Source organism: Aquibacillus albus, from assembly GCF_016908325.1.
In the GTDB taxonomy this organism is placed as follows: Bacteria; Bacillota; Bacilli; order Bacillales; family Amphibacillaceae; genus Aquibacillus_A; species Aquibacillus_A albus.
This window is the reverse complement of record NZ_JAFBDR010000004.1, coordinates 115,343-173,013: the sequence shown is the minus strand read 5'-3', so window position 1 is coordinate 173,013 and position 57,671 is coordinate 115,343. Positions and strand designations below refer to the sequence as shown.

Genomic DNA, 57,671 nt, shown 5'->3' with positions numbered 1-57,671 from the left:
ATTAAAAAGTCGCTAGGGTCTTTCTTATGAATACTGTATTGCGATTGTTCAATACTCCGAATGTCTACTTCATACTTTTTAAATTCTCGATGAATTAACACTTTCACAATGTCTGACCGCCATAAACGGCTTGTATTCAGTGTGACAACATAATCCACCTCATGGTGGGAGAGATACTCCAACATCTCCTGAAAGCCTAATCTGTCCACTTCTAACGCTTCTTCATCCACTTTAGCCCCACTGATACCCTCGTCCTTAAACAAGCGTAAAAGCGTGTATCCATGAGTCTGACAGTAAGTCTTGATTTCATCTTCTTGGTAAGCAAGGCTGTATCCATCTCTTGCTTGTCCTTGTGTAGATACTCGAATATATCCGATAACTTTCATGATATTTCCCCCCTCCGTTACGCTAATTCAGATTAACGTAACGCTTAGCCGCTATAATTAATATACATTTATTGTATGCGGCTTTAGCGATACAATCAACCCCTTTACCGATACAATTTTATTGTGTATCGTAAAAGTAACATGAAAAGAGGAAGGGATTTACCATGCCAATATCAATTAAACTCAAGGAAATACTTAAAGAACGTGACCTTTCACAACGTGAATTGGCACGTATGACAGGGCTTCGTCCCAATACAATCAGCCATCTTTGTTCAGACAACGTGGACAGGGTATATCTATCAACACTAGAAACGGTATGCAAAGTATTAGACATCGACATTCAGGAGTTAATCGAGGTGGAGTAGTCCTCACTCTAGTAATCGTTCTATGTACGTCAAAGTTGCGAAAAAATTTAAAAGGCAGGGAGAAAGCGAAGATAGGTGTTTGGAGAAAAGAAATGGTGGTAACTGATGATATCGTGATTATTTTCAGAAGGTTCATTACATTAAATAGGGCATATAATTTACAGTTGTTGTACGTACTCTTTAATTTGATAAAACAATCATGTAGGGATTACAAGGGTTATCACTATTCTATTATTAACAAGAGGTTTATTCGTCACTCCCCCCTGTTCTTTTTTAACAAAAAATATGAAAAAAATGGACTGACATAAAACTAATATTGTCAGTCCATTTAAAAAAACTATTTTTTATACAGTAAATTATCTAAATAAGGATACCACTCTTCTTTTCCATATTTAGAATTAACTGCGTCTTCTACAATGGCAGGAGAGCATGATTTCAACGTTGTTAAAGTTTCTATTTCATCATTCGTAGCCTTTCTTAAAATTTCGCCTTTGTAGCTTAAAATTACTTTTCCATCCAAGGTATCACTAATATATTCAGGTAATGTTAAATTGTCTGGTATATCTATATTTCCTAAATAACCCCATTCGTTATCTTCAATTTTCACAGTAACAGTTTGTGCTAAGAATAAAATAGGATTTTTTACTATATCATTGATTTCAGGATGGCTATTCGATGTTATGTCAAAAATAATAATACACTCTGATGTTTCTCCTAAACTTATAACTTGTCCATAACTATACTTGTCTTCACCATTTATTTTGATATAAAAGACATCGCCTACTTTGACATCATGCTTTTTTTTACCCATTTACTATCCCCACCTTATTTAATATTAAAGTAATCCCAGTATTTAGGACTTATTTGATTGCGTTTGTTTTCTAATAACCCTCCATTTTTTTCAAGTCCGCCATATTTATTTATATTTCTTTGCTCTAAAATATCTAATGGCTTCCCTGGTACTTCTCTTCCTATTATTTCATACTCATATCGTGCACTAGGATTTTTTCTAGCATGTTCTTTTTGTCTCTTTAAATATCTCTCAGGACTTTTTGTTTGACCAATATAATCTTTTCCTGTTTTTACATCAGTTCTTTTATAGATGATACCAGCTTTATCCTTACCCTTAGAAACTGCTTTAGTGGTCCTACCGATCATTCCTCCACCAGGTACAGCACTACTTAGTATATCTGCTTGAGCTATCCAATAATCAGATGAATTAATCGAACTATTACGCGCAGTAATTAATGACTCACTCAATCCCATTGACCAATAATTAGCAGCAGATCGGACAGATTTATGCTGTTCTTTTAATATATCCCATGCATCTTCAATCCTCTCAGAGAAATATCCACTTGGATCATAGTTCATAACGGGATTGTTTTTGGCATAGGCAAAAACATTATGAGAAAGTAGTTCTCCGTTGCTACCACCATAACTATCCGCATTGAGGAAACGTCCCCACTCAGGATTATAATACCTAGCATTCAAATAATACAAACCTGTTTCACTGTCATAACGATAGCCTCTGTATCGATAAGGATTCTTTTCACCAACCGTATCTGCTTTGGTACCAGAGATTTCAACATTTTGTCCCCAAGTGTCGTAAGTGTAAGAGACGACCTGTTCACCATATTGATCGATTAATCCAGTAATGTCCCCTTGGTTATTTCGAATATAATAGTATTCTTCCCCATTGAGGTTCATACTGACAAGTTTACCATTGGCGTTGTAAGTGTAATAAATTTCATCGGTTCCATCGGATTCGTAAGTTACTAGATCACCATTTAGGTGATATTTTGTCGTGACCCCATTTACCTCCTTTTCTGTACGAATCCCATCATCGTTGTATTTATAAGACGTGTCAATCCCGTTACCACTGATTCCTTTCAGTTGATCACCTAACTGCCACGTATATTCATAACCGTCGTAAGATAACGGATTTCCGATTTCATCATACGTAATTTGTTCTCCATTAAAGGATGTTAATTTATCTTTCCAGTTATCATCGTATTCGTAACCGATATTCGATTTTTCTGTACTGTCATCAATAGTGTCACTTGTCGTGTAATCATATTCTTTTTTAGAAAGAAGATTCCCACCAGTATCGTACTCGTACACAATCGTATGATTTAATTTTTCATTATCTTCACGGATTAACTCGTCTAATTCATTATAATGATACGTAATGGTTTTTCCATCTTCTGTAATCGTTTCAATGTTCCCATTGGCATCATAGGTGTAGGAAATCAAGTTGTGCTTTCTTGAAAAATACTTCAGCTCTGCCACGCCGTCTGTGCCTTCCTGGATCCTTGCTACAATAGCATCTTCTTCGTTCGGTGTGAACGGGACTAAGGTTTCATTATCATCATAATACCAGGAACCATCCTGATACGTCACTGCAAGAAATGCTTTAGATGATGTATAGTCATACGGAAAGGTAAAGCGTGTCAAATCGGAACCGATAAACATCAGATAACGATCGGCAGTTCCTCCACCTTCTAAGGTTGTATACACATATTTATCAGGTTGAACACTATATTCATGTCCGTTTGGATGAATATAAGTGCCATTTCCTTCATCAACAGCGATTTCTCCTGCATTTTCTCCTGATGAATTTTCATTCTGTCGATATTCCCCAGTGAAGATTCCCCCAACAGATATTCCTTCTATTTCCCGTTCTGGCGGACTTGTGTACATTTCCAGCTCTGAGATTCCATCGACACCCTCGACGATTTTTCCAACAATCACATCTTCGGTGCTTGGGGAAAACTCTACTAATCCGCTGTTGTCGTCATAGTACCATATCCCATTTTGATAAGTGACGGCGATAAACGATTTGGATGACGAGTAATCATAAGGGTAGTTAAAGCGTTCTGAATCGGAACCAATAAACATCAGGTAACGATCCGCATTTCCTCCACCTTCCAAGGTTGTATACACATATTTATCAGATTGAACGTTATATGCTGTACCATTCGGGTGGTTAAACGTTCCATTGCCATGATCAACAGCGATTTCGCCTGCATTTTCTCCTGATGAGTTTTCATTTAAGTGAAATTCTCCAGCAAAGTCTCCGCCAACTCGCACACCATCTATGGTTTTTCCTTGATTCCATAGCATTTGGATTTGGCTCGTGGTGGAGCCACTTTCTCCTGGTGTATACGTCATATGACTTTTGAGTTGTGCGTTTCCGGTATCGATTAATTGGGTGGTTGCACGTCCCAAGGAATCATACACCGTATGAATGTTATTTACTCTTCCTTTTTCATAAATAGCTTCTATCGTGCTGCTAGACAATGCTTCATTCGAATAAGCGAATTGTTCCATCTGCCCGTTTAATGCATAATTTCCGAACGTATTACTTCCAATGGCTGTTTCTGTATGGGAGAAATCCGTAAAATCATCGGTTGAACCGGTATATTGTTGATCATTAATAAACAGGGTGACGTTGAGTGTACCGTTAATTTCTTCCCATTTTAATGAGACAAAATACCATTTGTCTTTTTCTATTACCGGATCGGTATTGTCAATGATTCGTTGGTAATCCCCATTACTTGTTAAAGCAGAAACAGCAATTTTATTATCCGTTCCCATGGAGACATTTAGATATTTATCGTTACTCGCATTAGCATTAGACATAATCACCCGGGTTGTATCCATATCATGCGTGTTAAACCATGTACTCATGGTTCCCGATGATTTGTCAATATTCAAGTCATATACATTCTCTGCATCTGATGATGATGTTGTAGTAAACGGAGATGCCACATTGGTTTTTTCCAATTGAACTGCATCAAATCGTACGACATCATAATCGGCAACATCAGAACGAACTATGGAACGGATTTTTGTAGTTCCTGAAGGAACCGTCACCGTTTGACTAATTTTTGTCCATTCATTCTTCGGAATGTCTCTGGTAACTGTTTCATATAATAGGCTATCCCCATTTGCATCTGTTGCTTGTAATGATAGTTTTGGCTGTGAATCTCCAACTCTCTTAGCATAGGCACTGAATGTATATGCTGTATCGTTGGATAACTCTGAAGATAGGTGATAATCTTGATAAGCAACAGCATTGGTTTTACTGCCATCACTAAGCCCGTCGGCATCATAACTTTCAATACTAGACGACCCGTTTACGCTATCGTTAACCACTCTCCATTCTCCAGTTGAACCATTCCAGTCAGAGAATGACCAATCTGATTTGTCATCTTCAAAGGAAACATTTTCCGGAACCAAATTCGTGGTTGCTTCATACGGAGAAAAGGCGTATTTATTCGAGTCATCCTTTTCAAAAACAGCATTTTCACGAACTGGATGCGTTCCTTTGGTACCAGTTAGATTATTTGATAATGGAAATATTTCTAACGATTCGTGTAGGGTACTGGTACTAGGGTACGTCACGTTTTGAAGTCGATTATCATTGGTATAACGATAGTCCGTTTGATAAGAATTTCCTGATATGGTTTCACGCAACATAACCAAGTTATCATTCGAATCAAAAACATACTGTGTTTGATCTCCATTTTCCTCCAAAATCCTAGCCAGACGATTGGATAGATCGTATTCATATCGATAACTTGTTTCATTCACATGATCTTGCAAATAACCAAGATTCCCTGAGGCATCATAATTATATTCAAATAAAGTGTTACTGCCATCTGTTAGACCTGTTAATCGATCGGTGTTATCGTACACATAACCAACCTTTTGATCATTCTCGTACGCTGTCTCCTCTAATAATCCAGTTGTAATCGTTTCCCCATCCTTATTGTACACTTCATAGTGATGCTCTAGGATTTTTTGAGTCCCTACAAATGTTTTAGTTTGATTTCCAAAATCATCATAATCAAAGGAATAGGTAAATCCGTTTTGCCAGATGCTTTCGATCCGATCATCCTTATAAGAATAACTGTTGGTTGCTGTATCGCCATCCACATCTTTGAATACATCTGTTAATCGACTTCGATCATCATATTTAAAGGTTGTCTGTTGACCTTTAGGGTCTAACACGCTCGTTTGTTCATCTTGTAATTCATCCCAGGAATAGACAACTTCATTACCTAAAGGATCTTGAACGGATTCCAAATAGTTTTCACTATCTTCTGTATATTCAGAGGTGGTAGTGATAAACAGTCCATTTTCACCAACTTTCGCCGTTGTTGGATTTCCATGTGAATCATATTCAAAGCTATTCACCACATTTTCAGACGACGTTGCTTTTTCTAGATTATGCTCGGAGTCATAGTCATACTCGTAGTTGGACCCTTTTGGATCAATGGATGTTGTTAAATCATTTTCTTCACTATACTTAAACGTCGCATTCTCTTTCGCTAGTTCTTTCGTGGAAACCAGATTTCCATCTTCATCGTATTGGTAGCTTTGACCGAAGCCCTCTTTGTATAACTGAATCCCATCAAAAGAGGCATCATTTTCATTTTCATAATATTCGATATACACATTAATACTTTTATAATCATCTTCAGCCACGGCTCCCCCGGAAAGGTATTGCCACACTTGTGAATCCTCATTGAATTTTTTTCTTACCCACTGATAAGAATCATCCTCTTTTTTAATTCCGAGTTCAATGGAAAATCTTCGTTTGGATCCAGTCGGAACAGAGTCTCCTTTCGACCATCCACCAAAGACAAAGATATCTCCTTCTTCACCGGAAACATCGACGGTTTGATACAACGTTTTTCTTTTTCCCGGTTCCCCATGAATCTGGAAAACATGCTCATCCAATGTCTTCGGATTGTCCTCCTGTTCGTCTAAGGTATCAGAGGTATTCATCGCATCATTTTTTGACCAAAAGGTTGGCGTGTCACTTCCGTATTGGAAGTCGGGATTCTCAATAAGATTATAACGATTAGCAATGGGACCTTCCTCTACTTGCAGCGCATCAAAGTATGCTGTTCCAGCTTCCTCAATGACTGCAGCTCTTGCATAAACGGTCGTTGAAGCCGCATCTTCCGGTAAGGTAAAGGTAATTTCTTCCCTTTCCCAGTCGGAGGTACCTTTTTTAAATGCACTATACTCAAAGTTCCAATCCCCGTTGTTTTCTTGATAACCAATAAATAATCCAGCGCCTTTTCTATTCTCATTGGAAATTCCTTTTGTTTTGACATGGCCAGAAAAGGTGTAAGTCTCACCTTTATCAAGCGCTAATGCTTGGCTATAGTAATGGCGATCACTGGTATTTGTTTTTTCTATCTTTAATGCTTGGTTCCCGTGATAACTTTCTTCGGTTGTAAAACTTAAATTAGCGGTAGAGTCTTGCCATCCTTCAGCTATCCAGTCACTTTCTTCTTCCACATTATGATTTTTCAAGAAATTAATCACCGTTTTTTGAAGTTTAGACGCATTCGAAAGTTTGTTTTTATTCCTATCTTCATCATTATCTTCTATAAATTCTGAGTATTGGGCGTATCCCTCATCATTTTTGACACTTATCGTGTTTCCTTGATTATTAAATTGATAGATGTTTTGTCGACCTTTGGTATCCGTGAAAATAGTTGTATTATATCCATATTCAAGGGATAATTCATTCCCGATGGCGCCATCCACATGTGTTTCTTGAACCTTTTTGACACGATATGGACTTTCATCATAGTAGTGATAGTTCATTTGGGATCCATCGATATTCGTAATCTTTTTTAAGTGTCCTGTCGACGTGTCGTAGTCATAGGTCACCTGTTCATTATCTGGATAGATAATCGACTCTAGTTGTCCATTATCATCATATTGGTAACTGGTTGTTTTTCCACTTGGGGCTACAATACTTTGTAATTTGTTGTCTGAGTCGGTGTTTAAAGTAAACTCTCTTCCAGCCCCGTCTGTGACTCCCACAAGTACATTGGTATCATAAGACAATTCTATTTTATTCCCGTTGGAGTCAGTAATATTTCGTAAATAACCATAGGATGTAAAGTTTAATTCATTATCTTTTTTATCTTTAATCGTATAACGCTCGTTTGTGGAATCTGAATCAACGGTTAGTGTTAAATCTAAACCAGATTCATCTTTATAGGTGTCACCAGAGTCATGTTCCATGTAATGAACGGTTCCATCCTCGTCAATATAACGATAAAAGTCTTCCCCATCAATGGTTTCCGGTTCAACCTTCTGGTTTAAGTTTAATCGCCACCCTGGACCGTATCCTTTGTCTTCATTTCGATCTTCTTTTCGATCATTACTATTGAATACGTGATTGATGGTAACAGGCATTCGGTTACCACCCATACTTACATCTTCATGAATAAAAACAAGGTTTCCATTGGCATCGTTGACATACCCAGTTCCAGCTCTCCCCACATCTTGGGAGTGATATGTCCAGTAATTTTCAAGACCCGAGTGATTCACATATTGGATGGTCACTTCTGGACGATAGATATCTTCAGAAGTATCTGATGATAAAAATTCCGTATAAGGGTCACTATCTTGATGTGCTTTAATCATCAGACCGTTATTTTCATCTGAAACATACCAATCCTTGGCAATGTTGGTAATGTCCCATAAAAATAGATCACCTGCTTCACCATTGACAGATTGATAGTCTTTAATAATATCCTTATCATAATCCGGTTTGTTCGACCATGTGATGGTATCGGTATCCCATGGCTCTGTAACTTTGTGAACATCCGCCTGAACCGTATTAGGTTGATCGTTATATAACCTTAAAGATAAGTATGCCCCTGTAATAATGTCTCCTGAATCAATAGATGGTAAATCAAATGACAGGAATGTACGGTTATAACCTGAACTGGATCCTTCTCCAATTTTTAGTCGATCAAATAATTTGTAATTCTCATCGGGGTAATTTTCGGACACATGATTGTCATAGATTTTTGTTGGGTCTGTAGAGGTACTCAGGGTTGGATCCACCGTTACAGGATAGACACGTTCACTACTGTTGATCCAGTCATCATTTGGCGTAATCGTTAATTCATATCCTTGATTCCCTTGATTCGTTTCCTCTAAATCGACATCAATAGCTTTACTTTCTTCTCCTTTATCATCATACATAAATGGAGTGTCCATTTTGAAAACTTCTTTTGAAGGGTTTTCTTTATCGTAAAAAATAACTGTATTGTTATTTTCTAATTTTGGAATGACATTGTTACTTTTTAATTCAAATTGAAAGGAAGGGTTGTCCATAGGCTCCTTCAAAATAATATCTTCTTTAATTCCTTCAGATTGTATATCATAGGAAAGATCGACATTTGGTAACACATCATAATAGGTTACATTGGATGTTATATCGGTAAGAAGTTGCTTTTTATCGTTTTCAGATAAAGCATCTATTTTTTCTGAATCTTTCTTAAGGACTTTTGCATTGGATTCAATGGGATCTTTCATGTTCCAAGATAATTTATAACCGTCTTCTTTAAAAGTAACCAAGTTCTTTGCATTCGTATTCTTAGCAAATTGTACATGGAAACGATTCTGTTTATTTTCCAGAACCTTTTGACCTTGGTCATTGGTATGTTCAACTATGGAATTATCAATATTTTTCCACTGATTATTTTCTTTATAGTGAACTGCAGCTGGATAAACGACTGCCTCATACGTATAATCTGATTTTATAAAGTGCTTAACATTTTTTTCTCGTTTATCTTTTAATTCACCAATAGTTATTTTTTCTTCTGTATCCTTGTTATTTAAAGGCTCAACTGGTGGCTCCACATACTCATTAGCCATAGTATTCATTGGAATCATTTGAAAGAGTAGTGTTGCGATAAGTAATAAAATATGTGATTTCTTATACTTTTTCAAAGATGTTACCTCCATTTCATTTATTTTTCCGTTAGAATTGCCTTCTGTTCACCTCCTTCAAAAACAGACATGTTTGTCAGTCTAACATGAAATTTTTAATAAAAGAGCTTCGATAAATAATTACACAGTATTACTAGGATGTGATTAATTTACCAATTACTATAAACAAAAAAACACCTCATAAAATACTTATGAGGCGCAACGATATTTCTTTATGTTCCTATATTCCAGTAGATAAACAATCGTGTTAATTCTATGATTTATTTGTCTTAATCAGTCGTTTTAAAGATTCTGTATAAGCATTTGTTATGGATATAGAAAAGAGTTAAATATCTATTTATAATTGTTCATAGACTTGTTTAGTTATTTGGGTATTTCGGTTACACAGGATTGATAGAGTTGGTAGAGTTCATCAACAGTATTAGCTTTATAGTAGAATAAATAAAAAAGAACATTTTCAACTGTAAAAGTAACATACTGGTATCATTACTCCCTAATTTTCCACTCTACATCTTCATACTTATATAAACATTTGGTTTACCAATTTAGTGAAAAAAGATTCCACACATTATCCGATTACCCCTTATTTGTATGCATGATTGCTTTCATTACTTATTAAACTAGAATAGTAACGTGCGTATTGGATTGGAGGAATCAAGCGTATGATTCGGTTAAGTATATTAGATCAAACAGTTATTCCCCAAGGTGGGAATGCAGGGGAAGAATTACAAAACACGGTCAAGCTCGCGCAGATTGCTGAACGTTTAGGTTACCATCGATTTTGGATTTCAGAGCATCATCTTGAAACATTAGGTCACTCAAGTCCAGAGGTGTTTATTCCACATATTGCAGCGAATACAACAACCATTCGTGTTGGATCTGGCGGTGTCATGCTGCCCCACTATAGTGCGTATAAGGTTGCGGAAAATTTTCGTCTTCTTGAAGCACTTTATCCAGGTAGAATTGATTTAGGTGTTGGCAGAGCCCCTGGTGGGATGCCATTAGCTACGATGGCGTTACAGGAGCATAAACAGCTGTCCTATGATAATTATCCGGAGCAAGTCAGTGATTTAATTTATTATCTGACGGACTCCAACGATCCGAACCATCGATTTAAAGGGCTAAAGGCAATGCCGGCCATATCCTCAAAGCCGAGTCTTTGGTTGTTAGGTTCTAGCGGCGGTAGTGCAGGACTTGCAGCTCAAAACGGCATTTCCTATGCGTTTGCTCCGTTTATTAGTGGTCATCATGGCGGAGGTATCGTTGAAAATTATCAGCAAACCTTTCAACGTTCGGCTATACAGGAGCGCCCAAATAATTTGGTAGCCTTTTTTGTCGTTTGTGGTGAAACAGACGCAGAAGCAGAATTTCTTGCTATGTCTTTTGATATTCATTTTTTACAAATTGCAAAAGGGGAAAAAATAAGTGGGATGTTATCACCAGAACAAGCGAACAATTATCAATTAACAGAAAACGATCGTCAAATAATGAAAGAAAACCGAAAGAAAGTATTAATCGGTTCTCCACAAACAATCAAAAATAAAATAACAACATTAAGTAAACAATATAATACAAACGAATTTATGCTTGCTAGTATGTTGTATGATTTTCATGATAAGGTAAAGGGGTATCAATTACTATCGGAAGCTTTTGATTTAAGAGGGAAAACCTTGTCATAGAGTGCTTGAAAAGGGGAATTTTCAATGTTATCATTTTAAAAAGATTAAAGCGATGATATTTCCTAAATAAGTATAAAAAACCAATATAATACTAACTAACTATAAATGCTATGTCAAATATCAGATTTTTGGATGGTTTCATATAATGAGGGTAAGGGATGAAGCTAGTACGTATAATAATTCAGACTATCTCATCACCAGATAAATGCATCATTTTTTAATATCCTCTAGTAGATATCCAGCGGGGGTGTGCGTAAATGGATCCAAACGATAAAGAGTGGGCGGACGAACAAAAGCGTGTTCATATGGTTGTAAATGAAATTAAAAATAAAATGATAAAGCTCCGCGAAAGAGCTGGACAAATTAAAGATCGTGTCATTGATATAAGAAAAAACTTCTGGGAAGATGTAACGGTTAACCTAGATGAGCCAGATGATGTTATCGAAACACAAGCAAGCATAAAGCAACAAGCCGAATTTTTATCTGAGAGAGAAAGAAGCCATGGACAGGTAAGTGAACAATTAAAGACACTGGAGCGCTTAGAAAGTTCGCCTTATTTCGGAAGAATCGATTTTTCAGAAGATGGGTTCGATGAGTCTGAGCCAATTTATATTGGTATTTCTTCTTTAATGGATGAAAATGATGAAGATTTTTTAATTTATGATTGGAGGGCTCCCATCTCCAGTTTGTATTATGATTATCCACCGGGTCGGGCTAAATATGAAACAGTGGATGATGAAATTGAGGGTGAAATAACGCTCAAGCGCCAATACATTATTCGTGATGCCAACATTAAAGGGATGTTTGATACAGGGTTAACAATTGGTGATCACTTATTACAAGCGGTATTAGGCAATAATGCTGATACGCAAATGAAAAGTATTGTAGCTACTATTCAGCGCGAGCAAAATCAAATCATACGAAATGAAAAAAGTGACTTGTTAATCGTGCAAGGTGTAGCAGGTAGTGGTAAAACGTCTGCAGCACTTCAACGTGTCGCTTATTTATTATACCGATACCGTGAAAATTTAAGTTCGGACAATATTATCTTGTTTTCACCCAATCCACTTTTTAACAGCTACGTAGCCACTGTTTTGCCGGAGCTTGGTGAAGAGAATATGAAACAAACAACTTTTTATGATTACATTGATAATGAATTAGGTAAACGTTTTACGATTGAGTCTCCGTTTGAACAAATGGAGTTTTATTTAAAAGGCCATGGAGACACATATGAGGAAAGAGTTCAATCGATAAGTTATAAGGCAAGCATTGATTTTAAGCACTTGATTGATCAATTTGTTATGGAACTGGCAAACAGTGGGATAAAATTCCGAAATATTACCTTTCGCGGCAAACGTTTGATTACAAAAGAACAAATAGCATCCTACTTTTATTCATTAGATGACAGCATGAATATTCCAAATCGAATGGAAGCCGTTGCGAAATGGTTACTACGACAATTAAAGGAATTTGAATTACAGGAGATGGAAAAAGATTGGGTCATCGAAGAAACAGAATTATTAGGTAAGGATGAATACTTGGATGTTCATCAACAGCTAGAGGAAGAGAACAAGTTCTCTGAAGATACGTTTGATGATTATTTAAGAGAAGAGTATTTGTTGCGAAAGCGTGTCGTTTCCAATAAATTGAAGCCACTAAAGCAAAAAATTAAACGATTGTTTTTTGTGGATATCAAAAAAACATATACCGCATTATTCAGGAAACAGCGACTTACGAACAAAAATGGTCTTCCATCCAATTGGAAATCAATTTGTAATCATACGATTAGTAATTTAGATGATAAGTATTTAACGTGGGAGGATGCAACTCCATACCTATACTTTAAAAAATCGCTTCTTGGGTTCATGTCAAATCGTAATATCCAGCACGTGTTTATTGATGAGGCACAGGATTATTCTCCTTTTCAGTTTGCCTTCTTGAAAAAGATGTTCCCAAGCAGCAGAATGACTTTACTCGGTGACATTAACCAGGCCATTTATGCACATGCGTTACATGAGGAAACGTTACTATCGGGAAAAATGAAGGAAAAGCATGAGGCGATAACGTTGACGCGAAGTTATCGTTCTACAATGCCAATCGTTGAATTTTCGAAGTCATTTATGCCGAACGGAGATTTAATTGAAGCCTTTAACCGTGATGGAGATAAGCCAGTATTGATGGAAGTGGATCATGCGGAAATTTTAAACGAAAAACTTTTACAGCAAGTGAAAGATTATCAAAGTATGGGTCATGAAACAATAGCAGTTATATGTAAAACGATGCAGGAAAGTCAGGTCGTTTATCACTGGTTACGTACGAGGATGGAAGCAAAGATGATGGATGCTTCAACACATACTTTCCATAAAGGTGTCATCGTTATTCCGGCTTACTTAGCAAAAGGGATTGAGTTTGACACGGTTATTGTATATAACGCATCAAAAACGCAATACAACAAGGAATTAGAAAGAAATCTTTTCTATACAGCATGTACAAGAGCAATGCACCAATTGTGCATGTTCTCCTTAGGTGAACCGAGTACATTTATCGAAGAGGTTCCGAGAGACAAATATGCACATTACAAAGTTCATGCGATTCAAAAGAGCAGTAGGTGATATAACTATTGCTCTTTTTTCTTGGCTGTGTTAAAAGCTCGGTGTTGATTTTTGAGTCAAAAATATACGAAATATCAACATTATTCTTTAACAGAGCCTTTGTGTTACTTGCTAAATATTTAGGAAAACAATTGGGTACAATATAAGTAATAGCGGACATAAATGCACTTTTATGTCCGTAAGTTATGTGTCCGAGTGAGCATATATAGTAATAATTGACAGAATTATGACGTATATATATAATTAAATACTATGTTTTACTATGTAGTGAAAAAGGGGTGAGATATCGTCTTCTAAAAATAGAATGTCTTACCAAAGATTGTAGTCAAATCGTTAAAAAAATTGTAAGCAAGCCGATGGTTTCGGACTTGAAAATTATTCTATTTTTACTTTTAATTATTCAAAAGGATGACCAAAATGAATAATTTTCCCATCCAATGGTCTGCAATGACAGATAGAAAAAGAGGGAAAGTTATTGTAGGCACTTGCTTCTCAAAATTAGGAGGAAAAAAGTGCGTAAACAAGACTATGTAACAAATCAAACGGATAAAACGGTATTTATTATAAGCGGCGGCTTTTTGATACTGTTTGTGATTTTATCCATGATGAACTTATCAATGGTTGAAAATTGGATAAATCAATCCTTTGCAGTTTCTGCTAAGTTTTTTGGTTCTTATTGGGAAGTTTTACTATTAGCCAATTTTGTCATTGGTATTGCTTTAGCGTTTTCTAAATATGGAAAGGTTCGATTAGGTAAGATGGAGAAGCCTGAAAATGGGTACTATCGTTGGGTTGCGATGATTCTATGTACTCTTCTAGCAAGTGGCGGTGTATTCTGGGCTGCGTCTGAACCTATGACTCACTTTTTGTCAATTCCCCCGTTATTTGAAGACACCTCTGGAACATTAGCTGGAGTTGAACCTGCTTTGGCACAAAGTTTTTTACATTGGGGATTCCTAGCTTGGGCAATTTTAGGTACACTAGCAACCATCTTGTTGATGTATCTCCATTACAATAAGGGATTACCGATGAAGCCAAGAGCGTTTCTTTATCCAGTTTTTGGTGAAAAAATTTTCCATAAAAAAAGTGTTATTGGAAGTATAGCTGATATTGTTTCGATTATAGCAGTTGCGGCTGGTACGATGGGCCCGCTTGGATTCCTTGGTCTGCAACTTGGTTATGGATTGCATCATGTCTTCGGTGTTCCGAATAATTTAACAACGAATATCATTATTGTGGGTCTGCTTATCGTTATTGCGGCTATTTCTGTTGCAACAGGGATTGACCGTGGTATTCAACTGTTAAGTAGAGTAAATGTAGGTCTTACGGTTTTATTAGCCGTGTGTATTTTGATTCTTGGACCGACGTTGTTTATTTTAAATAAATTCGTTTCTGGTCAAGGCTTCCACTTACAAAACATGCTAACAATGGCATTATATCAAGGTGATCAAGCTTGGCTGGGATGGTGGACAGTATTCTTTTGGGGTTGGTTCCTGGGATATGCTCCGCTAATGGCTATATTTATTGCACGCATATCTCGTGGTAGAACGATTCGTGAATTAATTATCGCCGTATCCATTGTAGCTCCATTAGTGACAAACTTCTGGTTTACTGTTGTGGGAGGAACGGGGATTAAAGCAGAATTAGCTACCCCTGGTGTAATTTCAGGTCCATTGAATGATGGCGGCATGCCTGCTGCTGTAATGGCTATTATGGACCAGCTTCCATTGGGAGCAGTGTTAGCCATCGGGTTTTTAATAGTAACCCTTGTGTTTGTAGCAACTACAGTGGACTCCATCTCTTACACAGTAGCAGTATCGTTAACTGGTTCTGATGAGCCACATAAAATGATTCGTGTATTCTGGGTAGTGATTTTTGGTTTAATGTCCATGATGCTGTTAGCAATTGGTGAGAACAGTATTGCAGCTATTCAGAATTCAATCGTAGTTACAGCTGTTCCAGTTTCAATCCTCATGTTACCGACCTTATGGGGAGCAGTTCAGGTTGCAAAGAAATTAGCAGCAGAACAGAAGATTACGGTGCGAAGTGAATCAACGAATAAATCAAGTAGTAATTCTACACGAGAAGCATAATAAATTTACTCTTTACCGTTAAGCACGGACGTGTTTAACGGTTTTTTTTAGAGTGCTTTTGACTCTTCAAATTGATATATTTTATCTAAAAGTTCTTGGTTATCTCGATTTAGCTGTTTAATGGAATGATTATCAAATCATGGAAAAACGAGATAAATCTAGGTTGAAGAGCCAAAGCATCTGTGCCGACAATTACTGTTAATTGATCAGCAGCGTCATCCTCCGAGTATCCAGTAATAATTTGATAAATTCTTTGCTATGAATATTTCAGGAAAAGCCAACTGATTTAAACAATTTTTCGTAAGCAGCTGCAGAATATTTAAGTAGTTCTTCAGGATTTTTTTCTGGAGGTTGTTTCGTTAGTACTTCCTGTGAGACTGGCCCTTCATATCCGGCTTTTTTCAGTGCTTTTAAAAAACCTTGTAAATCAATAACCCCTTCTCCTGGATAAAGTCGATCATTGTCCAGCAGCTGTTCGATAGGTAAATCCTTAGCGTCATTAATATGAACGTGAACAATTTGACTAGGATTGAGCTTAGTTAGCTCTTCAAAACTCATCCTATTTGTATAGCAGTGGTAAGCATCAACTAACAGACCGACATTTTGCTCATTAATTGCCGAAATAAAATCTAAGGTTTGCTCCATATTCCAAATAAACGGATTTTTCCAGTTTGTTCTTAGGTGGTGAGGACCAACAAATTCCAAACCAAGACTAATTCCATAGCTCCCTAGTATTTGTGCACATACTCGTAAACGTCGAGTTGCAATGGCCATAAATTGAGCTGCATGTAAGTCAGTGGAAGGGAGAATATAGGTAACGCAAGACTGGCATCCTAAGGAAGAAGCAGCTTCAGCATCTATAACTAGCTGTTTCAAACCATTTTGAAACTCCTCTTCTGATCTGCGCCATTCAACAGATAATCCGATGGTTCCAATTTGGATGTTATAGTCCTGTAAGAAAGCTTTAGCATTTTCTAACCCTTCACGTTTTATGAATTGGTCGAGGGAAGCTCCATCACTATCAATCACATCAAATTGGTGAGCCGAAGCAAGTTTTACAAATTGATTGATGCTGTCCACATCACCAATTCCAGCTGTTGTTAACCCTTTAAGCATCGATTATTCTCCTCCTATATCCCAGTTAAGTACAACTTCTTTGCCTGTACGGGACGATTCATAAATTGCACTTAAAATCAAGTTATTGGTATAGCCGGATAATGCAGACGTTATTGGTTGTTTTCCTTCACGAATACATTCGATAAAATGCCGGCTGAGCCTAATACGTTCACCGTCACCCACTTCATCATGAGCATCTAGATCAACATCAATTGCTTTATCAAACATTTCCGTTAGCAATTTTCCCTGACTGCCACGAATGGAAGCACCTCCGTTTGAGCCAAGCAAGTGAACAAATGGACTATTATCCGTGTCCATATGTACAGCCCAACTAACATCCAGTGATAACGAGCTGCCATCTTCCATTTTGATAAGTGCTGTTGCAATATCTTCAACATCAAAGGTGCCATCCCAATTTGGGGTCCCCCAAGTTCCGATTCCTTTTCTTTTTGGCCCAAATTCTGCATATGTGGAACCAAATACAGAAACGGGTTTTGGATTGCCCATTAAATATAAGGAAAGATCTAATAAATGTACGCCTATGTCAATAAGAGGACCTCCACCAGAAACTTCTTTTTGTGTAAACCACGTCCCCCAACCTGGAATTCCTTTACGACGGAACCACCCTGCCTTGGCATGGTAAATATCCCCTAACTCACCCATCTCAACTTGTTCCTTCACTTGCAATGCTAATGATTCCCAACGCATTTGATGCCCAATCATTACAATTTTTCCAGTCTCGCGTTGAGTTAATAGAATTTCTTTGGCATCGCTGTCATCAATAGCCATCGGTTTTTCCAACAGTACGTGTTTCCCGGCTTTTAATGCTTGTATCGCTAAGGGGGCATGCCATTTATTTGGTACACCGATGATAACAGCATCAATATTGTTATCATTAATTAAATCATCTGTATTTTCGTGAACAGTTGGTATTTGATATTCCTGTGCACGTTTTTCTGCAAGTGGCAAATGCATATCTGTAATTGCTGTAATTTCTACATCATCTTGTAATTGACTAAATATACTTAAATGAACATTCCCGATATTACCTGCACCAATAACACCAATTTGAAGTTTTGAACTTGTACTCATATTTATCCTCCCTAAATTGAAATAAAGTTTTTATTATTACCTTTATGATAAAATGAAATTAATTCTTTCGTCTTGTCATATTTTTCAGATTATATCTCATTTTTTCTGAGGGGTGTTTTTAATAAATGACATCTTTACCAAGGTATTTAACGGAGTTTCCATCTTTTCATTCCGTATTTCCTTTCTATATTTCTATTAATAGCCTGGATACTGGGTTTCCTGCCCACCGTCATGACTTTTTTGAACTTTCCTTGGTCATTGAAGGAGAAGGAAAAGAAATGATAAACCACACTGTTCACGACATGATGCCAGGTACGTTTACATTTGTAATGCCTTATCAAATTCACAAAATAGAAACAACATCGGATCAACCTCTGCGATTAATTAATTGTAATTTTGGTATGAATTTATTTACGAATACAAACAGCCACTTTGGCATTAACCACTTATTGTTTGAAGCTGAGGACCAGCTGCCAGCATTTTTTCAATTCGAGCATGAAGATTACGAACGCATGAAAGGTTTATTAAAGGATATGATTGAAGAATATCAGGATTCAAAGCGGTGGAGAAATGAACTTATTACTGCAAAATTAGTCGAAGTATTAGTTAGATTTGATCGAGCTAGATATAAGCAATACCCACAACAATTAGAACATCAACCTAGAAAAAGGAGCGATGAAGTGTTGATGTGGGATATTATTCAGTACATTCATAAAAACTATCGAAAAAAGCTATCTTTATCGATTATTTCTAAACGCTTTCATATAAGTGGTTCTGTCATTTCCGAACTATTTAAATATCAAATTGGACAAAATTTTGTTGATTTTCTGCATGACATACGAATTAGACATGCCTGCAGTCTCCTAGTTTCAACAGATATGAATATTTCTGAAATTGCATTTGAATCAGGCTTTGGTTCCTATAAAACCTTTTCGCGTGTATTCCGTGACCAAAAAAAGGTTTCTCCTGTTCAATTTCGAAAACTGTATGGGCAAACCTCACTAAATTCAACGATTTATAATAATTTTTAAAAGAATATGATTATGAAATCCACATTAGCACATGGTAGCTAATGTGGATTTTTAATGCAAATAAAACAAATATTAGAAAATGTTTTAAATGGAAACAGGCGTATAAATTAGCATTACACCACAATTTTAAAATCTTCGTAAAATTTTGGACATTATCTTAATTTAAACGGATTTTCACATGAAAGAGTAGCAGATAAAATATGTGTAAGCGTTATGAAAAAAACGCTTTCAAACAAAAAAAAGGGGGCAAAACATATGATTAAACAATTTAGGAAAATCAGTTTTATAGCATTTACTACACTATTATTGTTAGCGCTTGCTAAGTGAAAATGGTGTAGTAGAGGATATTACGATGAATACACATACATATTCACGTTTTGAAAGACTATACAAATTTATATAAAGTATGGCCAAATGATTCATTAAAGCAGAGAGTTATTTATTAATGGTGAAAGGCATTCTTCAGCAACAGTATTGTTTACGAAACCTAAACATTTTAAATTTTTAGATCCGAAAATCGATTTAACAGTACAAGAGCAGGAAAACAAATACATTATCACCCTATCATCACAAATGTTTGCGAAATATGTTGAGCTTGACTTGGTTGAGGATGATTGTAAGTTTAGTGACAATTACTTTGATTTATCTGCAGGTGAACAAAGAGAAATTGAAGTGAAGAAAGAAACGTTAAGTAAGAAGGCTTCTTATTGAGGTTGTAAAGGAAATACAATATAAATGCAAACGCTTAAGCACATTATTTTCATATTTAAAAGACATGTGTAAAAATATAGATAGCAAATGAAAAGGAGGAATTTTCATGCCAACGAGTTTACAAGCTACAACTAAATTACATAATGGTGTTGAAATGCCATGGTTTGGTCTAGGAGTCTTCCAAGTAGAAGATGGAGAAGAAGTAATTAACTCAGTTAAATGGGCGATTAAACATGGCTATAAAAGCATTGACACTGCAGCTATTTATAAAAATGAAGAAGGTGTAGGTCAAGCAATTAAGGAATCTGGCATTAATCGTGAAGATCTATTTGTTACATCTAAACTTTGGAATGGTGACCAAGGCTATGAATCTACATTACAAGCTTTCGAAGATACGTTAAACAGATTGGGACTAGATTATCTTGATCTTTACTTGATCCATTGGCCTGTACCTTCACAAGGAAAATATAAAGATACGTGGAAAGCAATGGAGAAGCTTTATAAAGATGGGAAGATTCGTGCTATTGGTGTAAGTAACTTTAAGGAGCATCATTTAGACGATCTTATTAAAGACGCAGAAGTGAAGCCGATGGTAAACCAAGTGGAATTCCATCCTAACTTAACGCAAAAATCATTGAGAGATTACTGTAAAAAAGAGGGTATTCAGCTAGAAGCATGGTCTCCATTGAAGCAAGGTCAATTATTGGATGATCCTACCTTAAAGGAAATTGCTGATAAGCATGGGAAGTCAACTGCCCAAGTAATCCTTCGTTGGGATTTACAAAGTGAAGTTGTAACTATTCCTAAATCAGTAAAAGAACATCGTATTGTGGAAAATGCAGATGTATTTGATTTTGAATTGACATCGGAGGAAATGGCAGCGATTGATGGATTAAACAAAGATGAGCGTATCGGTCCAGATCCAGATGAATTTAGTAAAGTATAATGAATGTTCTAAGAGGCTGTCCTTTACTTTTGGGTCAGCCTCTTATTTTAACTCGAGCTCACTTTACCGGTTTTTTATGACGGGGAATGGCTCATACTATGTGACAAGCGCAATTCTTGCATCTGTACTAGCATTGTTATTTAATTGACATGTAGTCATTTTTGGTAAGTGGGAGGGTTAAAATCATGGCATTTGTAATTACCGGCCCATGTCAAACGGAGAAAGCCGGTGAGTGCGTAACTGTTTGTCCTGTTGATTGTATAGAAGAAGGTCAAGATCAATTTTATATAGATCCAGATATCTGTATTGATTGCGGTGCATGTAAGGCGGTATGTCCAGTCGATGCAATCGAAGAGGAATATGATCTGATGCCAGATCAAGAAGTATATCTGGAAAAAGCAGAAGCATTTTTTGGTAGTAAATAAGTGATAAGGGTCTGACTCCTGAGCTTAACACAGAGGGGTCGGCCTTTATTTTATGAAAAATACCTTGATTTCGAGATAATTTATTTTTATACTAAACGTACCGTGAATAATGGATGTAGTGTTTCTTTTTGGAGAACATATGAATAGATAATTACATGAGGTGAGAAGAATGGAAATAAAAGGTATCCACCATGTGTCTGCGATAACAGCAAATGCGAAAAATAATTATCATTTTTATACGAAGGTTTTAGGAATGCGATTAGTGAAAAAATCGGTGAATCAAGATGATACGAGTATGTATCATTTATTTTATGCAGATGAAATAGGCCGTCCGGGAACAGATTTAACTTTTTTTGAAATTCCTAGAGCTGGTCATACGTACGCAGGAAACAATAGTATTTCACTGACTTCTTTGCGTGTGGCAGATGATCAAGCATTAAAATATTGGGAAAATAGGCTGAAAGAGTTTGGTGTCGATCATGAACCAATAACAACGCAATTCGGCCGTTCCGTTTTATTTTTCACAGATCCAGAAGGACAAAGATTAGCGATTGTTTCTGATGAAAAGAATGAAGGAGTCGAAGCTGGTGTTCCTTGGGATAAAAGTCCTGTCCCACAGGAGCAAGGAGTGACAGGTCTTGGGCCAGTGAAATTAACCGTCCCTGATCCAAGCCCAACGGAAAGAGTTATCACAGAGGTAATGGGATTCAGGCTGGTTGGTAGCTATTCATCAGCAAAAGCGGATCAGCCCAAAATTAAAGTATATGAAACTGGTCAAGGCGGGACGGGTGCAGAAATACATCTGGAACATCGAACCGATTTACCTCCTGAACGTCCTGGGAGAGGAAGTGTCCACCATGTCGCTTTCCGTGTCGATAATGTTAAGGAGCTCGAGGAATGGAAAGAAAAAATAAAACTATCGAGAATTCCTAACTCTGGCCTAGTTGACCGTTATTATTTTCAATCCCTTTATTTTAGAGATCCAAATGGTATTTTATTTGAGCTTGCAACAGATGGACCGGGATTCGCAACAGATGAAGATGTTGACCATTTAGGAGAAAGTGTGGCACTACCACCTTTCTTTGAAGATAAAAGAGAGGAAATTGAAGCAGGGTTAAAGCCGTTAGAGACAACAAATGAATAAATGTGTCAAAGGCCTTTGAACAAGTACAAAGGTCTTTTTTTAACATGTAGTGAAGGGGTCTGACCCTTCTAGGTTATTTTTAGTTCTTCCATACTCAAATCAATGTGTTAATATAGTGATAAAGTGAATCAAATTCCGGTTGATATGGGCAGGGGCTAGAATCATATGATAAGAAGTTTAAATATTCAAACATCTAAAAAAAGGTGCGCCCTAGTCCCCCACAGCCTTCGTTAAGCATACATAGTGTAGTTTAACATCACAAGGTCGTAGAATACTTCGTCGAATTTCGATGTCGACTTGTACAAACACAATTTTCAAATTAAGAGGAGGAACTTAGATGGCTACAATAGACCAAGACACGAGGACATTAAAAAATTATATAAACGGGAAATGGGTAGATGCAAATACAGAGGAATATTTGGATGTGACCAATCCAGCAACTGGAAAAGCAATCGCGAGCGTTCCAATTTCATCGTCCCGAGATGTAGACCAAGCAGTTGAAACTGCAAAAAAAGCGTATAAATCATGGAGTAAAACGCCAGTTCCAAAGCGGGCAAGAATTCTGTTTAAATATCAACAGCTTTTAACAGACAACCATGAGCAATTGGCAGAGCTAGTTACACTTGAAAATGGAAAAAGCTATAAAGAAGCATATGGAGAAGTATTACGAGGGATTGAGTGTGTTGAATTTGCAGCTGGTGCACCGAGCTTAATGATGGGGGAAACGTTATCTACCATCGCTACAGATATTGATTCACAAATGTTCCGATTTCCGTTAGGGGTTGTGACGGGGATAGCTCCATTTAATTTTCCAATGATGGTGCCATGCTGGATGTTTCCACTCGCAATTGCATGTGGGAATACGTTTGTCTTAAAACCATCCGAGCAAACACCAATGCTTGCCAATAAATTGGCGGAGTTATTTACAGAAGCAGGATTACCTGAAGGTGTATTCAATGTGGTCCATGGTGCACATGATGTGGTAAACGGCTTTTTAGGTCATGAAGACATCAAGGCAATTTCATTTGTTGGCTCTGAACCTGTCGCTAAATATGTGTACGAACAAGCTGCCGCAAATGGAAAACGAGTACAAGCACTTGCAGGAGCTAAAAATCATCATATCGTTATGCCAGATGCGGATGAAGAAGTGTCGATTCAAAACATCATCAGTTCCTCGTTCGGCAGTGCTGGACAAAGGTGTATGGCTTGTAGTGCAGTTGTAGTTGTTGGAGATGGTGACGATTTTGTTCAACAGCTGAAGGAAAAAGTGGATGAAGTCAAGATGGGGCCAGGGATGGACGAAAGTGTTTTATTAACTCCTGTCATTCGCGAAGCCAATTGTGCTAATGCTATGAAATATATTGAGTTAGGAATAGAAGAAGGAGCGACATTAATTCGGGATGGCAGAGAGGATCGTAATGGGGAAGAAGAAGACGGATATTTCCTCGGAGCGACCATCTTTGACCATGTTACACCTTCCATGTCTATAGCAAAGGATGAGATATTTGCTCCTGTTCTTAGTATTTTACGTGCAGATAATTTAGATGAGGCATTAGAAATCATAAATAAATCAAGGTTTGGTAACTCTGCCACGCTTTACACAAGAGATGCAAAGGCTGTTCGGCAATTTCGAGAAGAAGCGGAGCCTGGCATGTTAGGTGTTAACGTTGGTGTACCAGCTCCGATGGCATTTTTCCCTTTTTCAGGGTCTAAAAATTCTTTCTTTGGTGACCTTCATGCAAACGGAAAGGATGGTGTTCAATTTTATACTAGAAAAAAGATGATTACATCTCGCTTTTAATAATAGGCAAATCGGCAGCACGATAATACAATAAATTATAACGGAAGATGATTTGTAGTTTTTCGTTAATACGTTAAAAGAATCAATCGCACAGCTTTGAAAGCTTTATGATGGATGGATTGAGCTGCTTTTACCAAACGATGTTTAGCAAAATAGCTTTAGTCACATGGCTAAGGCTATTTTTGCACGTTAGGAAAGTATAAAATTTTAGCACTGAAGTTAATCGACGTAGTAAAATTTTAGGAACTAAGCGCAACGAGGCTATTGCCTGCGCCTAAAGGCTTAGAGCTAGCCAAGTTTTCTTTATTAATGATCCGAATGTGTTAGTAGTGTCGCTAATTATTTCGTATATCCTTGTACGGATTAAGCAACATAAAGACAGAGAAGGAGGATTCGACAAGGATGAATGAGCAAACATTAACTGGTAAAGTTGCTATTATTACAGGAGCGAGTTCAGGGATTGGCAAAGCTGCTGCGATACGTTTAGCTGAAGCAGGTGCAAACATAGGATTAGTCGATTTAAAGGAAGAAAATGCGGAAGAAGTAAAAGAACAAATTGAACAAATTGGAAGGAAAGCAATCATTACTGATACGGATGTTTCAGATCCGAAAAGAGTAAAAGATAGCATCGATCAAGTAATAGAAAGCCTTGGAAGACTGGACATTGTTTTTGCGAATGCAGGAATAAATGGAAAGGTTGCTCCAATTGAAGATATTACGCCAGAAGAGTGGGATCAGACACTAACAACGAACCTAAAGAGCACTTTTTTAACAACAAAGTATGCCGTACCCCATATGAAAAAAAACGGTGGAAGTATTATTATCACAAGTTCCATAAACGGGAATCGAACGTTTAAAAATATCGGAATGTCAGCATACAGTACAAGTAAAGCTGGGCAAATGGCTTTCGGTAAGATGGCTGCCCTTGAGTTATCCAATTATCATATACGGGTGAATATTATTTGTCCTGGTGCGATTAACACAAACATCGGTCAAAATACGTTTAAGGAAAAGAAGGAATTGAAAAAAGTAGATATTCCAGTCAAGTACCCAAAAGGAGACCAACCGCTTGAGCATAAGCCGGGTGAACCTGAACAGGTGGCTGATCTTGTTCACTTTTTAGCATCGGATGCTTCTAGCCACATTTCTGGGACGGAATTATATATTGATGGGGCACAATCTTTGTTATAACTTAATCGCAAACCCAGTGATGGCTAAGCTGGGTTTATTTCTTCTATTCATGCTATAATTTAATACATATAAATAGAATGCTAGGGGGATACACTTGGAAACAAAGGCTGTATTTTTAGATATGGATGGTACGATTTTGAATCACCATAATGAAGTGACGAATAACACGAAAAGGATTATTGATCAGCTTCGTGCCAAAGGGATGATTGTCTGTATTGCTACAGGCAGATCTTTAAAAGAGGTGTATGATGATGCACGTAGTGATTTACAAGTAGATGGTATTGTTAGCTCGAATGGGATGATTGTTTACCAGGGTAACGACATCATTGCGGAGCATTCACTTTCTAGAGAACTTATTAATGAAATTATAAACAAAGCACGTGAACAAGAAGTTTATTATGAATTACATCCGAACGAAGGCTCGTGTATTACACTGAATCAAGATAAAGCATTTGTTATCGATGAAATACGGGAACCAAAACCAGAAGAAGTAGGTATTAATGAGTGGTTATCAAGGCAAGCAGCAATTGAAAAGGATATACAATGGGAGGATTCGGTTGGAGAAAGGAAGTACTCTAAATTTTACTTTTTCAGTCGAACGGAAGAAAAGATTAACCATTGGATTGATGAATTAAACGAGTTGAAAAAGCAAATAGATTTCACCACATCTACTTCCTCCAATCATAATGTTGAGGTGATGGTTGCTGGTGTCAATAAAGCAACTGGCATCCAGCACCTGTTAGACCATTTTGGTTTGAGGCCTGAGGAGATTCTCGTTGTGGGAGATAGTAATAACGATATCCCGATGCTCGAATTCGCTGGTTACTCTGTTGCAATGAAAAATGCACCGGATTCGATTAAGCAATTGGCAGATGAAGTGACGACATATGACTGTGATGAAGATGGTGTATATCATTATTTGAAAAACAAATTTCTTTCGTATAAACAGCCTGGGTAGACATCACTCAGGCTTTTGTGCTTTTATTTTTAAAAAGGGGAGATTACATGATTAATAATCGAAAACCATTAACAGAAGTCAACCGTACACTAGCAAAGGTTTCATTAGGAGAAGAAGCTGCAGATCTTGTCATTCAAAACGGAACGCTCGTAAATGTGTTGACTGGTGAATTATTAAAAAATATGGATATTGCTGTTAGCGAAGGACGAATCGCTTATGTAGGGGATGTAGATCACACGATAGGGTCTAATACAAAAATAATAGATGCAAGTGGTAAGTATATTTCCCCTGGATTAATGGATGCACATATGCATGTGGAAAGTACGATGTTATCAGTCACCGAATTTTCGAAAGCAGCTATCGTAAAAGGAACGACAAGTATTTTTATGGATCCCCATGAAATTGCTAATGTGCTGGGAGTCGAAGGTGTAAGGCTTATGCATAACGAAGGTCAGCAGCTGCCAATGAAAGTGTTCACGACCTTTCCTTCCTGTGTTCCGGCTACAGATAATCTAGAGGATGCTGGTGCAGCACTTGAAGTAGCGGATATAAAAGAGGGCCTAACATGGGAGAATGTTGTTGGTCTTGGAGAAGTCATGAATTTTCCAGGTGTTGTTTATGGCGATCCCAAAATGCTTGGTGAAATAGAAGAAACAATCAAAGCAAACAAGACGGTTACAGGCCACTTCCCTGATGGTAGTGAACAAATGCTTCAAGCCTATATTGCTTCAGGAGTGACGTCATGTCATGAAACAGTTACGCGTGAACAAGGCTTGGAAAAGCTGCGGTTAGGGATGTACTTGATGATTCGTGAAGGATCAGCATGGCATGATGTTAAAGAGGTAATTAAAATCGTAACAGAGGACAAGGTGAACACAGATCATATTTTGTTAGTAACGGATGATGTTTATCCACAGACCCTTACGGAAAAAGGTCATCTAAATCATGTTGTTCGACGTGCAATAGAAGAAGGAGTCTCTCCTATTGAGGCAATAAAAATGGCTACCTTAAATGTCGCACGTTACTTTCAAAAGGAAAATGATTTCGGTAGTATCGCGCCGGGAAAGGTTGCAGATATCCTTATACTAGATGACTTAGAAAAGGTAGAATCTTCTATCGTAATTGTGGATGGGGAAGTTATTGTGGATAACAAACAGCTCATTCACTCCTTTCCTACCTATAGTTATCCAGAGCATGTGAAAAACTCTGTGCATATTCATAGGAATTTGCAGCCGTCAGATTTCCAGTTATCAACAGCTAGTTCCGCTTCGGTTCAAGTGAATGTTATTAAGGTCATAGAAAATAGTGCAAGAACCGAAAAGAGTTCTGCAACATTACAAGTAAAAGATGGCATTATTCAACCGAATCTAAGTGAGGATATCTTGCTGTTAGCCTGTATCGATCGTCATCATCAATCGGGTCAAGTATCCCTTGGCTTTACACAAGGGTTCAAGCTCCAAAAAGGTGCAGTTGCTTCAACCGTTGCTCATGATAGTCACAACTTACTTGTGATGGGTACCAATGAGGAAGATATGGCATTTGCGGCGAATACGCTAGCAGCATCGGGTGGAGGAATGGTTGTTGTTGAGAGTGGAAAAGTACTTGCTCATGTACCGATGCCGATTGCTGGACTAATGTCAGATCAGCCTTTAGAAACAGTTGTTAAGCAAGTAAAACAGCTAGAAGCAGCATGGAAGGAGCTTGGTTGTCCTATCCATGCGCCGTTTATGACTTTTTCACTCATTGCTTTACCAGTTATTCCAGAAATTCGAATAACAAATCGGGGCATAGCTGATGTTACGACTTTTCAATTAATGGATACGGAGATAAAGTAGAAATATAATCATGGGTGCTACTTTCTGGTAGTGCTCTTTTTTATGGTCCTTTTCGTATCCTTTGTTAGTTTTTATTGCACAGTAGACAGATGATACGCAATAAAAGATGATTTGTCATTAATCTAACGAATAAAAAGAGTGCATAACCGACGCTGTGGAAAAATGCGAGACTCCTGCGGGAAAAGCAAATGGTTTTCGGTGGGGCGAGTAATCGCAGTCCCAACAGGTGAAGACCCCGCAGGAAGCGGTTTTTGCTTCCGAGGAGGCTGAGGCGTTGCCCGCGGAAAGCGAGTGTTTTTCCACAGCGGTGGTTAACCACTCTTATCGTTCGTCAATAAACTTCAAAGTATTGCGCATTAATCTTATGTTACGCATATAGTTTTTTACTATTAAGTTTATTATTAGAAAAACACGACATTTGTCCGTCTTAATTTAATAGATTCAGCAATAACTGCCAAAATAACAACATTAACGATGGTAGCAATAGCCAAAGCTAATATTTTTCAATAAATCTTTTAATCTAGTATAATGGTGAGAGAAAGCGTAAACAACATAGGATGAGGTGGATGAAATGAAAAAAGTAGTAGTGACTGGTGGGAGTGGATTGCTAGGTCAGTCTGTTCTAGAAGAGTTTGTTAATCATGGATATGATGTATTAAATGTCGACCAAAAGCTACCAGTGAATCCGGTATGTGAAACAATTACGGCTGATTTAACCAACTTAGGAGAGGCTTATGATGTATTAGTTGGTGCTGACGCCGTTGTTCATTTGGCAGCGATTCCAAGAGCATACATGGTTCCCACTGATGTCACATTCCAAAATAATACGATGACTACCTTTAATATATTAGAAGCTGCAGGGAATCTAGGAATAAAGAAAGCGGTTATTACGTCAAGTGAATCTTCCTATGGTATTTGTTTCTCGAAAAATGGATTAACACCACAATATGTCCCAATTGACGAAGAACATCCGCAATTACCAGAAGAGAGCTATGGACTTTCTAAAATCGTTAATGAAAAAACAGCAGAAATGATTCATAACCGTACAGGAATTCAAGTAGTTTCCTTACGTATCGGGAATGTAATTGCACCACATATGTATGAAAATTTCCCTGGATTTATACATAAACCTGAGCTTCGCAAGCCAATTCTTTGGAGTTACATTGATGCAAGAGATGCAGCTGCTGCTTATCGTTTGTCGGTTGAAAAGGATGGGCTAGGTACTGCAGTTTTAAATGTTGCCGCAGATAATTCCAGCATGGATATAAAAAGTAAGGATTTAATGAAGGAGTGCTTCCCGAGTGTTACCGATTTCCGCGAAGAGTTAAGCGGGTATGAAACACTGTTGAGCAATAAAAAGGCAAAAGAGTTACTTGGATGGGAACCAAAGTACAACTGGAGAGATGAAGTGGAAAAACTGTAACCATTGGTTATTGATTAAACGTTAAGAGGTAAAAAATTAAACAGGAGGGTGAATACATACATGAACTATCGTCAATTAGGAAATACAGATATGAAAGTAAGCGAGTTGAGCTTTGGAACATGGGCGATTGGTGGTGCCTGGGGAAAGACGAATGATGAAGAATCACTAAAAGGCTTGCAGCGTGCTATGGATGCAGGTGTGAATTTCTTTGATACCGCCGATGTATATGGAGATGGACACAGTGAAGAGCTGTTAGCTAAAGCAACAGAAGGCAAAGAGTCCGAAATTCATGTCGCAACAAAGTTTTGCCGTGCTGGTGATATTCACGATCCGGATACTTATTCAGAGAAAGCTGTAACGGAATATTGTGAAGCAAGCTTGAAGCGTCTCAATCGTGAAAGCATTGATTTGTATCAAATCCACTGTCCTCCTATTGAAATTTTAAAGGATGGAAGCGTGTTTGAAGTACTTGATAAATTAAAGCAGCAAGGAAAAATCAGGTATTACGGTGTCAGTGTAGAAACGGTTGAAGAGGGACTTTTTTGTTTAGAGCAATCAAATGTAAGCACCCTACAAGTGATTTTTAACATGCTCCGTCAGAAGATGACCGATGAGCTTTTCCCGAAAGCACAGGAAAAGAATGTTGGCATTCTAGCAAGAGTTCCTCTAGCGAGTGGTTTATTAACAGGGAAATTTTCTGAGAATCATCAGTTTGAGTCTGATGATCATCGTAACTTTAACAAAGATGGTGACGCATTCAATGTTGGTGAAACATTTGGTGGGCTTGAATTTAATAAAGGTGTTGAGCTCAGTAATCAATTAAAGTGGGTAGCCGATGGAAGAGGAAGCATGACTCGTGCTGCTTTAAAATGGATCTTAGAGCATGATGCTATCTCAACTGTTATCCCAGGTTTCAAGACAGTAAAGCAGGTAGAGGATAATTTAGGTGCGTTGGATGTAAAAGGCTTCTCTGAAGAGGAATTGAATCGTATTGCTGAATTTTATCAAAGTGAAGTTCACGACCATATTCGCGGACCATACTAAGGAAAATATTATATAACAAAAAAGTTTACCAAAAACCATTTTTTTTGGTAAACTTTTTTTATTCAGGTTAACATTTGATTTGGGTAAGCCATAGCCAAAGGAACGGATTATCGAGTATGTGTCACAAAGGAAATAATACGATGCTCAAATAAATTAAATTAATTTAACATTGAAATTGTTCAATAGATAGGATGGTCATGATGCAACGAGGTAGCTTTCAATGGATGAAATCATTAAATAAATCAATTATTTTAAATAAGATTCGTGCTTCAGGCCCTATTTCGAGAGCGCAAATCGCAAAAGATACAAAGCTTACCCCTCCTACGGTCGGCAGTATTGTGAAAGAGTTGATTGAACAGGATATTGTGCGAGAAAGTTCACAAGGTGAATCGCAAGGTGGAAGGAAACCGACCATGCTTGTTATTAACCATAGTGAGTTCTATGTGATTGGAATTGATGCGGGGCCAAGAGTAATCGAATTTGTGTTATCCAATTTATCGGGTAATTTACTTGAAATTAACACACAATCAATTGATGAAAAACTTTCCAATCAACACTTTTTAGAGTTATTAAAAAATGGGATAAGAACTTTATTAACAGCTTATCCACAATTACAGGATAAGATTGTTGGAATTGGTGTTGCCATGCATGGGGTTGTTGATGTAGAAACAGGCACATCTTTATTTGCGCCAAATTTAAGCTTGAGAAATGTACCAATCAAACAAGAGCTAGAGTCCACCTTTGACTTTGAGGTAAAAGTGGAAAACGATGCCCGTTCTCTGGCTTTAGGTGAAGCATGGTTTGGAGAGCATGAAAATGAAACAAATATGATGGCCATTAATATTGGTACTGGTGTTGGTGCGGGTTTAGTCATGGACGGGAGACTTTATCATGGAGAATATGACCTAGCTGGAGAGGTAGGCCATATGGCAATTGATATAAATGGGAGGAAGTGCCAGTGTGGAAGTGTTGGGTGTTTGCAAACACTTGTATCCGGTCCAGCGATTGCTGATAGAGCAAGACAGGCCATTAAAAAAGGAGAACTAAGTGTGCTGGCAGAAAAAGATGATGCCGATATTACTGGTGAGGGTGTGTACCAAGCTGCCTTAACAGGGGATGCATTGTCAGTTAAAATTTTACAGGAGACCGGTACATTTATTGGGATTGGAATTACGAATTTGATTCATGTGCTAAACCCGAGCAAGGTCATTATCGGTGGCGGTGTATCGAAATCAGAAGCATTTCTATTGGAGCCAATGCAGAAGACCATCCGCGAACGAGCACTTACGGATAAAGCGAAGCAAACAAAGGTAGTTATTTCAAAATTAGGGGACCATGGTACGGCATTAGGTGCTGTGGCATTGCTACTTGTCGAGTTGTTTAAACCGAATATTGCAGAATAGCGAAAAAGGACTGCGCATAAATGTAGTAAGTGCGCAGTCCTATTAACAAAGCGGATCCTCATTCCGCTAAAAGGAAAAAAGCTGTTCCTAAAGGAGGAAGCAAATAACGAATAATCCGTTAATCAATAAAGTGCTCCCGGTTTTTTATTCAATCAATCCAAATGCAAAGGTTGTTTTCTTAGCGTATTTTTCATCCTTCTGAATAATTACAGAAGGAAAGCCTTCATGGTGAATCGATGCTGGAGATGCTTGTGTTTCCAAGCAAACACCATGATATCTTTTTGATGATCCTTCTAGTAATTCAAGTCCATCTGCTAGATTATTAGATGTGTACATCACAACGCCAGGCTGCTCGGTGGTAACAGTCATCTTTCGGCCGCTTGCTTCATCCTCTAACGTGATTTTTTCCTTTTGATTATCATCAAAAATAAAAAAGTGATCATAGCCATCCGGTGCAACCGCATTTTGTTGATGGTCAGAGGTTGTTCCATCCTGAATCTTTCTTCCTTCTCTGAAATCAAATACGGTACCATCTACTGCTAATATTTCACCAGTAGGAATTAACTTTTCATCCAACTCAACGAATTTGCTGCTGTCCATCGTAATCGTATGATTTAAAATCGTATCCTTCAAGCCGCCGCTTAAATTAAAATAAGAGTGATTGGTAGCAGTCAATACCGATGTTTGATCAACATCCCCTTCATACGTAATAGAAAACTCATTATCATTATTCAATGCATATGTCACATTCATTTTTAAATTCCCCGGATATCCGTTTTCCCCGTCAGGACTAAAATGGGATAGCTTTACACCAACTTCATTACTATTCTCAAACGGTTTACTGCCCCAAATGACTTTATGAAAACCAGGTGCTCCACCGTGTAAATGGCTTTCGTTTTCGTTTACAGGAACGTTGTACGTGTTATCTTCTAATTCAAATTGTGCTCCTTGAATTCTGCCAGCAACCCGGCCAACGAGTGCGCCAAAAAAGTTTGGATTGTCTAAATAATCCTCGTAATTTTTATAGCCTAAGACAACGTTTTCAAGTTGATTATTTTTATCAGGGGCTAAAATATTCGTAATAATCCCACCAAAGTCTAAGAAGCTTACCTCCATGCCTTGATCGTTTTGTAGTGTGAATTGCTTCCACGTCTGACCGGAAACGTTTAATTCTTCTGTCTTTACTTGCATTATATACCCTCTCCTTGGTTATTCATTCAGCGTCTCAAGAAAAGCATGAAAAGCCTTTCTTCCTAATTCATTCGCTTTAAAGACCCCAGAATCCTCTAAAACTCTCGTGAATTTTTTGCCTAGCTCATTTTGCAGGATAGATTCAACATTTTCTGGATTAATATTGTGATGATCTGCTTTTATTTGCTCTGCCCAAGACTGGTGGTAATCTGCGACCTCGGCTTTTTCCTCTAAAAGAAACTTACGTATATCCTCTAACTCTTGCTTGAGGCGGGCCGGTAAGACAGCTAATCCCATCACTTCAATCAAACCAATATTTTCTTTCTTAATATGATGAACGTCCTCATGTGGGTGAAAGATGCCTAATGGATGTTCATCTGTTGTTCGGTTATTTCTCAGCACTAAGTCAAGCTCGTATTTTCCATTTCGAACACGAGCAATCGGGGTGATGGTATTGTGTGGTGTATCCCCCGTAAAAGCTTGAATATTTGCAGCTGAATCACTATATGTTTTCCAACTGTTTAAAATAGTAGTTGCTGCTTCAATTAGACTAGCTTTGCTGTCGCTTTTTAGGCGAATCACAGACATCGGCCACTTTACTACTGCAGCATCAACATCAGGAAATGCTTTTAGGTCAAAGTGGAAATCCTCACTTGCTTTTGTCATCGCAAATTCATAACGGCCGGCTTGATAATGATCATGACTCAAAATACTCCCACCGACAATGGGTAAGTCTGCATTAGATCCGATAAAATAATGCGGGAATTGATCAACAAATGCAAGCAGCCGCGTAAATGTGTCTTGGTTTATTTTCATATCACGATGCTCTTTTGCTAAAACAATGCTGTGCTCATTGTAATAAACATAGGGCGAATACTGAAAATACCATGTTTCATCTACTAGCGGGACCTCAATGACTCGATGGTTTGACCGAGCAGGGTGTCCGGTTCTGCCGACATAACCTTCGTTTTCGACACATAATAAACAAGTCGGGTAGTTAATGTCTTTTTTTAGGTTGCGTTCTCTTTTTATTTGTTCAGGGTCTTTTTCAGGCTTCGAAAGATTAATCGTTATATCCAGTGTCCCGTATGGAGATTCCGTTTCATAATGAACATTATTACTTATCCGCTTTGTTTGGATATAGTTGCTATGCTTACTTAACTCGTAAAAATAATTAGTCGCTGCTTCTGGAGAAGTCTCATATTTTAAATAGAACGTTTCGTTAATGGCGGATGGCTTTGATAGGAAGCAGTCCATGATTTTGGCCGACAAAATTTCTTTATCGTCAAGGACGTCTTCAATCACATTTTTCTTTATTGCATAGGAAATAATCTCTTCAACAAGATCCGGGATCGTTTTATCTGTTGCCTCTGTTCCTTCATCTATAAAATGGTCAAGCTCGAGAAGCCCTAATAGTTGATTTCGAACATAAATGGCATCGCTTTTTTCCATTAAATGTACTTCGATGCCTTTATCCACCAATTGAGAGATTTGCTGAAAAATAGACATGGCTATCGCTTCACTTCCTCTCTGTAGCCTGTCGGGTTATTTTTATGCCAGTTCCATGCATCTTCAATAATTTGATGAATATCTGTTTTCTTAGGATTCCATCCGAGTACTTCTTTCGCCTTTTTAGACGATGCGATCAGTGTGCTTGGATCACCGGCACGTCTTTCAGCAACCACAGCTGGGATTTCTTTTTGTGTCACCGCGCGGGCATTATCGATAATTTCTTTAACTGAGAAGCCTTGATTACTTCCTAGGTTGAAGATATCGCTTTGCCCACCGTTTTTTAAATAATCAAGCGCTAATAAATGAGCATCGATTAGATCTTCTACGTGAATGTAGTCGCGGATACACGTACCATCGTCTGTAGGATAGTCATCCCCAAAAATAGAGATTTGCTCTCGTTGCCCCAGTGCGACCTGCAGAACAATTGGAATCAAATGTGTTTCTGGCTGATGATCCTCGCCAATTTCCCCAGACGCTCTTGCACCTGCAACATTAAAGTAGCGGAGAGAAACATAACGGATATCGTGTGCAGCTTCACACCATTTCATCAGCTTTTCCATCGTTAATTTTGTTTCCCCGTACGTGCTGGTTGGATTGGTTTGCATGGATTCTGTAATCGGCACTTGTTCTGGCTCACCATAGGTTGCTGCTGTCGAAGAAAAGACGATATTTTTCACGCCATATTCCTTCATTGCACGTAATAAAACCTGGGTACCGTACACGTTATTATCAAAATATTTTAATGGATCCTCCATTGATTCACCAACTAACGAATTGGCTGCAAAATGTAGTACCGAATCAATCGACTCGTGTTCAAATACGGTTCTTAAAAAATCTATATCTCTAATATCCCCTGCATAAAACGTTGCATCAGGGTGCACTGCTTCACGATGTCCTGTTTCTAGACTATCAATCACAACAACGTCTTCCTTTTTATCAATCAGTTGGTAGACGGCGTGGGATCCAATGTAACCTGCCCCTCCTAATACGAGTACACTCATTTACAACACTCCTTCAACATCTAGTTTCTTTGCACCATCACCAATGGTAGCAACATAAAACGTTGCATCATAGCCGACTTTTTCTCGATAGATGGTATTTATCCTTGTTTTGAATGCTTCTACTTGATCTTTTAATACAATCGCAATCGCACATCCACCAAATCCAGCTCCAGTCATCCGTGCACCTAGTACACCATCCTGTTTCCAAGCTGCATGAACAATCGTATCAAGTTCAAGACCAGTAACTTCATAGTCCTCTTGTAAAGATTGATGGGATTCATTCATTAGCTGTCCAAACGCTTCCAAATTTCCTTCTTTTAATCGTTCAAGAGCTTGAAGCGTACGAGCGTTTTCATAAACGGCATGCTTAGCGCGCTTTCGATCTATCTCATTTGCGATAAGGTGCTTCGATTGCTCAAATTCATCCGGAGATAATTCTCCTAGGCTTTCAATCTGCAATTCTTTTTTTAAATCAGCTAAAGCCTGCTCACATTCAGACCTGCGTTCGTTATATTTGGAGCCGGCTAACTCACGCCTTTTGTTCGTATTTATAATAATAATATCATGATTTTCTAGCTTTAATGGTGCGTATTTGTATGCTAGTGTCTGGCAGTCTAGTAAAATAGCGTGGTCCTTCTTCCCCATGCCAATCGCAAATTGGTCCATAATCCCACTATTTACACCAATATAATCGTTTTCTACTTTTTGTCCTAATTGAATCAGTCGAATTCGATCTATTTCTAGGTTATATAGACTTTCTATTAATACACCAGTGGCCATTTCTATCGATGCAGATGAAGATAGCCCAGCCCCATTGGGAATGTTTCCGTAATATAAAATGTTAGCTCCGGAAGAAATGGAGAAGCCCTCTTTCATAATATATCGATACATACCCTTTGGATAGTTCGCCCAATCATGATTTTTATCGTAGTCTAAATCAGAAAGGTCACATTCTATGATACCAGCATCAGGGAAATTTACTGAATAAAATCGTAGTTTTCCGTCATTGCGTTTGGTAGACAAAGCATATGTCCCGAATGAAATCGATGCAGGGAAAACGTGTCCTCCGTTATAGTCTGTATGTTCTCCAATCACATTAATTCGACCAGGAGCGAAAAAAATATGAGGTGTTTGTTCCTCACCAAAAATAGAATGAAACTTTTCAATAAGATTAACCGTTTCCATGTCGAGCCTCCTCAAATCATACTTTGAAACTTAATTAAATTAATTTATTATGTTAAGTTTAACCGTTTCGTAAAAAAAGTTCAATGGAAAAGTTTTAAATAGGCGCAAAAAAAATGCTGCCCGTTTTGGACAGCAACAAAATAAAAGGGGCTTTCATTTTGTGAGAAAGTCTTCTCCTACCATGTTGCTTGTGCTAGCGCCTGAGCTACATAGCCTACTCACTGTTGGAACATCTTAACTATATCAAACGAATAATAAGTGCTTGTAAAGTGAGAATAAAATGATTGTAAATTTTGCAATTCCAAATGATGAAATATTTTCCACAATATTCCTCCTGTATTATTATAGAATAGGGAAGAGTTTGAGCATGTAGAAATAGCAGGGGAAGGAAGGGAGAAAACAAATGGAGTTAATAAAACGACTATCACTATTGATTGTGAGTGATGTTCATGGTTACATATATCCAACGAATTATAGCGATCATATCGAGCGAAATTTAGGCTTGGCGAAAGTTTCTAGCGTCATAAAGCAATTAAGAAAAGAGAAAGCAACGATTCTAATCAATAATGGCGATTTAATCCAAGGAAGCCCGCTTACCTATTATCATGCGAAATATTGTCCGGAAACAGAAAACCCGACAATTAACGTGATCAATGATTTAGGGTGTGACGTATCTGTATTAGGAAATCATGAGTTTAATTACGGGACGAAATACTTACAGCGGGCGGTTAATCAATCGAATCATCCATGGTTGTCAGCGAATGTGCTTGATAAACATACGAAAGAGCCTGCATTCGGGCAGCCGTATCTAATCAAACAAGTTGATGGGCTAAGGGTTGCTCTTTTAGGGATAACAACGCATTACATTCCTAATTGGGAGGATCCGAATCATATTAAGGATTTACAATTTGATGATGCGTTAACTTCTGCTAAGCAGTGGGTCAACTATATTCGTCAGCATGAGCAACCAGACATTGTTGTTGTGTGCTATCATGGCGGCTTTGAAAGGGACCTTGAAACAGGGGAGCCGACAGAGGATTTGACTGGCGAAAACCAAGGCTATCAAATATGTAAAGAAGTAGAAGGAATCGATGTATTTGTGACAGGACACCAGCATCGTTCGATTGCAAAACATCTATTTGGAATTCCCGTTTTGCAGCCAAGTCATAATGGACAGCTTTTAGGGGAACTAGAGTTAGCGTTTCATTACAGTGATGGTAAATGGACATTGAAGGAAACTAAACCAAGGTTACATGAAATCGATGCTGACGTTGAAATGGACCATGAAGTGCTAGCACGTATACAAAAGGAAGAGAACGACACGCAAGCCTGGTTAGACCGACCGATTGGTTCTATCGAGGGTGACATGTCGATTGATCATCCATTTGAAGTACGGATAAAGGATCATCCATTTATCGAATTTATTAATAACGTTCAAATGGAAGCAGCAAACGTGAGTATATCTAATACATCGTTATTTAATAACGCCTCCCCAGGATTTAACAAGAAGGTTACAATGAGGGATATTGTTTCCAACTATGTTTATCCGAACACATTAAAAGTTATCCGTATTTCGGGTCAGGCTATAAAAGATGCTTTGGAGCAATCTGCAACGTATTTCATTATTAACGAAAACGGAGAATTGGATATTCATCCTGCTTTTATGGAACCGAAGCCTCAGCATTACAATTATGATATGTGGGAAGGCATTGAATATGAACTAACGATTTCTAACCCAATTGGACAGCGTGTCACCAAATTGTTTTATCAAGGTGAGCCGATTGATTACAAACAAGAGTTTGATGTCGTGATGAATAACTACCGTGCTGGTGGCGGTGGGAATTTTGCTATGTATAAAGAAGCAGAAGTTATTCAAGAAATACAGACGGATATGACCGAGCTGATTGCCAATTATATTTTGGAAAGAAAAACAATAAAAGCAACATGTAATCATAATTGGCAAGTTAAAGTGTAATTGTATAGAAAATCCCTCATTAGCAAATATTAGGAAGAAATTATTTGCTAGGAGGGGTTTTTTTGAATCAAAATGACAAAGGTCAGCAAAACGGACCAGGTGGGGCGAATGATGAACGATTCGCAGAGGATGAAAATGAAAAAACATTAACGAATCGACAGGGACATCCGATTCGTAATAACCAAAACATACGCACAGTTGGCAATCGAGGACCATCAACCTTGGAGAATTATGAGTTTCTCGAGAAAATCTCTCATTTTGATCGGGAACGTATTCCTGAACGTGTAGTTCATGCAAGGGGCGCGGGAGCTTTTGGGTATTTTGAAACGTACGGAAAAGTCGGTGACGAACCGGTTGAAAAATATACACGTGCAAAAGTGTTTTCTGAAGCGGGAAAAAAAACACCAGTATTGGTACGCTTTTCAACGGTTATTCATGGGATTGGTTCCCCGGAAACGGCTAGAGATCCACGTGGGTTTGCGGTTAAATTTTATACCGAAGACGGAAACTGGGATTTAGTAGGAAATAATCTGAAAGTATTTTTTATTCGTGACGCGGTAAAATTCCCTGATCTTGTTCATGCATTTAAGCCAGATCCAGTCAAGAATATTCAGGACGGTGAGCGGATCTTTGACTTTATTAGCAATACACCAGAAGCGATGCACATGATTACCTTCTTATTTTCACCATGGGGGATTCCGGCAAATTACCGTCAAATGCAAGGTTCCGGTGTGAACACCTATCGTTGGGTAAATAAAGATGGTGAAGCGGTTTTAGTAAAATATCATTGGGAACCCTTGTCTCAAGGAATGAAAAACTTAACCCAAGAGGAAGCGAATAAAATCCAGGCAGAAAATTTCAGTCATGCAACCCAAGATTTGTATGAAGCCATTGAAGAAGGGAATTACCCGGAATGGGAGCTTCAAGTGCAAATCATGGAAGAGGGCGAGCACCCTGAATTGGATTTTGATCCGTTAGACGATACGAAGCTATGGCCAGAGGATCAATTTCCAAAATTGAAAGTTGGGAAAATGGTGCTTGATAAAAACCCGGAGAACTACCATAACGATATCGAGCAAGCGGCCTTCGGTACCGGTGTACTTGTAGATGGTCTTGATTTTTCCGATGATAAAATGCTTCAAGGTCGTACCTTCTCTTATTCTGATACACAGCGCTATCGTGTCGGGGCAAATTATTTACAATTGCCGGTTAATGCACCAAGAAAACATATTGCTACCAATCAAGAAGGCGGCCAAATGTCGTATCGTTCGGATAAACCAGAAGGGGTTAGTCCACATATTAATTACGAGCCTTCAACGTTAAACGGCTTGCACGAAACAGACCAACGGGGAGAATACTACAAGCCATATGTCGAAGGGTACTTAACGAGAGAATCCATTGATCGTAAAAATGATTTCAAACAAGCGGGAGAAACGTATCGTGCATTTGAGGACTGGGAACGCGAGGATTTAATCAACAACTTAGTAAACACATTGAAACCATGTGACCCAAGAATTCAGCAAAAGATGGTCGACATGTTTACAGAATGTGATGAAGATTATGGTAGAAGAGTAGCAGAAGGAATTAAAATGGGGATGGCTGCTGGTGCTGGTTCAATGAATATGGAGAGCAGTGAAGAAATTATGCCAACGAAAGGTAAACTGCCAAAGCATGGCGGTTCACCGATGGGAAGTACCGGTGCAGCCGATGCAGTTGATGAAGCAGAAGAAAAAGGACATGACGTGGATCCATATTAAAATGGGAGTGTAGTAGGAAAATCCTGCTACACTTTTTTTGCACGTTAAGAAAAATTTATTCTGTGCTGAAGGGTTCGAAAGGTCCTATATAATTTAGTTCCGTGTATAATTCAGCGTGAAACTCCTCAAGAAATCTCCGCTATCACACAAATCTAATAAAAAATTTGGTTCCTTTCTCCTATTTTTTAATAGAAAAGGTATAAATCTATTAATAGTTTCCCACAATGCTGATAAGACAGTCTGGTAGAGACTAGTCTAAAAAGGAGGGAAACGATGAATAAGATAGCATTGTCAGTTGTTCTGGTCCTTTTAATATCCACTATGGTTGCCATTCCTGCATCGGCAAAAGAGTATCAAGTTAAAAAAGGAGATAATCTATGGACGATAGCAAGAAACTATGACACTACTGTAAAAAAATTAAAAGAGTTAAACAACTTAAAATCTGATATTATTTATCCCAACCAAAAATTGCAGATAGAATCAAAAAAGGATAACGAATATAAAGTTAAAAAAGGAGATACACTGAGTCATATTGCACTAGATTATGGAGTTAGTGTTAGAGAATTGAAGCAGTGGAATAACTTGTCATCCGATTTGATTTTAATAGATCAGCTACTGTCCATTCAACGAACGGGTGAAGGCAACCGAAACTCAACAACTGCAACCGAATCTACCACAACGTTTAAGCAAGCGAATTCATCTAGTAAAACGATGACGATGACTGCTACAGCATATACTGCGGAATGCGACGGCTGTTCTGGAATCACTTATACGGGTATTAATTTATTGGAAGATCGTAACAAAAAAGTGATTGCAGTTGATCCGAATGTTATTCCTTTAGGTTCTGAGGTATATGTGGAAGGCTATGGAAGGGCCATCGCAGGTGATATTGGTGGAGCGATAAAAGGCAATCGTATTGACATTCATGTGCCTACCAAACGGGAAGCGTTTGCGTGGGGTGTGCGAAGAGTAGAAGTGGAAGTATTAGAATAATGAAAAAAGGCGGGTGCTCTGGTTGAATCTCAAGCATCCGCTTTTTTGGCTATTAAGAGAAAACGCAGAGAAGAATTTTTATCGAACTTCCTCTGCATGATTAATTGTTTCTTGCTCTACTTCCACATTAGGGGAGTTTGATTCATTGATAAAACCAATAACACTAATACTTGTAATTAGTACAAGAAATAATACAATCAACCATTTTCTAATCCCCATTGAACGTTCCTCCTGTTTGTAAAACTAATATTCATTGTATAAGATAAACAAAAGAGTTACTATCGTTAAATTTTGACATTTTAATACAAAGATAGAGCACAACAAGGGAGGATTTTATATGACCTCATCTATATCATATGCAGAAGTTACTTCCATTGATACACTAGGGATAGGTACACGTGTTTGTGTGGACATGATTGATATGTTAGATCCAATGGAAGGTGTGTTTGTCGGAAATACTGGTCATGGATATATCCATGTTTTATCCGAAAATAGAGAGACAGAAACATATCCAACTCGCCCATTTCGAATGAATGTTGGAGCGATTCATCAGTATATCTCTATAGGAGAAGACCAAACAAAATACGTATCGGAATTAAGTCCGGGAATGGCATTGCCAGTATCAAAGCATGATCAAGTGAGAAATGTTGCGATTGGTAGAGTTAAAATAGAAGTAAGAAATTTTTTGCGCATCGTTTGTCATGCTAATGGTGTTGAAATTTCGGCAACATTACAAGAATCGGATAGTGTTCATGTCTCAAAAAAAGATGGTAGTGCAGTATCTGTTTTAGACCTAAAAGTCGGGGATCAGATTTCATGTGTATTAGACCATCCAGGCCGTCATCTAGGGGAAAAAATAGAAGAAAAAATTCAAGAGCTCTGACGTACGTTGTAATTCGAACTAGGTTGGAAACACTAGTATTTAGGTTGAAAAAAATGAGGTGAAGTTTATGGCAACATTTTCATCGTTAGGAATGGAAGAAAGGCTCGTTAACGTTTTAAAAAATAATGGAATCAATGAGCCGACACCGATTCAGGAGAAAGCAATACCATCTGTTTTGCAGAAAAAAGATGTGATTGCACAAGCGCAAACTGGAACAGGAAAAACACTAGCTTTTTTATTACCAATTTTAAGCAAAATCAACCCGGATAAACAGGCAATTCAAGCATTAATTGTTTCACCTACTCGCGAATTAGCATTACAAATTACAGCTGAATTAAATAAGCTGACAGAAGCACTTGGCAATCTAAATGCATTAGCAGTCTATGGTGGACAAGATATTCAAGGACAATTGAAAAAACTAGAAAAGCAGGCACAGGTTGTTGTTGCCACGCCAGGAAGACTACTCGATCATATGCGAAGAGAAACAATCGATCTATCCTCTATATCGATGTTTGTGCTGGATGAAGCAGATCAAATGTTACATATGGGCTTTTTACCTGAAGTAGAAACGATTATAGAAGCATTACCTGAAAATAGACAAACGATGCTGTTTTCAGCAACAATGCCAAAGGAAGTTCGACAGCTTGCAAAAAACTATATGAATGATCCAGAAGATATACGGGTGAAAGCGAAGCAAGTTACGGTAGAAGACATCAAACAAATGGTGATTGAAACAACCGACAGAGAGAAACAAGAAAAATTAATGCGCGTATTAGATCAATTCCGTCCATTTTTGGCGATTATTTTTTGTCGAACAAAGCGGAGAACAATGAAACTGAATACAGCATTACAGCAAAATGGCTATTTGTCGGATGAGCTGCATGGTGACCTATCTCAGTCTAAACGGGAAAAAGTGATGCAGCGATTCCGTGACATGAAAATTCAATACTTAGTAGCAACGGATGTAGCAGCCCGCGGGATTGATGTCGAAGGGGTTACGCACGTCATTAACTACGATATCCCTCAAGATGCAGAAAGTTATATTCATCGGATCGGCCGAACAGGGCGTGCAGGTGGCGATGGAATTGCTATTACGTTTGTCGCTTCTAAAGATAAGCAATATTTACGGTTGATTGAAAAAGGAATAAAAGGACAGATTAAGCGGAAGGAAATTTAATCGTCCAATTGTTCATGAAGGATGGCCGAGATTCAGCAAATTGGAAAATAAGGTAGGATTTGAGGATACATCAATGGTAAGGTATCGGGATGCTTTTCATCAATTAAACGCTATATTGGTTCCTGGAGATATCCTCTATTCTTCAAAGGGATGGTCCACCTTCTTAGTTGGGCATGTGGGGATTGTCGGTGAAGATATGGCGATTCACCACTCACATCCAAGGGGTGGTTTTTCTGATACATTACTCGGTTATTTGTCCCGTCATAAGTTTGGCGGAACAATCACTGTATACCGTCCGAAGACTGGAGCACGAAAAGCTGCCAATTGGGCGCAATCTAATATTACTCGTGTAGGAAGATATATTTTTCACCGTAAGCTAGATAACCTGTATGCGAATTATTGCTCTAAGTTTATATGGCAAGCATTTTGGTATAGCGATGCTGGAGATATTACGGATAGAGGATTAACTGCTACTAAAAAGAGCTGGGTATGTCCGTTTCATATTAAACAATCCTTGTACTTTGAAGAAGTTGCTAGAATAAATCTTTAGTCAAAAATACTGGCTGTTCTTGCCGAATTGCAAAAAGATGTAATGCGTAACATACGATTAATGCGCAATACAGTGAATTAAAATGAGTGCTGGGATATCGCTTCGGCAGAATACTTCGCTTTCCGCGGGCACGTGCTGTTCCCGCAGGTCAAGGAAGGCTTCGGCAGCGTTACATCACATGAAAAAAATTGACTTTATTTTCGAGTAGTCTACGTGTATTTCCTACGCTGTATAGTGGATTTATATATTCGTGTAATTCATCAAGGAAAATGAGTAGAAACTAAATGAAAAGCTGACATTCGTGTAATTCATCAAGGAAAATGAGTAGAAACTAAACGAAAAGCTGACATTCGTGTAATTCATCAAAGAAAATGAGCAGAAACTAAACGAAAAGCTAATATTCGTGTAATTCATCAAGGAAAATGAGCAGAAATTAAACGAAAAGCTGACATTTGTGTAATTCATCAAGGAAAATGAGTAGAAACTAAACGAAAAGCTGACATTCGTGTAATTCATCAAGGAGGCTCATCAGCCGCCCACGGAAAGCGAAGTGTATTTCCGCAGCGGTTTACAAATTTATCTTTTGTTGCGCATTATGTGTCAACTGTGTAATAAAAAACAAAGGTCAAAATAATAAATGCTTTCTTACTAAAATAGTAAATGTTAGAAAATTTCAATTTCGATGAAATACACATTGACAAAATGACAGGACCATACTATGATAGTAAGCAACCTAATATTATCGTGTTAAGGCATAGATGAAGAGTAGTAGCTCTAGGATCACAAAAGAGAGCTGGTGGTTGGTGCGAACCAGTGTGTTGAATGGAGTGAATGGACTTCGGAGCCTCCAAACCGAACATCAATGGATAAGTAGGCTTTGGCGAATTCGCCTCATCGTTACAAGAGGTACGTATTAAAGCTCTTGCAGCTTGATACTCTAAAGTGAACTGTTGACGCAGTTAATGAAGGTGGTACCACGGGTTTCCTCGTCCTTTTGGATGTGGAGCCCTTTTTGTTTACCTTTTTTTAAACAAAATAATAAAATCGATGAGTAAGAGTAGTAAGTTAGCTGAGTCATTTCAGAGAGCCGGGTCTGGTGGAAGCCGGTATGTGAAGCTAACCGAATGGACTTACGAGAGATCTCCTGAACGAGTAAAGTACGGAGATACGGATTCCCCCGTTACGGGAAAGAGAGGAAGGTTTTCTATTAAGCCTTCAATGAGTGGTGGCACCGCGGTTAATCGACTAATCGTCCCTTATGAATGCAGAGAGATGCAATCATAAGGGATTTTTATATTTCCTGAAATTTTACGAATAGTACGTGTAATAAATTTTCTAAAAAAGGAGAACGTGACATGACGACAGCAATCAATTATAAAACCTTGAATCTTAATGGAGATGTATTAACACCAATTCTTGTGTTTAACCGAATCAAAGGGAATAAAAAGTTTTTATTGGAAAGCTCCGCTAATCATGGCGAAAAAGGGCGTTACTCGTTTATTGGATTAGACCCTTTTAAAGAAATAATTGGTGATGGAGAACGAACAACCGTTCATTACGTAGAAGAAGAAAAACTGCAAATCGAGGAGGGCAAACCACTCGACGTTATTCAACGTCATATTCCGAAACAGGAATTGCCATTACCATTTGCTTTTTACGGTGGAGCAGTTGGTTATATCGGCTATGATGCGATTCGCCAAGTTGAGGACATTGGGCCAATGCTAGAGGACGAAATTGAAATGCCAGAGATTCACCTAATGTTTTACCAGGACGTTATCGTATTTGATCACGTCCGCCAAACGGTAACGATTATAGCGGTTGACTTAGATGGAAAAAGAAACGAAGAAGCTCTGGAGAAAAGAATCTCAGACTTAAAAGAACACATCCTGCAACACGAAAATATCGAAGCGAATCAGTTAATTAATGTAAGCTTTCAACCATCGATTGAAAAAGAGACATTCATGGAAATGGTTGAAAAAGCAAAACAGCATATAACCGATGGCGATATCTTTCAAGTTGTCCTGTCGCAGCGAATGAAAGCGAGTTTTGATGCAGATCCGTTTACGTTTTATCGCAGTTTAAGAAGAGCGAATCCTTCGCCATATATGTTTTACATTGACTTTGATTCGTATATTGTGTTGGGTGCATCACCGGAAAGCTTAATTAAAGTGACGGGCAAGCAAGTGGTGACGAATCCAATTGCTGGAACAAGACCTCGTGGGAAAACGAATGAAGAAGATATAAAATTAGCAGAAGATCTCTTAGCAGATGAAAAAGAACTAGCCGAACACAAAATGCTTGTTGATTTAAGTCGTAATGATTTGGGAAGAGTATGTGAAATTGGCAGTATTTCGATTCCAAAATATATGACGATTGAACGCTACCAGCATGTGATGCACATCGTGTCAGAAGTTCAAGGCGTATTGACGTCAGAATATAGTGGATTGGATGCATTAATTTCGACCTTGCCAGCCGGAACTGTCTCTGGTGCTCCAAAAATTAGAGCAATGCAAATTATTAATGATTTAGAAACGAAAAAGCGAGGCGTTTATGCTGGGGCAGCTGGTTATATCAACATGAATGGAGACTTAGATTTAGCCTTAGCGATTCGGACGTTAGTGATTAAAGGAAATAATGCGTATGTTCAGGCGGGCGCTGGTGTTGTTTACGATTCTGACCCTGCATCGGAATACCAAGAAACATTAAATAAAGCCAAATCTTTATTGGAGGTAAACAAACATGATCTTGTTAATTGATAATTATGATTCCTTTACGTATAACCTGTTTCAATATGTGTCTGAATTAGATAAAGAAGTAAAAGTCATTCGTAATGACAAAGTAACCATTGAAGAGATTCGTCAAATGAAGCCAGAAGCAATTATTTTATCTCCTGGCCCAGGAACACCGAAAGAAGCGGGTATTTGTATCGATGTAGTGAAACAGTTATCTAGAGAATTTCCAATCTTGGGAATATGCCTAGGCCATCAAGCCATTGGAGAAGCATTTGGAGCGGATATCGTTCATGCGAAGCAAATCAAGCATGGTAAAACATCGATGGTAAAGCACACGGACGACAGAGTTTTTCATTACTTGGAACAGCCTTTAGAAGTGATGCGCTATCACTCATTAACCATTAAGAGCGAAACGGTACCAGAGGAATTAGTTGTTACAGCTCGAGCGATGGATGATAACGAAATTATGGCGGTGAAACATCGTTATTTACCTGTCTATGGATTGCAGTTCCACCCAGAATCAATTGGAACAAAAGAAGGAAAAACGATATTAAAAAACTTTTTCACACAAGTTGGGGAGGAGAATATCTATGAAAAATTATCTAAATAAAGTGACGAACCGTGAAGATTTAAGCTTGGAGGAAATGGAAAATGCAGCACGCCTCATGTTCACAGAGGACATCACGGATACAGAAATTGGAGCGTTTTTAACGGCATTAAAGGTGAAAACGGAAAGTGCAGATGAGATTGCTGGATTAGTCAATGTTATTCGAGAAAAATCATTGACCCTGCCGAAGCAACTAACAGGTGTGATGGATAATTGTGGAACGGGTGGAGATGGCTCACAAAGCTTTAATGTTAGCACAACGTCCGCTTTTGTTATCGCTGGGGCGGGAATTACGGTAGCAAAGCACGGAAACCGAAGTATTTCTAGTAAAACAGGAAGTGCTGATGTTTTAGAGCATTTAGGAGTCTCTCTATCATTAACAAGTGAGCAGACCCATGAATTATTAAAAGAAAATGGAATTGCTTTTCTGTTTGCACCGCATGTACACCCTGCTTTAAAGCGAATGATGAAGGTAAGAAAAGATCTAAAGATACCGACCATTTTCAATCTAATTGGGCCACTTACAAATCCAGTGGAGCTAACAACACAATTACTCGGGATTTATCGTCGTGATATGCTCGAGCAAATGGCCAATGTACTACATCGTTTAGGTAGAAAAAGAGCCCTGATCCTGAATGGTGCAGGACACATGGATGAAGCATCATTAGCTGGTGAAAATCACCTTGTCCTTCTTGAACGGGGCGAACTCATGCAATTCACCTTGCATCCCGAAGAAGTTGGATTACCAGTTTACGGAAATGAAGCAATTAAGGGTGGAGATTCAAAGGAAAATGCCGACATTCTTCACCGTGTCTTAAAAGGTGAAAAGGGTGCGTACCGTGACACCGTATTACTGAATGCGGGCCTCGGAATCTTTGCTGATGGAAAAGCGAATACGGTTCAAGAAGGAGTAAAACTGGCACAGGAAAGTATTGACTCTGGAGCAGCACTATCAAAATTAGAATATTTAATTGATTACAGTAAACAAGAGGTGTAAACCATGACGATTTTAGATGAAATTTTACAAGAAAAAGAAAAGGAAGTTAGTCAGTTAAAGACGACATACAAACCAGGTCAATACCAAGCCAGCTATGAAAAAAGATCGATGTATGATACGTTTATGACATCTGAAACCATGAATATTATTGCGGAAATTAAGCGTGCTTCTCCGTCGAAAGGAATCATTAACGAAGGCGTCAATCCTGCCGAGCAAGCAAAGCAATATGAGAGCTATGGAGCGGGAGTCATTTCTGTTCTGACAGATACGCCATTTTTCAAAGGAACGATGGAGGATTTACAGGCTGTCCGTGAAGTGGTAAAGCTGCCAATTTTAAATAAAGACTTTGTGATCGATGAAATTCAAATAGACCGTGCCAAAGACTATGGAGCAAGTGTTATACTGTTAATTGCAGCAGCACTTCCAAAAGCGCGTTTAGCTGAACTTTATGCGTATGCACAGGAAAATGACTTAGAAGTATTATTCGAAGTTCACAATGAAGAAGAATTGGCTGTTGCGAAAGAAATTGGTGCGAACATCATTGGCATCAATAACCGAAATTTAAAAACGTTTGAGGTTGATTTAGCTGTCACAGAACGATTGGCTACTCAAATAGATACAAATGAAATACTGCTTATTAGTGAAAGTGGCTTTCGGACTGCCGATGATGTGGAACGCATTAAACAGTCCGGTGTCAAAGGTATTCTTGTTGGGGAAACAATGATGCGCTCTGGCGATTTACAGCAAACCTTTTCGGAATTGAGTGTTCGTTTATGAAAGTGAAAATTTGTGGCATTACAACGGTAGAAGCTGCTCAACAAGCGATTGAAGCAGGTACTGATTTTATTGGTTTTGTTTTTGCGAGAAGTAAACGAAGCGTAAGCAAAGAACAAGCGAAAAGGATTGCTGAACAAATCCCTGCTCATGTGAAAAAAGTCGGTGTGTTTGTTAACGAAGATTTAGAAGCGGTCCAATCGATTGCAGCAGATGTCGGCTTAGACTATGTTCAACTGCATGGTGATGAAACACCTGAATACTGTAGTAAGCTTGGATTTCCAATCATTAAAGCGTTCCAGATAAAATCGAAAGCAGATTTAGATCAGTTAAGTGAGTATCAAACGGAATATGTTTTGCTTGATAGTCCTGCCGGGAAATACCGAGGTGGAAACGGCGAGACGTTTGATTGGAGCTTAACAACTGGACTTTCTAGTTTAAGTGATAAGGTTATTTTAGCGGGCGGTCTCCGTGCTGAAAATGTACAGGAAGCGATCAAAGAAGTAAATCCAGTAGGCGTAGATGTTTCTAGTGGAGTCGAAACAGACGGTGTAAAAGATACGGAAAAAATAGCAGCCTTCATCAAAGAGGCGAAGAAAGGTGATACAGATGGAAGCATATCAGCAACCGAATAATCAAGGACAGTTCGGTTCGTTTGGCGGCAGGTTCGTTCCAGAAACATTAATGCCAGCGGTACTCGAACTAGAAAAAGCATATAAAGAAGCTATCCAAGATCCAGCATTCATGGATGAGTTTGACTATTATTTAAAACAATATGTTGGTCGGGAAACACCCCTTTATTACGCAGAGAGATTCTCTGAAAAGATAGGCGGAGCAAAGGTTTATTTAAAGCGTGAGGATTTGAATCATACAGGTGCCCATAAGATAAATAATGCTTTAGGGCAGGCACTTTTAACAGTACGAATGGGCAAGAAAAAAGTTGTTGCTGAAACAGGAGCTGGACAGCACGGTGTAGCAACGGCAACGGTTTGTGCTCTCTTAGGTTTAGATTGTGTGATTTTTATGGGGAAAGAAGATATCCGCAGGCAGCAGTTAAACGTATTCCGAATGGAGCTGCTTGGCGCACGAGTAGAAAGCGTTGATCAAGGTAGTGGAACGTTAAAGGATGCGGTAAATGAGGCACTGCGCTATTGGGTAAGCAACGTTGAGGATACGCATTACATTATTGGTTCTGTTGTTGGACCACATCCATTCCCACAAATCGTTCGAGATTTCCAAAGCTGTATCGGAAATGAGACGAAAAAACAAATCAACGAACAAGAGGGAAGACTTCCAGAAGCAGTAGTTGCTTGTATCGGTGGCGGAAGTAACTCAATGGGTATGTTCTATCCGTTTGTTAATGATAAACAGGTAGAGTTGCATGGCGTTGAAGCTGGTGGGTCTGGTGTTGATACTGGTAAGCATGCCGCAACATTAACGTATGGCAAAGAAGGTATCCTACACGGTACGAAAACTTATTTACTGCAAGATGAGAATGGTCAAATTGAAGAGGCGCATTCCATCTCCGCTGGCTTAGACTACCCTGGCGTTGGCCCTGAGCATAGCCATTTAAAAGAAATTGATCGTGTTATTTACGATTCGATTACCGATGAAGAAGCATTAGAAGGATTGCAGTTCCTTTCTAAAACAGAGGGAATTCTTCCTGCATTAGAAAGTGCTCATGCGATTGCTTATACGATGAAACTAGCGAAAAAGATGAACAAAGATGAAATCATTGTTGTTTGCTTATCTGGACGTGGAGATAAAGATGTTCAAACAGTGAGAGACGCACTTGGAGGTGAAGCAAATGGGTAAAGAAAGATTAGATCAAGCCTTTCAACAAGTGCTGTCAAAAGGAGATAAGGCATTTGTTCCTTATATCATGGCCGGAGACGGTGGACTTGATATTCTGGAAGAGCGATTGAATTTCCTTGCAGAGTGTGGAGCAACAGTTGTCGAGCTCGGTATTCCATTTTCTGATCCAGTTGCCGATGGTCCAACGATTCAGAAAGCGGGAATCCGTGCATTAGAGAATGGTGTCAGCCTGCGTGATGTTATTGGAAAATTGAAGGAAATTAAAGCAACGCGCTCTGTACCTGTTGTTTTGATGACTTATATAAATCCGATTTACGCGTATGGTACAGCGGAATTTGCGAAAGACTGCCGTGAAGCTGGTGTTGATGGGTTAATCATTCCAGATCTTCCTTTAGAGGAAGAGTCGATTGTTGCGGCTGATTTAGCGGAAAATCAAATTGCTTTGATTCGCTTGGCAGCATTAACAAGTACGAAGGAAAGATTAGTTGAAATTGCTAAACGAACAGAAGGATTTTTATATGCCGTAACGGTAACAGGAACGACTGGAGCTAGAAGCGGATTTAAAGAAAATTTGGCTCAGCACCTGCAAGACTTGAAGTCGGTTTGTGAGGCTCCGGTATTAGCCGGATTTGGCGTGTCTACGCCAGAACATGTCAAAGAGCTGACGGAAAATTGTGATGGAGTCGTTGTCGGAAGTAGAATTGTAGACTTGCTACATCAAGGTGATGAAGCAGCGATTCGTGAGCTGATTCAGTCGGCAAAAATAACGGAACAAGCACGTTCATAAATAGGGAAAGCGTGTAGGAGGGGGACTTCTATGCGCTTTTTTTATTTTGAGTAACAGGATAGGTGAATTGGATTTTATGAGAACAGATGTACTAGAGTGGGTCTAAGGAACTTAAAAAAGCCAAATATATATAGTAAAAACCGAGTGCGCTTTGCCCCGGTTTTACTAAAGTTAAGATGTTACCTTCCAAAGATTCCATGGATACTCGTTTGGTGGTTTTGATTTTATTGTTGTTTCTTCTTTTTTAGTTGGATGCTCTATAGCGAGTGTTTGTGACCATAAGGCGATTTGCTGTCCGGCTTGATTTACTTCCTGCCCATACTTTTGATCCCCATAAAGAGGACAATTGCGTGAAGAAAGCTGAACACGTATTTGGTGAGGCCTTCCCGTATGAAGTTGGATGGAAAGTAGGCTCAATCCTTTCTTTTCTCCAATGACTTCATATTCCATTACCGCTTTCTTTGCTTTTTTCTGATGAGGGGATGCGGTACTCACTATATTCTTGCGACGATTCTTTACAAGATAATCTTCTAAAACGTCACTATCTTTCGGTGGTCTTCCACGTACAACAGCCAAATATTTTTTATTGATATCATTTCTTCTAATCGCATCGGATAGACGAGAGGCAGCTTTCGATGTTTTGGAAAACACCATCACACCCCCGACAGGTCGGTCCAAACGATGAACGAGTGCAAGATAAACATTTCCGGGCTTTTGGTAACGAATTTTCAAATCCTCTTTTAAGAGAGAGAGTAAATCTGGGTTTTTTGTACGATCTTCCTGTACGGGAATATTCACTGGTTTTTCAACAAAAAGCAAATGATTGTCCTCGTATAGAATAGGAATTTTCATAACTTATAAAACTCCTTCATATAGATATTATAAGTAATAGGATAACATAGTAGGCTATATATCGACCAACTGCAACAGACTCCAATTTTTTCAAGTTTTAATCTAGAAAACTAACATTTGGCTTGAATTTCATCCAGTGTGAGAGTATGATAAAGGATAGGAAATTTATTGGAGAACTATTTTAAAATTGGCTTTGTTAAAGCTCATTGTTGATTTTAGCACTGTTGATTGTAGCGGAAGGTGCGAGACTCCTGCGGGAAAAGAGGGACCGGTGAGACCCCGCAGGAGCAAAGCGACGAGGAGGCTCACTGCCCGCCCGCGGAAAGCAGTACCTTCCGCTACAATCAACAACCACGGTTAACAGAGCCTTAAAATTAAATAGGAATCACTCTAGGGGTGCTTGTAAGCTGAGAGAGACGATTTGTCTTAACCCTTATAACCTGATCTAGTTAAAGCTAGCGTAGGGAAGAAGTGTGGAATTGCTGTATCCAAGCGACTTTTGCTCTCGTTTTGGATTGCGTGCATACGTATGTATATAAAACAGGCGAACCACTTCTTTTTTACAAGAAGTGGTTTTTTTAGTGTTTGCATATACCCTTCTTTTCTATAAGGCTCAAGGGTTTTCCCTTAAAAACTAGTTATCCATTATTAAACTCCAACTATAAAGGAGGGGGAATTTAGTTGACTGTAACGAAAAAGATGGAAGATGTATTGAGACAAGTAGATGAACGGCAGGATGAGCTTATTGAGTTGGTCCAAACGTTAATCAAGTTTGAAACACCGGCGCCACCAGCGAGAAATACAAACGAAGCACAGGCATTTGTGGCTGACTTCCTTAAGGATCAAGGGTTTTCTATTGATAGGTGGGATGTTTATCCTGGTGATCCTAATGTAGTTGGATTTTTAAATGGAACAGATTCAAAAAACTATAAGAGCCTCATCATTAATGGTCATATGGATGTTGCTGAGGTGAGTGAGGATGAGAACTGGGAGAAGGATCCATTTACTCCGATTGTTCGGGATGGAGCAATCATTGGTCGTGGAGCTGCTGATATGAAAGGCGGGATGGCTGGCGCGTTATTTGCCATTCAATTACTGAGGGAAAATGGGGTCGAGCTCCCAGGTGATTTAACCCTCCAGTCTGTTATTGGAGAAGAGGTTGGTGAAGCTGGTACATTACAAGCATGTAAACGTAATGGAGGAGCCGAAGCTGACTTTGCTGTCGTTGTGGACACGAGCGACTTGCATATTCAAGGACAAGGTGGAGTTATTACTGGTTGGATAACGATTAAAAGTGACAAAACATTCCACGATGCTATGCGAAGAAAGATGATTCATGCTGGCGGAAAGGTAGTAGGTGCCAGTGCCATTGAAAAAATGATGAAAGTTATGGAAGGATTGCAAGAGCTAGAACGACATTGGGCTGTTACAAAAAGCTATCCTGGTTACCCGGCTGGTACAAATACGATTAATCCTGCCGTTATTGAAGGTGGTCGACATGCTGCGTTTATTGCGGACGAATGTCGCTTATGGATTACCGTTCACTTTTATCCAAATGAAACCCACGAACAGGTTGCCAAAGAAGTGGAAGCACACATTTTAAATGTGGCCAAAGGGGACATTTGGTTAAAGGATAATCCTCCAACATTTACTTGGGGCGGGACTTCTATGATTGAGGAACGAGGGGAAATATTCCCATCATTAGAGGTGGATCCAGACCATGAAGGTGTTCAATTGTTAGCAGGAGTACATGAAAGGGTATCTGGTGAGCGAGCTACCATCGATGTTTCCCCGACAGTTACGGATGGGGGCTGGCTAGGAGATGCAGGAATCCCGACCGTTATCTACGGCCCTGGCGATTTAAACAATGCCCATGCTGTTAACGAACAAGTATCCATCGAACAGTTGGTTTACTATACAAAAACGTTACTACAGTTTATTTGCGAATGGAGCAACACGAGAAAAAAAACGTAGACTAGAGCAAAAATTTTATCTATAGGGGTGATCATAATGAAATTTAGTGAGAGGTTACATGAGAAATTGCAGCCAATTTGGAGAAAGAACCATGCACATCCATTTGTGCAAGGGATTGGTGATGGAACGTTAGATAAAGAAAAGTTCCGTTTCTTCATGATTCAAGATTATTTATACCTGATTGAGTATGCAAAGCTATTTGCCATCGGTGCTGCGAAAGCTACAGATGTGCATACCATGGGCAAGTTTGCGGCCTTATTGGATTCCACACTAAATGAAGAAATGGCTTTGCATCGTCAGTATGGTGAAAAGTTTGGCATTACGCCAGAGGAATTCGAGCAAGCACAAGCCTCTCCTACGACCCTTGCATACACACACTACATGCTACATGTCGGACAAAATGGAACACTTGCGGATCTCGTTGCCGCCCTTCTTCCTTGTGCTTGGAGCTACTGGGAAATTGGGAAGGAATTAAATGAAATTCCTGGCGCCAGTGAGCATGAGTTTTACGGAGAATGGATTAAGATGTACAGCTCTGAAGAATTTGGTCAAGTAGCCCAGTGGTGTATTGATCTTCTTGATGAACTGACAGAAGGAAAACCAGAAGAGGAGCTTGCTCACTTAGAGGAAATTTTCTTAAACACAACTCGATTTGAGTATATGTTCTGGGAAATGGCGTACAATCAAGCGATGTGGCCAACAGATGAATAATCCTGCTTTACAGTTCAGGAACGTCTCCTTCCGTTACAAAAGTGACATGGAAAACGCCCTTGAACCGAGCTTATTAAATGGATTAAGCTTTCATGTTAATCCCGGGGAATTTGTTAGCATTATTGGTCCAAGCGGTTCCGGAAAGAGTACTCTTTTCAAACTAATTACTGGGCTGGAGCAGCCAAACTCTGGTGGGATTCTTTTAAATGGGCAGCACTACGAAAACCGTCTTGGCCGTGTTGGTTACATGCCACAGCAGGACTTACTGATGCCATGGCGTACTGTCATGAATAATGCAGTTCTTCCCCTGGAATTAAAAGGGGTAAAGAAAAGGGATGCACATCAACAAGTGTTAGACCTTCTTGAGGAGTTTGGCTTAGAAGGTGTGGAAGATAAATATCCAAGTGAACTATCTGGAGGAATGAGACAACGTGTTTCCTTTCTCCGGACTGTCTTAAGTGGTTCCAACGTGTTCCTCTTAGATGAACCATTTAGTGCGCTGGACGCCATCACGCGAATGAATATGCAGGAGTGGCTGCTAGAGCAGTGGGAAAAGTGGAAAACAACGGTTTTATTTATTACCCACGATGTGGAAGAGGCACTGTTTTTATCTGATCGTGTTTTTGTTTTTACGGAAACACCTGTGCAAAAATTAGAGGAAGTAGATGTTCCACTAAATAGGCCAAGGGATTTACATGCTATCCACCATCCTGAAGTTATCAAATTGAAGGAACAGTTAATGGAGCAGCTGCGGTTGCAGGTGAGCCCATGATTAAAAAAGGAAAAGATTATATTGCACCAACACTACTTGTGACTGCCTTTTTTGTTGCATGGGAATTGATTGCTAGATTCATAGGAATAGCTTTTATTTTGCCGTCACCCACACAGGTGGCAATAAAGTTGTGGAATCTTAAGGAAATTCTCTTTTTCGCCCACCTTCCTGCAACATTATTAGTGATACTTACCGGATTGTTTTTATCGATTATGCTAGGAGTAGGGTTAGCTGTTTGGATGAATGTGAGTAAAACAGCGGAAAAAGCTTTTTACCCGATTATTATTTCGTCCCAAACGATTCCCATCATTGCTTTAGCACCAATATTTGTCCTTTGGTTCGGATACACATTATGGAGTAAGGTTGCGGTAACGCTACTGATTACATTTTTCCCGATTACAGTAAACACCTTTGATGGGCTCCGCTCCAGTAGTAAGGAAATAAGGGAACTCTTATTAACGATGGGAGCAAGTAAACGGGAGATATTTTTCAAATTACAGGTTCCTTCTGCACTCCCACATTTTTATTCAGGGTTAAAGGTTGCCGTTACATTAAGTGTGATTGGGGCCGCCATTGCAGAATGGCTTGGTGCCCAAGCGGGATTAGGTTATTTTAGTCGCCGAATGATGACACAGTTTGATGGAGCTGGTGTATTCGCTCCAATTGTTCTGTTGTCAGTGGTCGGGATTCTATTATTTTTAATGGTTGTATTACTTGAAAAAATTACATTAAAATGGAGGAAAACACAATGAAAAAAGCATTATTTTTATTTTTTAGCGTTGTCATGTTAACAGTTGTTGCGGCTTGTGGCGATGAGGAATCAGCTGCAGGAGCGGGAGATGAAGAATTAACAGAAGTTGATATTATGCTAGATTGGTATCCAAATGCGGTGCATAGCTACTTGTATGCTGCTATTGAAAAGGGTTATTTTGAAGAAGAAGGGGTAAAAGTAAATATCCAGTTTCCAGCAAACCCAACAGATCCAATCAATTTGGCGGCATCAGGCCAGATTACGTTAGGTATTACGTATCAACCAGATGTTGTCACTGCACGTGCGAATCAGGATGTACCGGTAAAATCGATTGGAGCGATTGTTCGCTCTCCTTTAAACCATACCATTTTTATGGCGGATAGTGCGATTGAAACGCCAAAAGATTTAGAAGGAAAACAAGTCGGGTTCCCTGGAATTCCAGTAAATGAAGCATTGATTAAAACGATGGTACAAAATGATGGTGGCGATCCTTCTCAAGTGGAAATGATTGACGTAGGTTTCGAGCTTGGTTCATCGATTGTTAGCGGGAATGTAGCAGCAGTAACTGGTGCATACATTAATCACGAGGTTCCAGTGCTGGAACATGAAGGCCATGATGTTGATTATTTTAACCCTGTAGAT

Annotated in this window: 44 protein-coding genes, 2 pseudogenes, 1 riboswitch and 2 other annotated features (2 of these 49 running past the window's edge); of the genes and pseudogenes, 34 read left to right on the top strand and 12 right to left on the bottom strand. The window is 38.7% G+C overall.

Annotation, left to right across the window (positions count from 1 at the left end):
* Positions 1-386, bottom strand: the beginning of a protein-coding gene (locus JOC48_RS05500) for a recombinase family protein (RefSeq protein ID WP_204498065.1). Its footprint begins 391 nt before the window's first position; the window shows 386 of its 777 coding nt (coding positions 1-386); its start codon is at positions 384-386; its stop codon lies off the left edge, out of view.
* Between the two features lie 164 nt (positions 387-550).
* On the opposite strand from JOC48_RS05500, the gene JOC48_RS05495 reads away from it, so the two are divergent.
* Positions 551-751 carry a helix-turn-helix domain-containing protein gene (locus tag JOC48_RS05495; protein ID WP_026089141.1) on the top strand — a complete coding sequence of 67 codons (201 nt, stop codon included), beginning with the start codon at positions 551-553 and terminating at the stop codon, positions 749-751.
* A 337-nt stretch (positions 752-1,088) separates the two neighbouring features.
* On the opposite strand, the gene JOC48_RS05490 is transcribed toward JOC48_RS05495, so the two are convergent.
* Entirely contained in the window at positions 1,089-1,562 is a 474-nt protein-coding gene (locus JOC48_RS05490; protein ID WP_204498064.1) for an Imm26 family immunity protein, read from the bottom strand.
* 14 nt (positions 1,563-1,576) lie between these two features.
* On the bottom strand, positions 1,577-9,529 hold the full coding sequence (locus JOC48_RS05485) for a DNRLRE domain-containing protein (RefSeq protein ID WP_204498063.1): 7,953 nt from the start codon (positions 9,527-9,529) through the stop codon (positions 1,577-1,579).
* A gap of 662 nt (positions 9,530-10,191) precedes the next feature.
* Between JOC48_RS05485 and JOC48_RS05480 the strand changes: the two genes are divergently transcribed.
* The 3 genes from JOC48_RS05480 to JOC48_RS05470 all read left to right on the top strand — a co-directional run bounded on the left by JOC48_RS05480 (position 10,192) and on the right by JOC48_RS05470 (position 15,913).
* Positions 10,192-11,208: an LLM class flavin-dependent oxidoreductase gene (locus tag JOC48_RS05480; protein WP_204498062.1), complete on the top strand. Its 1,017-nt coding sequence runs from the start codon at positions 10,192-10,194 to the stop codon at positions 11,206-11,208.
* A gap of 257 nt (positions 11,209-11,465) precedes the next feature.
* Entirely contained in the window at positions 11,466-13,820 is a 2,355-nt protein-coding gene (helD, locus tag JOC48_RS05475) for an RNA polymerase recycling motor HelD (RefSeq protein ID WP_204498061.1), read from the top strand.
* A 512-nt stretch (positions 13,821-14,332) separates the two neighbouring features.
* A complete protein-coding gene (locus JOC48_RS05470; protein WP_204498060.1) occupies positions 14,333-15,913 on the top strand; it encodes a BCCT family transporter in 1,581 nt (526 codons plus the stop codon).
* A gap of 50 nt (positions 15,914-15,963) precedes the next feature.
* On the opposite strand, the pseudogene JOC48_RS21215 reads toward JOC48_RS05470, so the two are convergent.
* From JOC48_RS21215 to JOC48_RS05460, 3 genes and pseudogenes are all read right to left on the bottom strand, one after another.
* Positions 15,964-16,169, bottom strand: a pseudogene (locus JOC48_RS21215) (IS1380 family transposase); the annotation flags it as partial.
* 11 nt (positions 16,170-16,180) lie between these two features.
* Positions 16,181-17,029 (bottom strand): sugar phosphate isomerase/epimerase family protein, encoded by an 849-nt coding sequence (locus tag JOC48_RS05465; protein WP_204498059.1) that lies wholly within the window; start codon positions 17,027-17,029, stop codon positions 16,181-16,183.
* Between the two features lie 3 nt (positions 17,030-17,032).
* A complete protein-coding gene (locus tag JOC48_RS05460; protein WP_204498058.1) occupies positions 17,033-18,121 on the bottom strand; it encodes a Gfo/Idh/MocA family protein in 1,089 nt (362 codons plus the stop codon).
* 125 nt (positions 18,122-18,246) lie between these two features.
* Here JOC48_RS05460 and JOC48_RS05455 point away from each other — a divergent pair, with 125 nt between their 5' ends.
* The 12 genes from JOC48_RS05455 (at position 18,247) to JOC48_RS05400 (ending at position 32,033) form a co-directional block, all read left to right on the top strand.
* Positions 18,247-19,152, top strand: coding sequence for an AraC family transcriptional regulator (locus JOC48_RS05455; protein ID WP_204498057.1), 906 nt, complete (start codon positions 18,247-18,249; stop codon positions 19,150-19,152).
* Positions 19,153-19,626: 474 nt separating this feature from the next.
* Entirely contained in the window at positions 19,627-19,863 is a 237-nt protein-coding gene (locus tag JOC48_RS05450; RefSeq protein WP_239584211.1) for a glycoside hydrolase family 2 protein, read from the top strand.
* Positions 19,864-19,969: 106 nt separating this feature from the next.
* Positions 19,970-20,809 carry an aldo/keto reductase gene (locus JOC48_RS05445; RefSeq protein ID WP_204498056.1) on the top strand — a complete coding sequence of 280 codons (840 nt, stop codon included), beginning with the start codon at positions 19,970-19,972 and terminating at the stop codon, positions 20,807-20,809.
* 185 nt (positions 20,810-20,994) lie between these two features.
* On the top strand, positions 20,995-21,234 hold the full coding sequence (locus tag JOC48_RS05440; protein WP_204498055.1) for an indolepyruvate ferredoxin oxidoreductase subunit alpha: 240 nt from the start codon (positions 20,995-20,997) through the stop codon (positions 21,232-21,234).
* A 169-nt stretch (positions 21,235-21,403) separates the two neighbouring features.
* Complete coding sequence (locus tag JOC48_RS05435) at positions 21,404-22,378, top strand: ring-cleaving dioxygenase (protein WP_204498054.1); 975 nt, start codon at positions 21,404-21,406, stop codon at positions 22,376-22,378.
* 337 nt (positions 22,379-22,715) lie between these two features.
* Positions 22,716-24,179: a CoA-acylating methylmalonate-semialdehyde dehydrogenase gene (locus JOC48_RS05430; RefSeq protein ID WP_204498053.1), complete on the top strand. Its 1,464-nt coding sequence runs from the start codon at positions 22,716-22,718 to the stop codon at positions 24,177-24,179.
* 402 nt (positions 24,180-24,581) lie between these two features.
* The gene (locus JOC48_RS05425) at positions 24,582-25,370 is read left to right on the top strand and encodes an SDR family oxidoreductase (RefSeq protein ID WP_204498052.1); all 789 of its coding nucleotides are present in this window, start codon (positions 24,582-24,584) and stop codon (positions 25,368-25,370) included.
* A gap of 88 nt (positions 25,371-25,458) precedes the next feature.
* A complete protein-coding gene (locus tag JOC48_RS05420; protein WP_204498129.1) occupies positions 25,459-26,328 on the top strand; it encodes a Cof-type HAD-IIB family hydrolase in 870 nt (289 codons plus the stop codon).
* 47 nt (positions 26,329-26,375) lie between these two features.
* A complete protein-coding gene (gene ade / locus JOC48_RS05415; protein ID WP_204498051.1) occupies positions 26,376-28,163 on the top strand; it encodes an adenine deaminase in 1,788 nt (595 codons plus the stop codon).
* A 571-nt stretch (positions 28,164-28,734) separates the two neighbouring features.
* On the top strand, positions 28,735-29,586 hold the full coding sequence (locus JOC48_RS05410) for an NAD-dependent epimerase/dehydratase family protein (RefSeq protein WP_204498050.1): 852 nt from the start codon (positions 28,735-28,737) through the stop codon (positions 29,584-29,586).
* Between the two features lie 60 nt (positions 29,587-29,646).
* Entirely contained in the window at positions 29,647-30,630 is a 984-nt protein-coding gene (locus tag JOC48_RS05405) for an aldo/keto reductase (protein ID WP_204498049.1), read from the top strand.
* 200 nt (positions 30,631-30,830) lie between these two features.
* Positions 30,831-32,033 (top strand): ROK family transcriptional regulator, encoded by a 1,203-nt coding sequence (locus JOC48_RS05400; protein ID WP_204498048.1) that lies wholly within the window; start codon positions 30,831-30,833, stop codon positions 32,031-32,033.
* A gap of 144 nt (positions 32,034-32,177) precedes the next feature.
* Here JOC48_RS05400 and JOC48_RS05395 read toward each other — a convergent pair whose 3' ends face one another.
* Genes JOC48_RS05395 through JOC48_RS05380 form a run of 4 tightly spaced genes read right to left on the bottom strand, consistent with a single transcriptional unit; the run spans position 32,178 to position 36,922 of the window.
* Entirely contained in the window at positions 32,178-33,224 is a 1,047-nt protein-coding gene (locus JOC48_RS05395; protein WP_204498047.1) for an aldose epimerase family protein, read from the bottom strand.
* A gap of 18 nt (positions 33,225-33,242) precedes the next feature.
* Positions 33,243-34,733 carry a UDP-glucose--hexose-1-phosphate uridylyltransferase gene (galT, locus tag JOC48_RS05390; RefSeq protein WP_204498046.1) on the bottom strand — a complete coding sequence of 497 codons (1,491 nt, stop codon included), beginning with the start codon at positions 34,731-34,733 and terminating at the stop codon, positions 33,243-33,245.
* A gap of 2 nt (positions 34,734-34,735) precedes the next feature.
* Positions 34,736-35,737 carry a UDP-glucose 4-epimerase GalE gene (galE, locus tag JOC48_RS05385; RefSeq protein WP_204498045.1) on the bottom strand — a complete coding sequence of 334 codons (1,002 nt, stop codon included), beginning with the start codon at positions 35,735-35,737 and terminating at the stop codon, positions 34,736-34,738.
* Positions 35,738-36,922 (bottom strand): galactokinase, encoded by a 1,185-nt coding sequence (locus JOC48_RS05380; RefSeq protein ID WP_204498044.1) that lies wholly within the window; start codon positions 36,920-36,922, stop codon positions 35,738-35,740.
* Positions 36,923-37,325: 403 nt separating this feature from the next.
* Between JOC48_RS05380 and JOC48_RS05375 the strand changes: the two genes are divergently transcribed.
* The 3 genes from JOC48_RS05375 to JOC48_RS05365 all read left to right on the top strand — a co-directional run bounded on the left by JOC48_RS05375 (position 37,326) and on the right by JOC48_RS05365 (position 41,647).
* Positions 37,326-38,897: a bifunctional metallophosphatase/5'-nucleotidase gene (locus JOC48_RS05375; protein ID WP_204498043.1), complete on the top strand. Its 1,572-nt coding sequence runs from the start codon at positions 37,326-37,328 to the stop codon at positions 38,895-38,897.
* Positions 38,898-38,959: 62 nt separating this feature from the next.
* The gene (locus tag JOC48_RS05370; RefSeq protein WP_204498042.1) at positions 38,960-40,654 is read left to right on the top strand and encodes a catalase; all 1,695 of its coding nucleotides are present in this window, start codon (positions 38,960-38,962) and stop codon (positions 40,652-40,654) included.
* Between the two features lie 273 nt (positions 40,655-40,927).
* A complete protein-coding gene (locus tag JOC48_RS05365; RefSeq protein WP_204498041.1) occupies positions 40,928-41,647 on the top strand; it encodes a 3D domain-containing protein in 720 nt (239 codons plus the stop codon).
* Positions 41,648-41,725: 78 nt separating this feature from the next.
* Here the strand turns inward: JOC48_RS05365 and JOC48_RS05360 are convergent, their stop codons facing one another.
* Positions 41,726-41,866 (bottom strand): hypothetical protein, encoded by a 141-nt coding sequence (locus JOC48_RS05360; protein WP_204498040.1) that lies wholly within the window; start codon positions 41,864-41,866, stop codon positions 41,726-41,728.
* 118 nt (positions 41,867-41,984) lie between these two features.
* Here JOC48_RS05360 and JOC48_RS05355 point away from each other — a divergent pair, with 118 nt between their 5' ends.
* The 10 genes and pseudogenes from JOC48_RS05355 to trpA all read left to right on the top strand — a co-directional run bounded on the left by JOC48_RS05355 (position 41,985) and on the right by trpA (position 51,969).
* Positions 41,985-42,530 (top strand): 3-dehydroquinate synthase II domain-containing protein, encoded by a 546-nt coding sequence (locus tag JOC48_RS05355; RefSeq protein ID WP_204498039.1) that lies wholly within the window; start codon positions 41,985-41,987, stop codon positions 42,528-42,530.
* A gap of 67 nt (positions 42,531-42,597) precedes the next feature.
* Positions 42,598-43,704, top strand: a pseudogene (locus JOC48_RS05350) (DEAD/DEAH box helicase); the annotation flags it as partial.
* A 43-nt stretch (positions 43,705-43,747) separates the two neighbouring features.
* Positions 43,748-44,257 carry a C40 family peptidase gene (locus tag JOC48_RS05345; protein WP_239584210.1) on the top strand — a complete coding sequence of 170 codons (510 nt, stop codon included), beginning with the start codon at positions 43,748-43,750 and terminating at the stop codon, positions 44,255-44,257.
* 746 nt (positions 44,258-45,003) lie between these two features.
* Positions 45,004-45,254: a binding site (T-box leader), on the top strand.
* 41 nt (positions 45,255-45,295) lie between these two features.
* Positions 45,296-45,517, top strand: a binding site (T-box leader).
* Positions 45,518-45,612: 95 nt separating this feature from the next.
* Positions 45,613-47,013: an anthranilate synthase component I gene (gene trpE, locus JOC48_RS05340; protein ID WP_204498037.1), complete on the top strand. Its 1,401-nt coding sequence runs from the start codon at positions 45,613-45,615 to the stop codon at positions 47,011-47,013.
* Entirely contained in the window at positions 46,997-47,599 is a 603-nt protein-coding gene (locus tag JOC48_RS05335; protein WP_204498036.1) for an anthranilate synthase component II, read from the top strand. The genes trpE and JOC48_RS05335 overlap by 17 nt, the downstream gene beginning before the upstream one ends.
* A complete protein-coding gene (gene trpD, locus JOC48_RS05330) occupies positions 47,580-48,593 on the top strand; it encodes an anthranilate phosphoribosyltransferase (protein ID WP_204498035.1) in 1,014 nt (337 codons plus the stop codon). Before JOC48_RS05335 ends, trpD begins: the two co-directional genes overlap by 20 nt.
* Before the next feature lie 3 nt (positions 48,594-48,596).
* Positions 48,597-49,370 (top strand): indole-3-glycerol phosphate synthase TrpC, encoded by a 774-nt coding sequence (trpC, locus tag JOC48_RS05325; protein ID WP_204498034.1) that lies wholly within the window; start codon positions 48,597-48,599, stop codon positions 49,368-49,370.
* Positions 49,367-50,002: a phosphoribosylanthranilate isomerase gene (locus JOC48_RS05320; RefSeq protein ID WP_204498033.1), complete on the top strand. Its 636-nt coding sequence runs from the start codon at positions 49,367-49,369 to the stop codon at positions 50,000-50,002. The genes trpC and JOC48_RS05320 overlap by 4 nt, the downstream gene beginning before the upstream one ends.
* On the top strand, positions 49,977-51,182 hold the full coding sequence (gene trpB / locus JOC48_RS05315) for a tryptophan synthase subunit beta (RefSeq protein ID WP_204498127.1): 1,206 nt from the start codon (positions 49,977-49,979) through the stop codon (positions 51,180-51,182). Before JOC48_RS05320 ends, trpB begins: the two co-directional genes overlap by 26 nt.
* Positions 51,175-51,969, top strand: coding sequence for a tryptophan synthase subunit alpha (gene trpA / locus JOC48_RS05310; protein WP_204498032.1), 795 nt, complete (start codon positions 51,175-51,177; stop codon positions 51,967-51,969). Before trpB ends, trpA begins: the two co-directional genes overlap by 8 nt.
* A 171-nt stretch (positions 51,970-52,140) precedes the next feature.
* Here the strand turns inward: trpA and JOC48_RS05305 are convergent, their stop codons facing one another.
* Positions 52,141-52,821: an RluA family pseudouridine synthase gene (locus JOC48_RS05305; protein ID WP_204498031.1), complete on the bottom strand. Its 681-nt coding sequence runs from the start codon at positions 52,819-52,821 to the stop codon at positions 52,141-52,143.
* A gap of 382 nt (positions 52,822-53,203) precedes the next feature.
* A riboswitch (TPP riboswitch) is annotated at positions 53,204-53,305 on the top strand.
* A 215-nt stretch (positions 53,306-53,520) separates the two neighbouring features.
* Between JOC48_RS05305 and JOC48_RS05300 the strand changes: the two genes are divergently transcribed.
* The 5 genes in view from JOC48_RS05300 to JOC48_RS05280 are tightly spaced (at most 36 nt apart) and all read left to right on the top strand, a layout consistent with a single transcriptional unit that may run on beyond the window.
* Complete coding sequence (locus JOC48_RS05300; protein ID WP_204498126.1) at positions 53,521-54,795, top strand: acetylornithine deacetylase; 1,275 nt, start codon at positions 53,521-53,523, stop codon at positions 54,793-54,795.
* Between the two features lie 36 nt (positions 54,796-54,831).
* Entirely contained in the window at positions 54,832-55,506 is a 675-nt protein-coding gene (tenA, locus tag JOC48_RS05295; protein WP_204498030.1) for a thiaminase II, read from the top strand.
* Positions 55,499-56,278, top strand: a complete 780-nt coding sequence (locus JOC48_RS05290) for an ABC transporter ATP-binding protein (protein WP_204498029.1) — start codon at positions 55,499-55,501, stop codon at positions 56,276-56,278. Before tenA ends, JOC48_RS05290 begins: the two co-directional genes overlap by 8 nt.
* Complete coding sequence (locus tag JOC48_RS05285; protein ID WP_204498028.1) at positions 56,275-57,030, top strand: ABC transporter permease; 756 nt, start codon at positions 56,275-56,277, stop codon at positions 57,028-57,030. Before JOC48_RS05290 ends, JOC48_RS05285 begins: the two co-directional genes overlap by 4 nt.
* Positions 57,027-57,671: the 5' portion of an ABC transporter substrate-binding protein gene (locus tag JOC48_RS05280; protein ID WP_204498027.1), read on the top strand. 360 nt of this gene lie beyond the right edge of the window; the window shows 645 of its 1,005 coding nt (coding positions 1-645); its start codon is at positions 57,027-57,029; the stop codon falls past the right edge of the window. Before JOC48_RS05285 ends, JOC48_RS05280 begins: the two co-directional genes overlap by 4 nt.

Excerpts from the sequence above, each read along its gene's own strand:
- JOC48_RS05495 (WP_026089141.1), top strand. The coding sequence starts at position 551 with ATGCCAATATCAATTAAACTCAAGGAAATACTTAAAGAACGTGACCTT.
- JOC48_RS05490 (WP_204498064.1), bottom strand. The coding sequence starts at position 1,562 with ATGGGTAAAAAAAAGCATGATGTCAAAGTAGGCGATGTCTTTTATATC.
- JOC48_RS05480 (WP_204498062.1), top strand. The coding sequence starts at position 10,192 with ATGATTCGGTTAAGTATATTAGATCAAACAGTTATTCCCCAAGGTGGG.
- helD (WP_204498061.1), top strand. The coding sequence starts at position 11,466 with ATGGATCCAAACGATAAAGAGTGGGCGGACGAACAAAAGCGTGTTCAT.
- JOC48_RS05465 (WP_204498059.1), bottom strand. The coding sequence starts at position 17,029 with ATGCTTAAAGGGTTAACAACAGCTGGAATTGGTGATGTGGACAGCATC.
- JOC48_RS05460 (WP_204498058.1), bottom strand. The coding sequence starts at position 18,121 with ATGAGTACAAGTTCAAAACTTCAAATTGGTGTTATTGGTGCAGGTAAT.
- JOC48_RS05455 (WP_204498057.1), top strand. The coding sequence starts at position 18,247 with ATGACATCTTTACCAAGGTATTTAACGGAGTTTCCATCTTTTCATTCC.
- JOC48_RS05445 (WP_204498056.1), top strand. The coding sequence starts at position 19,970 with ATGCCAACGAGTTTACAAGCTACAACTAAATTACATAATGGTGTTGAA.
- JOC48_RS05440 (WP_204498055.1), top strand. The coding sequence starts at position 20,995 with ATGGCATTTGTAATTACCGGCCCATGTCAAACGGAGAAAGCCGGTGAG.
- JOC48_RS05435 (WP_204498054.1), top strand. The coding sequence starts at position 21,404 with ATGGAAATAAAAGGTATCCACCATGTGTCTGCGATAACAGCAAATGCG.
- JOC48_RS05430 (WP_204498053.1), top strand. The coding sequence starts at position 22,716 with ATGGCTACAATAGACCAAGACACGAGGACATTAAAAAATTATATAAAC.
- JOC48_RS05425 (WP_204498052.1), top strand. The coding sequence starts at position 24,582 with ATGAATGAGCAAACATTAACTGGTAAAGTTGCTATTATTACAGGAGCG.
- ade (WP_204498051.1), top strand. The coding sequence starts at position 26,376 with ATGATTAATAATCGAAAACCATTAACAGAAGTCAACCGTACACTAGCA.
- JOC48_RS05410 (WP_204498050.1), top strand. The coding sequence starts at position 28,735 with ATGAAAAAAGTAGTAGTGACTGGTGGGAGTGGATTGCTAGGTCAGTCT.
- JOC48_RS05405 (WP_204498049.1), top strand. The coding sequence starts at position 29,647 with ATGAACTATCGTCAATTAGGAAATACAGATATGAAAGTAAGCGAGTTG.
- JOC48_RS05400 (WP_204498048.1), top strand. The coding sequence starts at position 30,831 with ATGCAACGAGGTAGCTTTCAATGGATGAAATCATTAAATAAATCAATT.
- JOC48_RS05395 (WP_204498047.1), bottom strand. The coding sequence starts at position 33,224 with ATGCAAGTAAAGACAGAAGAATTAAACGTTTCCGGTCAGACGTGGAAG.
- galT (WP_204498046.1), bottom strand. The coding sequence starts at position 34,733 with ATGTCTATTTTTCAGCAAATCTCTCAATTGGTGGATAAAGGCATCGAA.
- galE (WP_204498045.1), bottom strand. The coding sequence starts at position 35,737 with ATGAGTGTACTCGTATTAGGAGGGGCAGGTTACATTGGATCCCACGCC.
- JOC48_RS05380 (WP_204498044.1), bottom strand. The coding sequence starts at position 36,922 with ATGGAAACGGTTAATCTTATTGAAAAGTTTCATTCTATTTTTGGTGAG.
- JOC48_RS05375 (WP_204498043.1), top strand. The coding sequence starts at position 37,326 with ATGGAGTTAATAAAACGACTATCACTATTGATTGTGAGTGATGTTCAT.
- JOC48_RS05365 (WP_204498041.1), top strand. The coding sequence starts at position 40,928 with ATGAATAAGATAGCATTGTCAGTTGTTCTGGTCCTTTTAATATCCACT.
- JOC48_RS05360 (WP_204498040.1), bottom strand. The coding sequence starts at position 41,866 with ATGGGGATTAGAAAATGGTTGATTGTATTATTTCTTGTACTAATTACA.
- JOC48_RS05355 (WP_204498039.1), top strand. The coding sequence starts at position 41,985 with ATGACCTCATCTATATCATATGCAGAAGTTACTTCCATTGATACACTA.
- trpE (WP_204498037.1), top strand. The coding sequence starts at position 45,613 with ATGACGACAGCAATCAATTATAAAACCTTGAATCTTAATGGAGATGTA.
- JOC48_RS05335 (WP_204498036.1), top strand. The coding sequence starts at position 46,997 with ATGATCTTGTTAATTGATAATTATGATTCCTTTACGTATAACCTGTTT.
- trpD (WP_204498035.1), top strand. The coding sequence starts at position 47,580 with ATGAAAAATTATCTAAATAAAGTGACGAACCGTGAAGATTTAAGCTTG.
- trpC (WP_204498034.1), top strand. The coding sequence starts at position 48,597 with ATGACGATTTTAGATGAAATTTTACAAGAAAAAGAAAAGGAAGTTAGT.
- JOC48_RS05320 (WP_204498033.1), top strand. The coding sequence starts at position 49,367 with ATGAAAGTGAAAATTTGTGGCATTACAACGGTAGAAGCTGCTCAACAA.
- trpB (WP_204498127.1), top strand. The coding sequence starts at position 49,977 with ATGGAAGCATATCAGCAACCGAATAATCAAGGACAGTTCGGTTCGTTT.
- trpA (WP_204498032.1), top strand. The coding sequence starts at position 51,175 with ATGGGTAAAGAAAGATTAGATCAAGCCTTTCAACAAGTGCTGTCAAAA.
- JOC48_RS05305 (WP_204498031.1), bottom strand. The coding sequence starts at position 52,821 with ATGAAAATTCCTATTCTATACGAGGACAATCATTTGCTTTTTGTTGAA.
- JOC48_RS05300 (WP_204498126.1), top strand. The coding sequence starts at position 53,521 with ATGGAAGATGTATTGAGACAAGTAGATGAACGGCAGGATGAGCTTATT.
- tenA (WP_204498030.1), top strand. The coding sequence starts at position 54,832 with ATGAAATTTAGTGAGAGGTTACATGAGAAATTGCAGCCAATTTGGAGA.
- JOC48_RS05290 (WP_204498029.1), top strand. The coding sequence starts at position 55,499 with ATGAATAATCCTGCTTTACAGTTCAGGAACGTCTCCTTCCGTTACAAA.
- JOC48_RS05285 (WP_204498028.1), top strand. The coding sequence starts at position 56,275 with ATGATTAAAAAAGGAAAAGATTATATTGCACCAACACTACTTGTGACT.